This is a genomic window from Thermoactinomyces sp. CICC 23799 (assembly GCF_016055145.1).
Taxonomy (GTDB): Bacteria; Bacillota; Bacilli; order Thermoactinomycetales; family Thermoactinomycetaceae; genus Thermoactinomyces; species Thermoactinomyces intermedius.
Genome location: NZ_JAECVV010000001.1, coordinates 56,291 through 112,659, shown reverse-complemented (window position 1 = coordinate 112,659; position 56,369 = coordinate 56,291). Strand labels below are relative to the sequence as shown.

Here is a 56,369-nt window from a genome sequence, read left to right as displayed (position 1 = left end):
TCCACCAAAGCAGCGGCCAATGACAACGAAAGCATGGAAGTGGAACAGGCGCCGTATACGCCCAGCAGGGGAATTTGGTTTGTTTTGGCGGAAAAGGAAGCAGAAATGTTTTGGTTTAATAAATCGCCTGCCACATAGAAATTGATTTGCCCGGGGGTCAGGTTGGCTTTTTCAATGGCGATTTGCACCGCATCTTCCAACATTTTGCGCTCGGCTTTTTCCCATGTATTTTCGCCCATGTATAAATCGGAATACACTTTGTCATAACGATCCTTCAACAGCCCTTCGCCTTCCATGGGGCCTGCCGTGGCCGCACTGGAAAGCACACACAGGTCTTCAGAAAAACTCCATGTACTCGTCCCGATTAATTTACTTTGATTCAATTCCATCTCCCCCGATCATTTGATCCAATGAAAGAAAAAGTAGTGAATGATGCCGATGAAAAACGCCGCAACGGTTCCAAAGACAATCACCGAACCGGCCAGTTTGAACATGTTTCCACCGACACCCAGCACAAACCCTTCGGAACGGTGTTCCAAGGCGGCAGAAGCAATGGAATTGGCAAAGCCGGTCACCGGTACGGCCGTTCCCGCTCCTGCCCATTGACCGATCCGGTCATACACTCCCAACCCCGTCAACAAACAGGAGAGAAAAATCAATGTGGCCACTGTCGGATTTCCGGCTTTCTCCGGCGGAAACCCGAACCACTTGACGTACATTTGCGACAACCCTTGTCCCAGCATGCAAATGGCTCCGCCGACCACAAATGCTTTCACACAGTTTTTCAGCACATTGGGCCGCGGTTGATGTTTTTTTGCCAGTTTTTGATACGCTTCTTGGGGTTTTTTATCCACATTGGCTGACGAGATCTTATCGCTCACGTTTTCTTCGCTCCTTTTCAACCAGTATCTTCTTTTAGATTGCGGCCTTTTCGCCCACTTTATGCACCCGGATTTTTATGTGAAAAGCATGCAAAAAAACCATGCCGCCGGCGTTTCACCGGCAACATGGCACAAACTCACTGGAGGTCATTGGATGCATTCGGATTGTGCGTTTCGGAGATTTCGTTCAAAGCCTGGCTGGCCTCATCCTGGAACTGCGGCTGAACCGCCAGATCTCCGATCGAAACAACTCCGACCACGCGGTTGTTTTCCACCACGGGTAAACGTCTCACTTGCGCTCTTGCCATCAATTCAGCGGCTTCATCCACCGTCATGTCCGGTGTCCCGTAAACAAGATTGGTGGACATAATGTCACTGACAGAACTGGAATTCGGCTTCTTGCCTGCAATTCCCCGTGTTACAAGGTCCCGGTCTGTAATCACGCCCTTTAACTCGCCGTTTTCCACAACCGGTATCATCCCGACATTGGAACTGCGCATTTTGTTTGCCACTTCATACACATTGTCCTGCGGCGACACGGCTTCCACATTGGTCGACATGACTTCGCGTAAAGTATGCATCAGAATCCCCCCTTGGGTTATATCCTTTGCCAGGGAGGGACAACTCATTCCTGACACTGCCCGGGAATTTTCCCTATTTCCTCCAATTCCAATCCCATTTCCCTCAAGGCCATCCGGATCAATAATCCGGCTCCGATTTTCATGGCCCTTTCATCAAAATCAAACATCGGATGATGGTGCGGATACCGGAAATCCCGATCATTTCCCGCCCCGATAAAGCAAAAGGCGCCAGGACGTTCCTTCAGGTAATAACTGAAATCTTCACCGGCCATTAAAGGCTCCATTTCCTTCACACAGGAAACTCCGTCAACCTTTCGCGCTTCATCCATTAACCGCCGGGCGGACCGGGGTTCGTTGGAAACGGCGGGATATCCCCACTCATAGTAAAACTCGCAATCCGCCCCGTACATGCGGCAAGTGGTCTCGGTGACTTCTTTCATCCGGCGGACAATCAACCGGCGGACTTCTTCGTTGAAGGTGCGCACGGTTCCCTCCAGCCGGCAATGTTCCGCAATCACATTGAAAGTTTGCCCCGCCTGGATCGTTCCCACTGAAATCACTGCCGGTTCCAAGGGGTTGACTTGCCTGCTGATGATGGATTGCAAATGAACCACCAAATGGGCGGCAATTTGCACCGCATCGACAGCTTCATGCGGCAATCCGGCATGGCCGCCCCGCCCTTTGATCTCGATCCGGAACGCATCCGCCGCCGCCATCAACACCCCCGGACGGGACCCGACCGTGCCGAGGGGAAGAGGCGTCCACAAATGGGCCCCGTAAATCACATCCACCCCTTCCAATGCGCCGTCTTCAATCATGGCTTTGGCTCCTCCGGGAACCAACTCTTCAGCCGGCTGAAAAAGAAACAAAACATTCCCGCGCAACTCTTCACGCAACTCTGACAACAAAGTGGCGGCTCCCATCAGCATGGCCATGTGTCCGTCATGCCCGCAAGCGTGCATCACACCCGGAACAGTCGAACGGTATTCGCACGTTTTCTCATCCTGAATCGGCAAGGCATCCATATCCGCGCGCAACGCGACCGTGGGCCCGTCGCCTTTTCCTTTGAGCAAACCGGTCACGCCGTACCCGCCGACTTCCGTTTTGACATCCAGATTTAAACTTTTCAGATAGCCGGCTACCTTTTCGGACGTATTCCGCTCCTGAAAAGAAGGTTCAGGATATTGATGAAAATGGCGGCGCCACTTTTGCATGAGGGGAAAAAGACGATCCAGTCGTTCTTTCATCTGTTCCGGCACTCCTCTCTTCTCTTTTTCGCTCTGCCTCCATACCCCTTTGTCCGGTTGCTTTGTCAAAGCGTTCGTACTATGATAAAAAAGGATTGAATACGGTGCCAATACAAAGGAGGCGCACAGGAATGATTTTTTATGACAGTAAAACCAAAGGGATCAAAAAAGAATTCGGCGAAATGGAAAAATTAATGAAAAAATTGGGATTCGTCCGCTGGTCCTGGGATTATGAACGGGTCACATACGATTACAAACTGTCGGCCAATGGCGTGAATTATTACCTGCGTCTGAGCGGCGATGTGGTGAACGATAAACGGTTGGAACACCCGAAAGCATTGCTGGAGTTGGGCACTCCCGTGTTTTCCCGTCACTTCTTCCCGCACGGCCTGGATGACACAGCCGAAGTCCCGGAAGAATTGAAAGAAAAAGTCCAACAACTGCTGAATGATTTGGAAAAAGCTTTGCTCGAAGAGAAAAAATAAAAATTTGGGACAAAAGAAGAGGGTGTTTTGGCTTCACCCTCTTTTTCAACGCAACTCCCCGTTACCGGCTTGGACGGCCGTTTCCTTAACATGGACGCCGTCCACTTTGACATTGACTTCCACCACATGTAACCCCGTCATCGTTTCCACGGCTTCTTTCACGTTTTGTTGGAGTTCCCGGCATACTTTGTGAATGGGTTGGCCATAGTCCACGATGACTCTTAAATCGATGGCCGCTTCCAAATTGCCCACTTCGACTTGCACGCCTTTGGTGATGTTCTTCCCGCTCACCCGTTTGGCGATCCCTTCAGCCATCCCGCCTGACATGCTGGCGATTCCATGGGTTTTCCCAGCCGCCAGCCCGGCAATCACGGCAACCACGTCGTCGGCAATCCGGATCGTCCCTTGATTGCTTTCTTCAGCCACGCATCATCCCCCCTTGTCGTCAGAATGGCCCCCGGTTATAGTTTAGCACAACCATCCCGCGGAAATCCGGTCAACTTACCTTATACCCGGCAATTTTCACCATGGTTTGCACCTGAGAATGGTTGAGATTCACCTTATAACCATAATATGTTTTATCTTCCATCTCAATTTCTACAGGAACAATAAATTTTCCTTTCAAAAGCTTCGTAAACAATTGGTTTGCTTCCATTTCATCCAGGTGAAATTTTCGCATAAAATCATTTTTGATCCACGTGCTTCCATAACTTTTTCCGATATTGTTGGGGTCATGATACCATTCATAAATCTGCACCACCGCATTATGAATCAAGCGATCCAGCCGCGTCAGATTCTGAAATTCATTAATATTCAAAAATTCGAAGAGATTGTGGGTTTGGTCACAAAACTCATGCAACTGAGCGGTTCGGGATAAACTTTCATCACAAAGGCAAAAAAGTTCAACCTGCTTTCCTCTTGACCACAGGCGGTCCAAAAGCGGGATCATGTCCTGATCCGCACTGACGATCACGAACGTGTTGATTTCGGGAATTTCATATAACACTTCCATGGCATCCAAACACAACTGAATGTCCGCCGCATTTTTCCGTTCCCGGCCGTTTCGCCCGTTCCCGTACACCTGGTGGATGTGAACCCGTTTCTTTTGCAGGCTCATCATGGACAAATCCAATTGCTCAAAATCCGCATATGCTTCCATGAGGCGGATGGCATCCCGTCCGTAATGTTCTTGCAGGCGCAAAAATAAATTATGGGTCTCATCCGGGTGATCCGGGTCCATATGATACTTTTTGAGTCCGTAATACACATTTTCCAGATCAATAAATATCGCTATGTCCTTGGACACGGGAGTCATTGAACGTCCCTCCCTTCATAAAATGGAGTATGTTCAATTATTTCGATTTTTTACAGAGATTTCCTGCCGTAAACTTTCGAAATCGTCTTACAGATACTTTGATAGGATTTGACATTTTTTTGCGTTTCCGTATGACAAAATGTTTTTTTGTTCAACATAAACCACATCTGATGGAATGAGGGGTGCGCAGGATTGAATAACAAATGGTTTTATCCTTTATTGATTCTTTCCACCTTGCTCAGTGCAGGGGCCCACTACTTTCTGGACCACCAATTCATCCAATTTGTCGCGGCTTCATTCTCTCTTTTGCTGTGGGCTGCGTTGTTGGGAAAAGCAACGGAAAATGTGGCCCATTATGCCGGGGAACGGTTGGGGGGGCTGTTAAATGCCACCTTCGGCAATGCGGCTGAATTGATCATCGCCATTTTTCTGGTGAAAGAGGGATACTTCGACATGGTCAAAGCAAGCATCACCGGTTCGGTGATCGGAAACTTGCTGTTGGTGCTGGGACTGAGTGTCCTTTTCGGAGGGATGAAACATAAAACCCAGCGCTTTAATGCCGAACTTGCCGGCCACAATGCATCCCTGATGATGCTTTCCGTGATCGCCTTGTTTATCCCGGCCGCCTTTATCCAATCGCTCGGGGAGCCGGAGGTCGGAATCATCAGCATGATCATTGCTTTCTTCCTGATTATCGGCTATTTTTTGTGGCTTTATTTCTCTCTTGTCACGCACAAAGACGAATTGGGGGACACCGTGAACGGTCTGCCGGACCGGGAAGAAGAAAAAGAGGAACCGGTTTGGTCCGGGAAAATTTCCCTCCTCATTCTTTTCATTTCCACGGTTTTTGTGGCAATTCAAAGCGAATGGCTTGTACACAGCGTCGAAGCCGTCGCTCACACCCTCGGCTGGTCCCAGTTGTTCGTCGGCGCTTTTCTGATTGCGATCATCGGAAATGCGGCCGAACACAGCGCCGCCATCCTTCTGGCCATGAAAAACCGGATGGGAGCCGCCGTGGAAATTGCCATCGGAAGCAGCCTGCAAATCAGTCTCTTTGTGGCCCCCGTCTTAATCTTTGTCAGCCGGTTGTTTCAAAAACCCATGGACATTCTCTTCACTTATCATGAAATTGCAGCCATTGCCGTCTCTGCATTGATCACCGCATCCATTTCCCGGGACGGGGCGACCAACTGGTATGAAGGGGTTTTGTTGCTGATCGTCTATTTTATTCTGGGCGCGGTCTTTTTTGTATCCTGAATCCCAAAAGAAAAAAGACTCCTCTTTTTCAAAGGAGTCTGTTCATCTATGACATATTATCATTAGACTTAGGCAAAACCTTGGAATAAAAATCAGCTAATTTCCGTTCCAGATCATGAATGATTTGTTGTCCTTGCTCTTTTTCAATTAATCCTGCCCGGACGGCAAAATCGATTTCCCTGGATAAACCAAACATTTGTGTATCTAAAACTTCCTCATACAAAGGACATTTTGGCAAGGTGAGATTATCAAGCTGTACGGAAATAAGTTGAGCGATTTTATCTGCATCTTCTCTGAGTAATTGCAAAGCCTTGAAACTCAAATCGGTCTGTGTTGGTATGGTCAAAGCAAACCCCTCCATCGACCGCCGTCATTGCAATTGGGTTGCTTAAAACGGCCCGTTTTCCCTGCGTTAAAGTTAGTGTATCATGACCCCCTCCGTTTGTAAAATACCGAATCCCGTTATTAGAAAATACTTAAATCCAATTCCCTCGAAAGATCTTCCAATAATGCAACCCCCCCGATGCTGTTTCCCTTTTCGTTCAGGGCCGGGCCGAACACTCCGATTCCCATCTCCATCGGCACGGAAGCCAGAATGCCTCCCGAGACCCCGCTTTTTGCCGGAATTCCCACTTTGATGGCAAACTCCCCGGACTCATTGTACATGCCGCATGTCACCATAAAGGTTTTCGCCATCCGGGAAACATAAACCGGAATCACCATCCGGTTGTCAAAAGTTTGTCCGTAGCGGGCCAGGCATAATCCGATTTTGGCAAGGTCTTCACAGGTTACCTGGATTGAGCATTGAAGCAGATATGCTTCCAATGTTTCCTCCACCCGGTCGATCAGATTGAGTTCTTTCAACAAGTGGGCCAGTGCCCGGTTCCTGTGCGCCGTTTCATATTCGGAACGAAAAACTTCTTCATCCACTTCAATCTCTTTGCTTCCTGTCATTTCCTCGATCAACCGGATGATCCGCCCCGCCTTTTCCCGTGCCGTTCTCCCTTTGATCAGGGAGGTCACCACCAACGCCCCGGCATTGATCATCGGATTTAACGGCTTTTTCCACTTCATCATTTCCATATTGTATATGGAATTAAAAGGATCGCCGGTGGGCTCCATTCCCACTTTGGAAAAAACTTTGCGGTCCCCGTTGTCCATCACCGCCAGCATCAAGGCAATCACCTTGGAAATGCTTTGCAGCGTGAAGCGTTTCGGAAACCGTCCGGCCTGATACACTTTTTGATCCTTGGTGACAACGGTGATCCCCAACTGGGACGGATCCTGTTCAGCCAATACGGGAATATATTCGGCACACTTGCCATATCGGGTTGTGGGCAAATGTTTTTCAATCAAACGCTCCAGTAATTTTTGCATTTCGGCTTCCTTCTTTCCGAAGTTTCTTTTATGGATTATGATGTCCGATTCGGGATTTGTTATTTTATTGTTTGCTCTTTCTTCGATATAATGAAAACGTTATAAAATTCATTTCGTTTGGGTGATCATAATGAATTCCGTCATTCAGGTAACCGGAGATGTAAAATATACCATTCATTTGGATCCGACCATTTGGATTTTTGATGAGCGCCGTTTCCCTCTGGAGGAGCGTCTGGACGGAGTGAGCGGTCTGGCTGTGGAATTGGCTCCGTTTCTGGCCAATGCCGAACCTTCCGAGAAAGCAACCAAGTTGATTTGTCGTCGCCGTCAGGGCGAAGATGTTGTCATTTCCATGGAAGAAGCCAAAAAAGCTTATCTGTGTTTTGCCAAAGACAACAAACCGATCCGGGAAGGAGGCCCGGCGCTGCTGTATTTGGCAGACGGCAGCAACAAGGATCAGCCGGTCGATTATTTGACACATCTAGAAGTGGCAGAATGACCCGCCTGCTTGGAAAACGAACGAGGGTGCCGGTAACAGGCCCCCTCGTTCTTCTGTTTTCTCACCGGAAATGGCGGTATGTCTCCTTCCAATCTCCGCCATCGTCCATTCCCTCTTCCGTTCCGCCCAAAGCCGTTGCTTTCTCATTTTCGAATCATGAAAAAAGTTCCCGACGCATGCGTGATCAATTGATTTTTCTCATTCCTGATCTCACAAGTGGCGGTTGCCAAATGGCTTCCCATCTTCAGCAGTTTGGCTCTGGAAATGAGCCGATCGCCCGTTCCCGGCGACAAATAATTGATTTTCATTTCGGCCGTCACGGCTCCCCGGTATTGATCCGGCATCCGCCGGTTGATCAATGATCCCATCGTTGAATCGGCCAGTGCAGCCGTGATGCCCCCGTGGACAATGCCGGCTTTATTCAACATGAACGGAGTGATCGGAATGGAAAACTGATACTCATCCTCCCCGATGAATTCACCCTTCAGTCCCATAAAACCGGACAAATAGGCACTGTTGCGATCCCTTCTTTGCTGGATGGCCTGTACAGCCAAGGATAAAATTTCCCTTTCCTCATCGTTGCCGTCCCGGAGAATGCTGTCCAGTTCCTTTCTGAGATCCACTTTTTCTCTCTCCTTTTCTTGCCAAAATGATCCCGTATCAAAAAACAAGCCGTCTGGTGAAAACCGCACGGCCTGAGTTTCACAAACCCGGTTTACGCCATGTTTGAAAGCAAATAATGATACAAAAGCAGATACGTGTTTTCCAAGGCATCCCGATGCGTCCGTTCATAAGCATGAGAAGCATCCACCCCCGGGCCGATCAAAGCGTGCTTCACATCATACCCTGCCCGGACCGCGGCACTGGCATCGGAAGCATAATGCGGATAAATGTCCACATGATAAGCAATGTGATGCTCCTCGGCCAACCGGATCAAATGATTGGTCAACCCGTAATGATAAGGACCCGAACCGTCTTTGGCGCAAATGGACACGCTAAATTCATCCGATGCCTGCCCTTCCCCGGTCGCTCCCATGTCAACCGACACATATTCGCAAACAGGAACCGGGATCCCGGCATTCGCCCCAAAACCCACTTCTTCAAAATTGCTGAAATAAAAATAGGTGGTGTAAGGCAGTTTCGCCCCGGATTCTTGCAAGTGGTTTAAAAGCTCCAGCATGACGGCCACACTGGCTTTGTCATCCAGGTGGCGGGCTTTGACAAAGCCGGTATCCGTTTGGACAACGGACGGGTCAAATGAAACAAAGTCCCCTACCCGGATTCCAAGCGCCTCAATCTCTTCCCGGGAGCCGGCCCGCACATCCAGCCGGACTTCCATGTTTTCATCGGAGCGTTCTTGTTTTTCGGCATCATGATACACATGAACCGACGTATGGGAAGCGAGGATGGTTCCGGTAAACACCTCACCTTTTCTCGTCTCCACAAAGCAATAAGCCCCGTCCACGGAAAACCAGCCGAACCCGCCGATTTTGCTCAATTTTAAACGCCCGTCTTCCTTGATTTCTTTCACCATGGCGCCCAACGTGTCCACATGAGCCGTCACAAACCGGTGTTTGGTGTCGTTTTCTCCCTTGATGGTGACAAGCACCCCTCCTTTGTTGGTGAACACCGGCTGCAGTCCCGCCTTGGTCAACCGGCGGCCGACATATTGAATCGCATGCTCGGTATGGCCGGAAGGACTTTGAATTTGCATCAATTCCACCAGAGTGTTTAAAACTTGTTCTTCCGGAAAATTCATGATTCATTCCCCCTTCAGCTTTTAGAAAAAAGAGGCCCCCTTCCATCTGATTATATGAGAAGGAAGCCTCTTCCTCTTGGCCGCTGATTCTCTTTATTTTTTTTCTACGCTTGCAACATGAGTTTCTCCTGCTTTTAAATCTTCTTGTTCTTTAAATTCGATCTTCCATTCAGCCGATTGAGGAAAAACCACCGGCGAAACCGGCGACTTTCCTTTCTCCTTCAAGAAATCCACATCCACCTTCAGCAATTTTTGCCCGACTTTGACCGAATCGCCTTCACTGACAAAGGTTTCAAATCCCTCGCCGTTCAACTCCACGGTGTCAATACCGATGTGGACCAGAATTTCCAGGTCATCCGCTGTTTTTAAACCGATGGCATGCTTCGTCGGGAAAAGATGAATCACTATTCCGTCGACCGGAGACACCACTTCCCCGCCGGCCGGATCCACCGCAAATCCTTCCCCCATCATTCCTTGGGAAAAAACCTGGTCCGGCACTTCTTCCAATGATACAAACCGTCCGTTCATCGGGGAATAAACTTCAATGCTTTTCTTTTTTTTCTTCCAAAAAAACATGTTTTTGCCCCTCTCTTTGATCCATTTTGTTTATTTTAGATTTTCCGGATTGAGCGGAATCAAATCGTCCACTACAAAGAGCCCGTCTTTGCGGATCAGTTCGCCGTCAAAATAAATTTCTCCGCCGCCGTACTCCGGCCGTTGAATCAAAACAAGATCCCAGTGAATGGCCGAGCGGTTGCCGTTATCTGCTTCATCGTAAGCCCGTCCCGGCGTAAAATGGAAACTTCCGTTGATTTTTTCGTCAAACAAGGTATCCTTCATCGGATGATGGATATGCGGATTCAAACCCAAACTCCATTCCCCGACATAGCGGGCTCCTTCATCGGTGTCCAAAATTTGGTTTAACCGCTCGGTGTCATTGGCGGTGGCTTTCACAATTTTTCCGTCTTTGAGTTCAAAGGAGATGTTTTCAAAAGTGACTCCCTGGTACACCGACGGGGTGTTGAACGTAATCACGCCATTGATGGAGTCGCGGACCGGAGCCGTAAACACTTCCCCGTCGGGAATGTTCATTTCCCCTGCACATTTGACCACCGGAATTCCTTTGATGGAGAAGGTAAGATCCGTTCCCGGCCCCACAATCCGCACTTCATCCGTTTGTTCCATGCGTTTCACCAGCGGATCCATGGCTTTGGACATTTGTTCATAATCCACATTGCACACACGAAAATAGTAATCCTCAAAAGCCTCCGTACTCATGTTGGCCAGCTGGGCCATGGACGCGTTGGGATAACGGAGAACCACCCATTTCGTGTGTTTCACCCGTTGCTCGCTATGTACCCGGTGATTGAACAGGCTCATGTACAATCGCATTTTTTCTTCGGGAACATCACTCAGTTCACTCACGTTGTCATTGCCCCGGATCCCGATGTAACAATCCATGGATTTCATCTGTTCCAACGCATGATATGTTAACGTTTCCATATGTTCTTCAGAAGTTCCCATCAAAAGCGCACGGGTGATCATCTGGTCGTTGAGCTGCACGTACGGATGCCCGCCCGCTTTATAAACCTCTTCGATCAATGCACGGGCCAGTTCCCGTTCTTTGCCGAATACATCGATCAGAACTTTTTCCCCCGGCTTAACTTTGCAGGAATGGTTCACCAAAATTTCCGCCAATTTCAAAACACGTGAATCACGCATTTCTTCATCCCCTTTATGGTTCAATGTCACTGTGTTGCATCTGTTTCTTGTCATTTTTATATTCTAACACTTCTTTGCCATGAGCGTACAACCTTTTCATCCCCGCCGGTCCGGTGTACAATGGAAACCATACTTGCGAAAACATGAAATCAACCGGTCTGACCGGAGAAACGGAGGGCTTTCCATGTTTGCTTTTGAAGAGGTAAAGGGAGACAAAACCACTCGTTATGCATCCATGCAACAACAACTGTCCGCCCTGTTGGAAGGCGAAACCTTCTGGCTTTCGAATTTATCCAATGCCGCCTCACATTTGTTTCATTCCTTGCCCGACATCAACTGGGCCGGTTTTTACCTGATGAAAGACGGCGAATTGGCTTTGGGGCCTTTCATGGGCAAACCGGCTTGTGTCCGGATCCCCGTCGGCAAAGGCGTGTGCGGAACCGCCATCAAAGAGGAGCGGCCGCAACTGGTGAAAAACGTCTTGGAGTTTCCCGGACATATCGCATGTGATGCCGACAGCCGTTCCGAAATCGTCATCCCTTTGTCCGTTAACGGAAAAATCATCGGCGTTTTGGATATTGACAGCCCGAAGGAAGCCCGTTTTGATGAGGAAGATCTGGCCCAGCTGGAAAAGTATGCCGACATCTTGATCCAAAAGACGGACTGGAGTCCGCTCTTTAATAACTGAAAAAACCCCGGGGTTGTCTCCAACCCGGGGTTTTCAAACCTTCCCGTTCAATTGTAAACCTGGCTTAAAAACTGCCGGGTCCTTTCTTCTTTCGGAGATTCGAAAATTTGTTCCGGCGGCCCCGACTCCACAATCACCCCTTGATCCAGGAACATCACCTGATCAGCTACTTCACGGGCAAATCCCATTTCATGGGTGACAATCACCATCGTCATCCCGTCTTGTGCCAGTTCTTTCATCACGGTCAACACTTCCCCCACCAATTCGGGATCCAGGGCGGAAGTCGGTTCATCAAAAAGCATGACTTTCGGCTGCATCGCCAAGGCCCGCGCAATCGCCACCCGCTGCTTTTGTCCGCCGGATAAAGCATAAGGATAGACATGGGCCTTTTCGCGCAGCCCGACTTTGTCCAACATTTTCAGTCCTAAATGCCGTGCCTCTTCTTTAGGGATTTTTTTCACATGAACCGGGGCCTCCATCAGATTCTGAAGAACCGTCAGATGCGGGAACAGATGAAAATGCTGAAAAACCATACCGACTTCTTGGCGAATCCGGTTCAGATTCTTTTTTTCCGGCTGCATTTTTTTGCCCTGCAACCAAATTTCGCCGCCGTCCGGTTTCTCCAAAAAATTCAGACAACGAAGCAATGTGCTCTTTCCCGAACCACTGGCCCCGATGAAGACAACCACCTCGCTTTCTTCCACTTTAAAATTGACATCCTTCAACACCTGCACCCCTTCAAACGACTTGTGCAACTTTTTCACCTGAATCAAGCGCGGACACTCCTTTGTTCCACATCCAAATGCTTTTCCACCCACTGCAGCAGAAAGGTAAAAATCAAAACCAACGCCAAATAATAAAACCCGTTAACCAAATACGTCTCAAACTGCTTAAAATTATCCGCCGCCGCTCCCAACGCCGTGGCCCACAACTCGGTTCCGCCGATATAAGCCACCAGGGAAGAATCTTTCAATCCGATGATAAACTGATTCCCCAAGGAAGGAATGGAACGGCGAAAAGCCTGCGGCAAAATGATGAGGCGCATGGCCATCGGATAGGTCATGCCAAGGGAACGGGCCGCTTCCATCTGGCCTTTGTCGATGGATTGAATCGCCCCACGGAAAATTTCCGCAATATAAGCTCCGGCATGGATGGCCAGCGCATATACCCCGGCCGTGAACGAATCCAACACCACCAGTTGCGCCAAACCGAAGTAAATGGCAAAAATCTGCACAATCAGCGGCGTCCCGCGAATCACCGTGATATAAACCGTTGCAATTCCGTTTAAAACGGCATTGCGGGAAATTTTGAAAAACGCAAACACCAATCCAATCGCCGTTCCCAAAAGCAAGGACCAAAACGTTAACTGAACGGTTTGCCAAGCGGCTTTGGTAAAGCCGGCAAACGTCATTTGGAAAATTTCCATGATCTCCATGTTTCTGTTGAAAGTCACCCCTTGATCTCTTTTTTATTCATTTTCCAGAAGATTCCGATTAAAATACTTGTGACTGATCCGGTCATACGTCCCGTCCCGGATGATCTTTTCAAGTGCCTGATTTAACTTTTGCCGCAATTCTTTATCCCCTTTGTGCACGGCAATGGCCATCTCGTCTTGCGTCAGCGGCTCACCGACATCTTTGATCGGGAAATTCATCCGGTTCATCGCAAACAATCCGACGGCCTGATCGGTAATGACGGCATCCAGCCGCCCGGTCGGCAAATCCTGCAAAGCGGTGATATCGCTGGTGTATTCCACAAGATCGGAACTGTAGCCGGACGCCACCTCTTTAAAAGTGGGCGCCTTCATCACCCCGATGGTTTTGCCTTTCAAATCATCCGCCGATCGAATGGACGTGTTCTCTGCGGACACAAAAATCTGCGCGCCCGAACGGTAATAAGGGATCGTAAAATCAACGGCTTGTTTTCGCTTCTCGGTAATCCCCATGCTGCCGATGATGGCATCATATTTTCTCATTTGCAAACCGGCGATAATGGTTTCCCAAGGCGTGGCGACCGGATTGGCTTTCAAGCCCATTTCTTTGGCCAATGCTTTGCCGATCTCCACATCAAATCCGGTCAATTCCCCTCCCCGCCGGGTGTCATGATAATTAAACGGTTTATACAGACCGCTCATTGCAAAAGTAAACGTTCCTTCTTCCAGAGTGAACCGGCCTGCGGGGCGGTCCGGCACACATGCGGTTACAAACAGAAAACAAAAAAACATGCCCAAAACAGAAAACCAACGGAAACGAATCACTAAAACCTCCTTTTTTCAATACAACAAATAAAAAATCCAAACCTTGTTCCCGATATGCGTTATGTATTTCCCGTTTAATTGCATTTTTAAACCATAAAACTTTATATATATAAGGTAAGATTTCATAAAATCCAATAAAAAAGCCACCCACAGGGTGGCTGCAAGTTTCCGGGAACGGTTCAAGAGGATTCAATCAAACTGCTTGTATCCACTTTCCATATTCCCTGTTCATTTTTCACCATTTGAAACCGGCTGGCATCTTCGCCCATCAGCGGATATTCCACGTAACCCGTATGGTCATCGACTTGGACAAACTTCACTTTTGTCACCCCGGTCAACACCCGTTTCATGCTGTTCACCTTTTGCATCAGTTTCTGGTGGTCCCCGGGCTTTCTATTGACCGACAACAATTCCTCCATCTCTTCATCATGGTTCAAAACGGCATGGAGATACAGCTTGGCCGCAACAATGGGATCAATCTGTTTCAAATCTTCCACCGGTTTGCTCTGATACTGTTCATAAATCTTTTGTTCATCTTCCCGGAGTTCAAGCAGGTGGGTTTCCTCCAACATCACCACTTTCTTTTCGTTTCCAACCACCGTGCCCGTTCCCATTTCCGGCTGATCCCCGCATCCTGCCAACAACACGCCACAAACACCACAGAACACACAAAAAATGGCCAAACGAAAATTGACACGAAGCATGTCCGTTTCCTCCCGTCCCAAAAAAATCCCCCGGTTTCACAACCAGAGGACCTCTCTGTTCTTGTTGCAAAGAATTAAAGACCTCGAAAATCGGTGTAAATCCGATAGGCCCGGCGGATCTCTTCTTTCATCCATTCCGGATATTCTCCCTCGTCCAGTTCGTCCAGATGAACCCAACGGTAAAGGTCGTGCTCTGCACTTAACATCAGATCTCCCACGGGTTGGTCACAGGCAAATTTAATAATGATCAAATGCTTTTCTTCCTGGATCTCATCGTATATATAGGCCGGTGCCACCACTTTCACTTCCAAACCGGTTTCTTCCTTCACTTCCCGGGCCAACGCATCCATGATCGGTTCACACGGCTCCAAACCGCCTCCCGGAAAGTCCCAACCGTGAGTATCTTTGGCCAGGCGTTCTTCCAGCGACTTGCGCAAAATGAGCACTTGGCCTTCATGAAAAAGAATCGCTTTTGCCACGATTTTGTAAGGTTTTGTCATAAAAATCCCCGCCTACTTCAAACGGAAAAAGGTTGAGGAAGCTGTGGCAATCATCTTTTCCCGCTCATCAAACACTTTGGTTTCCAAAATAATGGTCGTTTTTCCCTTTTTGATCACTTGCGTTTCGGAAGTCAGCCAGCCTTCCTGGCCCGGTGCCAAAAAATGAACGTTCAAGTCCAGGGTCACGACCCGGGCATCTTTTCCTTCCATTTGGAAAATGGTGGATCCCATGGCCGTGTCAATAAATGTGGCGGTAATACCGCCATGCAAAATTTTGTAGCGGTTTTTCAATTCATCCGTGATACACATGCGGTGAATGTACGCATTTTTCTGTTCATCGTAGCCCATGGCTTGAAAGTTCATGACTTCCTCAATATATGCCAGCGGGCTGACCCTTGTGCGTTTCAAGGCTTGAACCAGTTTATGTATGGTTTCAATTTCACCGGGATTTAAATCCTGCAATTCTTGGTATAAAGTTTCTAACGTCATCGTTGCTCCTCGGTTCATTTCTTGATTTCTTCTATTATCTTAACGAAACCACCCGCAGGACGCAAGAAGCCCCGCCTGTTTCAGACGGGGCAATTTTGTTACCATCCGCCCGATACGGAAATGGTTTCTCCGGTCACCGCCCCGGCCAAATCCGAAGCGAGATAAACCGCACAAGCAGCCACTTCTTCCGGACGGATAAATCGTTTGACGGACTGTTTGTTCAACAAATGTTTCATCAAGGCCTCCTGTTTGGTGATCCCTTCTTCCGCGGCCAATTTCGCCAGTTGATTTTGCACCAGCGGGGTATCCACCGCACCGGGCATGATCGCATTGGCGGTAATGCCGTAATCGGCGGCTTCCAACGCAACCGTTTTGGTCAGGCCCACCAATCCGTGTTTGGCTGAAATATAGGCCGCTTTAAAGGGGGAAGCGGTTTTCCCGTGTACGGACGAAATATTGATAATCCGCCCGTACTTCTGTTTTTTCATCACCGGCAACACATGCTTGATCAACAAAAACGGCCCGGTCAACATCACATCCAGCAAATGGTTCCACTTTTCGAGCGGGAAATGCTCCACCGGATCAATATGTTGCAAGCCGGCATTATTGACAATCACATCAATGCGGCCCCGTTCATCCATAAGCCGCTTGGTATTTTCCATGATTTGCTCTTCGCTGGTCACATCCACCGCATAACCTTTGGCCGATCCGGCCGTTTCATTTTGGATGTGTTCCGCCACCGATTCCGCCGCTTCTTTCTTTACATCCCAGACCGCCACAAAGTCTCTTTCCCCGGCAAACGCCCGGGCAATGGCCTGCCCGATCGTTCCGGCAGCACCTGTAACAATCACCGTTCTTTCCGCCATCTGATATCCTCCTCTTGAAAAATGTTTAAACCATCCCCGTCGCGATGGTCAACAAAATCAAACACGGAACAACCAACGTCTTGATCACCGTGATCGCAAAAATGTCCGGATACGCTTCCCGGTGCGTCAATCCGCAGATCGCCAGAAGGGTGATGACCGCCCCGTTATGGGGCAACGTGTCCATGCCGCCGGCCGACATGGAAGCGATCCGGTGCAACACCTCAGGATCCAGCCCGATGCTTACGGCCAGCTCCAGATACTTTTGCCCCATGATGTCGAGGGCAATGCTCATGCCGCCGGATGCGGATCCGGTGATGCCGGCCAAAATGTTGATGGACAATGCCTCGGAAAAAAGGGGATTCACATCCATCGACAACAGGGCACGGGTAATCGATTGAAACCCCGGCAAGCCGGCAATCACATTTCCAAACCCCACTTCCGAGGCCGTATTCATGATCGCCAAAAGCGATCCGGACACCCCGGCCGTCAGGGATTGCCGGAAGTCCGGCTTTTTAAAACCCCACGCTTTCCCGGCTCTTTTTTGCGTCACCCAGGTAATCAGGATTCCCGCCAAAATCCCGAGGGTCAATGAAAGAACCAGCGCCCAGACCCCCAGAACCTGATCCACCTCAATTCCTCCGTATGCTTCCAAGACCTTTTCTGAATACCAATCCGGCAAGATCAGGTAAGTAAACGCGCCGTTTCCGGCCAACACCAAAAGAAGCGGGAGCAAAAGAGCCAAAAATCCGGCAATTGGGACTCGTCGCGGGGTGGACCGGATTCGTTGACCGACGAAGTCAAATTCTCTTTATCATTTTGAATCAGCCGGCTTTTGCGAAAGTTCAACCACGCGATTCCCGCCAGAAAAATGATCAAGCTGCCCAATGTGCCGAGAACGGGCGCGGCAAACGCATCCGTTTTCAATTCCCGGACGTTTCCGGGCCAGTCATAATTCAACAGGCATCCCATGGCTTCCGGCGTGATCCGGTTTGTGTAAATCCCCAGCTCCGCCGATAATTCCTTGAGCAGGATCTGTGCCAGTTCCGGGATATCTTCTTTCCACTTGCGCAACGGGGGAATTTGCAAGGAAATCACATGGAGCCTGTAAAATAAATCCAACCGGAACCGCTTTTCCATGACCATCTCCTCCAAATCCCGGTTGCTGGCCGCCAACACCCGGACATTGACCGGAACCGGATGAGCCGCTCCCACCGGCTCCACCTCTTTTTCCTGTAACACGCGCAACAGTTTTGCCTGCATGGTGAGAGGAAGCTCCCCGATTTCATCCAAAAAAATCGTGCCTCCCTCCGCGAGGAGAAACTTTCCCTTTCTGCCTCCCGGGGAAGCCCCGGTAAACGCCCCCTCTTCATACCCGAACAAAATCGACTCCATCAAGCTTTCCGGAATGGCGGCACAATTGACTTTAATAAACGGCTTTTTCCGTCTCGGGCTTTCATAGTGGATGGCATGGGCAAACATTTCTTTTCCGGTTCCGCTTTCGCCCCCGATGAAAACCGTGGAATCACTTCAAGCCACTTTCCGCGCCATTTCCTTCACCCGGAGCATGGCTTCGCTTTTTCCCGCAATGTCATCAAAACGGTATCGAATTCCCAATTTTTTGAAATATTCTCCCCTGTAATAGTCCAATTCTTTGCTCAACTGCATGACCCGGCGGGACAAGGCGTGCAATTCATTCACATCTTGAAACAAAACTTTGCCAACTGCAGATACCACCCGGTTGTTTTTGCGGATGGGAATGCGATGAACCAACATGTCTCCGCCGCGGATCCGTTGGACTTGCGCCAGCTCCGGCCGGCCGGTGCGGACGACAATTGTGCATCCGTGTGTTTTCAATCACTTCGGTCACATGCCGCCCGATGACTTCCCGGGCATCCACTTGCAAAAATTTGGCATATGTGTCATTCAGCATGACGATGTTCCCGTCGGAATCCACCAGAACAATCCCCTCATAAGCGCTCTCAAAAGCCGCTTCCATCAGCTGCTGCCTTTCCCGCAACCGGAAAAGCTCCTTTCTGAGCTCTTGAACATCGTTGCATTCTGCTTCCACAGCCGGACAACCTCCATTACGGATAATCTCATTGAAGATGCGGCACTTCATTATAACTTTCCACCGTCCACCGGCCGTTTTGGCGATAAATCAGCCGGGTCAAGCTGGTATTTTTCAATTTTTCTCTTCGCGGACCGTATTCCCCGCCGGTAACCAGATGCAAAAACATATGGATGCACAAACCATGGGCCACAATGGCAATTTGCCCTCCAAAATGTTTCCTGGCCAATTCCTCGCATTTTTCCAAAAACCGTTTTTGCATGGCTTTTATGGTTTCCACACCGTATTTTCCCCCGTTTAAAGACACTTCTTTCCAGTCGGGATATTTCCGTTTCACTTCCTCATCCATCAACCCTTCCCACTCACCAAAATTTCTTTCCCTGAATTCCGGAAAAACCGTGACCGGCAACCGGTGCGGTTTGGCCACCAGTTGTGCCGTCTCTTTGGCGCGGGACAGGTCACTGGCATAAATGGCACTGAACGTTTCGTTCTTCAGATAGCCGGCCAGCTTGGCTGCCTGATCCCTGCCCAAATCACTCAACGGGACATCCCGTTGCCCTTGCTTGCGAAATTCCCGGTTCCACAAGGTTTCCCCGTGACGAATCAAAAGAATTTTGGTCTCCATCGCTCTTCCTCCCGTCGAATCAGTGCCCAATCCCTCTTCATTCCATGCCCCGGCCGCGGGGTGCGGGGTTCAGGGCCGGAACGCACGGGCATCAAAACGGCGGACCATATTTTCTTCTGCCCGGTCCCCTTTCAGCACAACCGCAAAAGCCCAGTCGGAATGATTTTCATTCAAAGGCACCAAATAAGGATAAATTTCATTTTCTTTGATTCCCTTTAAATCTTTCCGGAAAATCGTCCAACGCCGCCCCTTTTCATTCTCAACCGTCAAATACAAATCATCATCCTGCTTATAGGCACGTGCATACCATCCGGCTTCTTTCTGCAGGATATACCGGTTGCCGGTTACTAACAAAACCGGTTTCACCGGCTTGTTGATCCGGTATCCCTTGTCGATCGTTTCCTGTACGATTTCCAGATATTCCACCATCTCATCGCCGTCTTTGGAATGCATTTTGCTTTCCAGCTTGCTTTTTTCCGGCAAATAAAGGGTTTGGACACACCGGCCGCTGTCCAAATGGTAAAAATCCATCCGGAACACTTGTTTTTCCTTTATGTAACTCAAGACGGACAAATACCGGCCATCATCACTTCCGCCGTAAATATAGGGCTGATTTTGCAAGTAAGTTTGCACACCCGTATCCAAAAGCAAATCTTTGATTTTTGGAACCTCTTGATACAATTTTTCATCAAAACCCCAGCGATCCGTGGAGTCTTGTTGCATTCCGAAGAAAAACCCCTGGCAAGCCACACAGGCAAAAGCCGTGAAAACCATCAAGAGCGGAAAGATTCTTTTTGACACATCAACACCCCGAACCAGTCCGAAAAATCATCCATCCTTGTTCCCATTGTATGGCAAAATCAAACGGACAGACCACCGGCCCCATGCCAGCCAAGCGTCGCTTTGACTAGCACGGAACCGGCTTTAATCTTAGCATATTAAATGTTTTTATTTATATCAACAAAATCCGGGCCGGAAGGGCGCCCCTTCACCGGCCCGGAAAAACGGCTCTTTCTTGTTACACGATGCTGACTTGTCTGGAGGAAACGACAATCGGCCGGGGCACCCCTTGAACGCAAGCAACCAAGGTGGCGTCTCCCCATCGGTTCACATCGGCGACATAAACGTAGGTGGGATAACGGAATACATCACGAACCACCACACGGATCACCTGACCGACATATTGGCGCAACGTTTGCGGAGCCACGAAAGGCTGTTGTTGCGGGGGTTGCTGCTGACCGGGGCGACCCGGCCTGCCCGGGGGTTCAGGACGTCTTTGCTCGATATACCCTTCCGTTCCCATCCATCCATACGGATAATAATACATCCATCCTTCTCCCTTCCATTAAAGATCTATTTTCTATCTATTCCAATCCTTACCGCTTCGTTTATGTATACACCCAGCAGGGAAAAACCGGGCGTCCACAAGCAGGAAACCCTTTGTTTTCCCGCTCGTCAATCGTTATAATAGAAAGGAATTTTAAATGGAGGATCAGAGAGAACCATGCGACTGAGAAGAAATCCAGAAGCACCGAAAATTCTATCCAATCACCCAATGGTTTTCCGGGTCACGGATGAAAACAAAAATGAGTGGCAAGGCAAGTGGCGTTCGCGCTTTCCACATCCCGACAATCCCCTTTACGTGGAACTCGGGACCGGAAAAGGCCAATTTTTAGCCAAAGCTTCCACCCGATATCCCGATATCAACTGGATCGGTGTCGAAAAAATTCAGGAGCCTTTGTTAAAAGCCGTCCGCAAAGGAGAAGAAACCGAAAACCAAAACCTTCATTACATCTGGATGGATGTGGAATGGTTAAACGAAGTCTTCGGCGATGGGGAGATCAACCGCCTGTATCTTCACTTCAGCGATCCATGGCCGAAAAAACGGCATGCCAAAAGGCGCCTGACACACCATCGTTTTTTGGAACGTTACCGGAAAGTGTTGGCACCCGGCGGTGACTTGATTTTAAAAACCGACAGTGTCAGCCTGTTCGATTTTTCATTGGAGGAATTTGCCGAACACAGATGGGAAACAATCGAAATGACGCGGGATCTGCACAACAGCCCCTTTCAGGCGGACAACATCACCACCGAATACGAAGAAAAATTTCTCTCCCGCGGCCTGCCGATCCACTACGTCCGTGTCAAACCCGTCTGATCGTCCCGTTCCTCCATTTTCCCTTCTGTTATTGACTTTTGCATGGAACCGGCTATAATAATTCCTTGTATGGCTCAAAGTTCCTGAAAAAGGGTTTTGAGGATAGCAAGCAAACGATAGGTGAAGGGATCACCCTCACTGATTCGCCTCACCGGGAACCGGTGGGTATCCGGCTTTTCGCCGCTATCCGGAAAGTGCGGGTAATTCGCGAATCAGCACCCTGTCATTTGCGAAAAACCAGCAAATGATGAAAGGAGCCAAAAAGTATGGCACGTTACACAGGACCTACTTGGAAATTAAGCCGTCGTCTGGGAATTTCTCTTTCCGGAACCGGAAAAGAGTTGGCAAAACGCCCGTACGCTCCCGGACAACACGGCCCGAACCAACGCAGAAAACTTTCCGAATACGGAATGCAATTGCAGGAAAAACAAAAACTCCGTTTGATGTACGGCGTTAATGAAAAGCAATTCCGTAACCTGTTCAAACGCGCAGGGAAAATGAAAGGGGTCCACGGGGAAAACTTCATGAAGCTGTTGGAATCCCGTTTGGACAACCTCGTGTATCGTCTCGGACTTGCCCGTACCCGTGCACAAGCACGCCAATTGGTGGTACACGGCCACATCCTGGTTAACGGGAAAAAAGTGGACCGTCCTTCTTACCAAGTCAAACCGGGCGATGTCATCGGCGTACGCGAAAAAAGCCGCAACCTGCAAATCATCAAAGAAGCTTTGGAAGAACGTCAATACCTTCCGGAATATCTCACCTTTGATGAAAACAAAATGGAAGGGACCTACACCCGTCTTCCGGAGCGCTCGGAATTGCCGTCTGAGATTAACGAGACCATGATCGTCGAGTTCTACTCCCGTTAATCCGGCAAAAAAGCAGATGCAACGAAGAAAAACCCTGAAAACCTGGATCCAGGTTTTCAGGGTTTTTTGTTTTTTCCTTTTCCAGCTCACTCCAAAATTTCGATATAACCCTCCGTGCCATTCACCCGGATCCTTTGTCCGTCCTTGATCCGCCTGGTTGCATTCTCCACCCCGACCACAGCCGGCAGGCCGTATTCCCGGGCAATGACAGCGCCATGGGTCATCAACCCTCCCACTTCGGTCACCAATCCTTTCACCGGGATAAAAAAGGGAGTCCAACCGGGGTCGGTAAATCTGGTCACCAAAATATCCCCGTCTTCCGGCACCGCGTCCTCCATATTCAAAAGGACACGGGCCCGTCCCTCAACAATACCGGAAGAAACCGGCAGCCCCAAAATTACGTTGTCCGGGAGGTTTTCCCGTCGGTACCGGCCTTGGATGATTTCGCCATCGGAAGTGATCACACGCGGAGGGAACAGTTTTTCATTGAAACGGTATTCTCTCTTTCGTCGGCGGATGATGCGTTCATCCAGCCTGCCGGTGCACACCGCTTCACAAAATTCATCAAAAGTGAGGTAAAAAACTTCTTCTTTATCCCGCAAAATTCCCTTTTGCACAAGCTGTTCCGCTTCTTTCAGCAAAGACTGCTTATAGATAAAGTAGCGTTGAATGATACAGTACTTGGGATATTCCCTGAAGCCGGCGAGGCTTCTCAGCCGCCGGATCATCCGCTTGGTTTCCCTTGCTTTTCGCTCGCCATCCGGCAATGCTTTCAACCGTTGCAACAATTCCTTCTCTTTTTTCAATGCTTTTTGCTTCCCTTGCTCAAACTTGCGTCTGCCGGCACCGGGTTCAAAACTTTCAACATAGTGAAGCAGAAGTGGAATCAGTGTGACGGGCTTTTCGCTCCAACGGGTCCGGGTGATATCTATTTCTCCGGGACAACGCATTCCATGCTTTTGAAGAAAAGCATCGATTTTGGCACGGGCTTCTTTGCCGCCCTCCAGCCGGACCATGTCATCCAAAAAAGAATCCTTTTTCACCCGTTGCAAATAATCCACAACTTGCGGATAGGGGCGGATCGCATCGGCCACCTCCAAAAGTTCCATCCCCATTTCCGATGTGATGTTGTTCGGCACCGATTGGGTCAATTGGTCAGCCGCGTGTTTTTCCCCCAGCCACTGTTCCATCTTTTCATTGATCCACATCGCAGCATCCATCGCCGCCTGAATCACATCGATATGGGCAGATAACTCCTTCCTCATCCGCTTCAGATCATGCCGGATGTAATCAAACAACGCCGGCCCGGATTTCGTCCGGATCTCTTGTTTACACTTTTCGACGGATGCCTGAGCCGTTCTCATTCGTTCCAAAACGACAGACGGATCGCTTTCAATGGAGACCGGATCAGGCGGAGACGGCAGCGCTTGGCGTCCCGGTCCGGGATCACGGCCTTTGCTTTCCGGAAATGACCGGATAAAATCCTCAAAATCCTCCCGTTTGATAATGGTCATCAGCGCGTCTTTGATCAGCGGATCGTTTTGTCCGAGGGATTGAAGCAACTGATTTCGGCTTTCAGGCGAAGCCAGCATCGGCGTGACATCGACAAACAACCTTCCTCCCGCTGTCCGCATGGTCGCGGGCGTCGTTAACAAGAAAAAGGACAATCCCAATGGTTTCATGGCATCTGTCATCATCTGTTGATGCCCGACCGACACATAGACGCGTTTTCCCCGGGTTTCCCCCTGCTTTGGAACAGGAAACAAAGTAGTGACGGGGCGGCTCTGAACGATATAAAAGGAACCGTCGGCCAAACACCATTCAATGTCTTGGGGACATCCGAAATGCGCTTCCAACTTCCTGCCGGTTTGTTCCAGCTCCAACACCTGCTTTTCTGAAAGGACGGGACGGTTTTGCTTCTCCGGCGGGATCCCCTTTTTCTCCGTCCCTCCTTCTTTCCTTGCATAAACTGCCGACTTTTTGATGGCAATCCGCTTCTCCGTGATTTTTCCTTCCCGCACTTTGTAGCTGTCGCCGGAAATTTCACCGGATACCAAGGCCTCCCCCAATCCGAAGCACGCATCCACCGCCAGCACCTTGCGGTTGGAAGTGACGGGATCAGCGGTGAACATGACACCGGAGGCATCAGGAAAAACCATCTTTTGAATCACAACAGCCGGCAAAACCTCCCGATGATCCCATCCGTTTTTCATGCGGTAAATCACAGCCCGATCCGTAAACAAGGAAGCCCAGCATTCTTTCACCGACCGGAAAACTTCCCGGGCTCCCATGACATGGAGCCGGGAAGCCAGCTGGCCCGCAAAAGAATGATCAGGCGAATCCTCGGCCGTTGCGCTGGAACGAACAGCATAAGCTTCTTCCCTTCCAAGCTTTTCAAGCTGGCGGTCCACCGCGTTTACCACTTCCCGGGGAAGGGGGGACGCCATGATCACTTTCCGGATTTTCCCGCTGATTTCCCCCGTTTGTTCAAGGTCCTCATCTTTCAGCCGGGTAAGCCGCTCCAACAGCGTATGAAAGGTTTCATTTGATGCCAAGGCCTTTTGAAATGCGGCTGTGGTCACACAAAACCCTTCCGGCACGTGAATACCTTCAATCTTGGACAACTCTCCCAAATGATATCCTTTTCCCCCGACAAGTCTGTGATGCGTTGGTTGGATTTCCTGAAACTCAAGGACATACGGATTCATCTCTTTCCTCCTCCCGACGGCGTCACCGGAAGCGGATGGCCCGTGACATCCGGACTCCATCCAACCTCCCGGACACGATCTCACTGGAACATGATGCACCATTTCCCCCCGAAAAAACAGTCTGATATTCTTTTTTCCGCCGTTGTATAATAGAAGTGGGAGGAAGATGTCCGTCTCAGGGAAGAGGGATCCCTGACGTTTTTGGAACAACATTTCGCCGGCGGTTTGAAATTGTGAATCCATTCCTTTATCTTTTAACCGGTTGTCCCCCTGCTTCCACGGTTTGAATTCTTTTAAATCACGAACAAATATTAAGAATAATCAAAAATTTTTAATCTGCAAACCCGTGACCGCAAGCGGCATTCCCCGCTCCTGTTTGCTTCCGCACGACTTCCCGGCCCCTTTTCTTTTCAAATATTCCGGGCTTTTCACTATTTCAAGGATCCCCGGGCGCCCTCGCAACCGCCCCTCGGAAAACCCGCACCCGTAGCAAAATTCAAGCATAAAATATACCGATTTTAATCATATTTTTGTATTACTTTATACCAATATATATGTTAATCTTTTCTAATTTTTGTTAAAATATATATAAAGGAACCAATCATCCTCTGATTATATCCCCTCTGTTTTTTGCAAGTCTTTTCACCACCTGACCTCATTTTAATTAGGTGAGGTGAATTATGATGGCACCTCCGAAATTTTCGTTGTATTCCCGTGTTTTGGTCTTTAACTTTCACTCACAGCTTTTGCTCGTCAAACACCCGAAACGCGGTTGGGAGATTCCCGGCGGACGGGTGAGAGAAAAAGAATCCATTCGCTTGGCCGCCATTCGCGAAGTGAAGCAAAAAGCGGGGATGAACATCAAACTGATCAAATACTGCGGAGTTTTTCAGGACTTACGTTCACATAAATGCGAATTGTTATTTATCGGCAAACCCATCAGCGGACGGATTGTGGTCGGGGAAGAAGTTGATGACGCCGCTTATTTCCCTGTCGACACGGCCATGAGAATGATCAGCCAACGCATTGTCAAACAACAGATCATGTACTGTCTTCATGAAAAAAGACATCCATTCATCGTCGAATATTAAAAAAACCGGCAGAGCAGGCATCCCCTGCTCTGTCGGTTCAATTTCGTTTTACCTTTGCAAATTTCCGCTTTCCGACTTGGATAACCATGCCGTCTTCCACTTGAATTTGTGCTTGGATGTCGGTGACTTTTTCCTGGTTGATCCGGACACCGCCCTGTTGAATCATCCTGCGCCCTTCCCCGTTACTTGCCACCAAACCCAGCTTGGACAAGAGGGCAACCACCCAGATCTTTCCTTCTTCCAAATCTTCTTCGACCAAGGCCACTTCCGGAATCTCGTCCGGTAACGATCCCTTTTGGAAGACGGTTTGGAAATGCTTTTGGGCTTCATCCGCCGCCTCTTTTCCGTGATACATCCGCACCAAGGTATGCGCCAGACGCATTTTTGCATCCCGGGGATGCATTTTTCCTTGCTCCAGCTCTTGCTTTAAATTCTCCAGCTCATCCAAGGTCAGATCGGTCACCAGCTCAAAATACTTGAGCATCAATTCGTCCGGAATGGACATGGTTTTTCCATACATGTTATTCGGCTCTTCATCGACACCGATGTAGTTGCCCAAGCTTTTGCTCATTTTCTTCACGCCGTCCAGCCCTTCCAGGATCGGCATGGTCAAAATCACTTGTTCTTCCAGGCCGTATTCTTTTTGCAACTGGCGCCCCATCAATAAGTTAAATGTCTGGTCCGTCCCCCCGATCTCAATGTCACTTTTGAGCACCACCGAATCGTACCCTTGCATCAGGGGATAGAAAAACTCATGAATGCTGATGGCCTGGCCCCTTTCGTAACGTTTGGAAAAATCATCCCGTTCCAACATGCGGGCCACGGTGCATTTTGAAGCCAGATGGGTCACATCGGCAAAGGTCAGCGGACTTAACCAGTGGCTGTTGAAATAAACTTCGGTTTTTTCCCGGTCCAACACTTTAAACAATTGGTCCGTATAAGTTTTCGCATTTTCTTTCACTTCTTCTTCGGACAACTGTTTCCGGGTTTGCGATTTTCCGGTCGGGTCCCCGATTTGTGCGGTAAAATCCCCGATCACCAGCTGAACCTGATGTCCCAACTCCTGAAATTCGCGCAGTTTATGAAAGACGACCGTATGCCCGATATGCAGATCCGGGGCGGTCGGGTCCAAACCCAGTTTGATTTTCAGCGGGCGGTTTTCTTCGACCGCGCGGGCCAATTTCTCCCGCAAATCTTCCAATGGCAAAATTTCGGCTGCCCCGCGCCGGATCACTCTCAGTTGTTGTTCCGTTTTTTCCATGGTTTCGGCGGACCATTCTCTTTTTACTGACATACCTGTTCCCTCCCTAAGTAAAATAAAAATAGGTCATAAAAAAACTCCATCCCTCATCAAAAGGGACGGAGATTGATTCCGCGGTACCACCCTCATTGGAAACAGGACGTTTCCCACTCATTTCGATAACGGACCCTGTCGTCCGTGCGCATGACACGCAAGCTCCCAAGTGTAATTCACCGCCAGGTTCCTGCCGGTTCACAGCAACCACCGGCTCTCTGAAAGGAATGGTCTGGCGACTACTCGCTTGTTCACAGCTTTTTACACGTTATAATAACCAGATTATGCTATAATATTACCCTAGAATGAGGAGGGTATCAAGTGAATGAAAAGTAGATCAGCCCGATTTACAAAAAAACGAAAGCATCAACCGGTGATCAACACGGTGAAACCTGTCCTTTACGGGCTTGTTGCTTTCGTGCTGATCGCCGCTTTTTTTGCGGTCGGCACTGGTGCGGGCATTGTATCCGCCATGGTGAAAGATGAACCGGTGAGAGATAAAGAAGATTTTGAAAAAGCATTAAACAGCTTGTTTGAAAACAGTTATGCCTATTTCGCCAACAAAGATGACAACGGAAATCCCATTCGCATCGGAGCCTTCCGGAATGAAGGGGATGTACGGAAACTCATCAAGTCGGTAAACGATGTCAGCCCTTACCTGATCGATGCTTTTATATCCGTCGAAGACCGCGATTTTTACAAACATCACGGGATTGTTCCCCGTTCGATCCTGCGGGCGGCTTACCAGCAGATCACCCATGCGGACGTGACCACCGGCGGAAGCACGATCACCCAGCAATTGGTGCGGCGGGTCATCTTGGAGAATTTCGAAAAAGACCTGGCGCGAAAATCCAAAGAAATCGTTTTGTCCATCCGGCTTGACTCCTTGTTGGAGAAAGACCAGATTCTCGTTTATTACATGAACAGCGTCTATTTCGGCAAAGGAGCCAACAATCAAAACCTGTACGGTGTACAGGCTGCAGCCAACGGCATTTTCGGCGTGGATGTCAAAGACCTGAACCTCGCCCAGTCCGCCTATCTTGCCGGGATGGTTCAACGACCGAATGCATACAATCCATTCGGCGAGTCGGATAATCTCCGCCGCGGTTTGGACCGGATGAGACTGGTGCTGTCGGAAATGCTGGAGAACGAAAAGATCACGGAAGAACAATATCAGGAAGCGTTGAAGTTTGACATCAAGGGTTCCCTGGCCAAACCCAATCCGGACGCCAACGGCTATGCCAATTATCCGTTTATCATGTATGCGCTTGAAAAAGAAGCGGCCGAAATCCTGATGAAAAAAGACGGCCTGGATATCGAAAAACTGAGCCAGGAAGGCAAATACCGCGTCACCTTGCAAAAATACATCGAGCGGATCCGGACACAGGGATACCATGTGTACAGCACCATCGACAAAAACATGTATGATGCCGTCAACAAGGAAGCCACCAAACATCTCACCTTCCACACGCGCAAATACGGTGAGTTTGAAGACCATGAACAATTGGGCGCGGTCCTCATGGACAACCGCACGGGAGCTGTTCTTTCCTTTGTCTCCTCGTCCGATCGCGAGGGCAATCAAAAAGACCATGCTTTTGACGCTTTAAACCAACCCGGCTCCTCCATCAAGCCGTTAATCGTTTACGGACCGGCCATTGAACAAAAAGTGGTTTCCCCCGACACCAAAGTTCTGGATGAAAAACTGGCCCGGGGAGACGGTTCCGGCTATTATCAAAACGCGAACCAAAAATATCACGGACCGGTGACCGTCCGGGAAGCTTTAAAATGGTCCTACAACATTCCGGCCATCAAAGTGTTCAACCACTTGGGCCATGACACCGGCTTCGAGTATCTGCGCAAGCTGAAAATCCCGCCGCATCCAAACGACGGGGAATCGGCCGCCATCGGGGGACAGACCAAAGGTTATTCCGTGGCCAGAATGACAGCGGCTTATGCCACGTTTGGAAACCAAGGGAAATACAATGATCCCTACATGGTGGAAAAAATCACCAATGCGGACGGGGAAGTCATCTATGAACACGAAAACAAACCGGAAACGGTCTTCTCACCGCAAACCGCCTATCAAGTGACGGACATGCTTCGCGAAGTCGTCAAAGGAGGAACCGGTGTATATATCGGAAGCCGCATAAACGGCTTTGACATTGCCGGAAAAACCGGAACCACTTCCGACGACCGGGACCTCTGGTTTATCGGTTACACTCCGCAAATCACCCTGGGGGTTTGGAGCGGATACGATTACAACTTCCCGATGAGCCATAATGACAAATTCTCCAAACAAGCCTGGGTCAATATTTTTAAAGCCGCTCAAAAAGCAGCGCCTCAATACTTTGACAAAAATGCGCGCTTTGAAAACCCCGGCGGACTTTTCCACGGCGTTTCGTGCCTGGAATGCGACCGCATTAACAAACATCAGGAAGACAAAGAAAAAAAAGACAAACAAAAAGATCCGACAACCGGCAAACCGACGGATGATCCTTCACAAGGAAATCCGGATGATGGCACGAAGCCGCCCGACATCGTCCGTCCGCCGGATGACGAACCGTCGGATGGCGGCGGCGGAGACGATCCCAATCCTCCCGATGATCCCGGGAGGGAACCGGATCATCAGGACGGAAACCAGCCCGATCATCCCGGACGCCCACCGGGACAAAGGAATGAAAACTGAACACTCTGTTTCGAAAATCCCCTGATCTTTTAAAAAAGATCAGGGGATTTTTTCAGTCAAAAATCCATGAAAATATTGTCAAAAATTATATATGACTAGCAAGATCATGCTCTATGTTATAATAGGTCTCGTCAACATGGAGGGAGGGGATTGATGCATCATCATGAAACCATCTAACCATCCCGACGAGAGCGAACAAAAAGTGGGGAAAGAAGAAAAATGAACAACAAGATCAAGCGTATTTTACTCGGCTGTTTATCAGTCATCCTGATTCTCTCTGTAGGAATATTCGGGGCCGGAGCAGGCGTTGTTTCTGCTTTTGCCAAAAATGAAACGATCCGGACCAAAGAGTCTTACGAAAAAGAATTGACCGGTTGGTCGCAAACCAGTTACGCTTATTTCCGTTCAGAAGAGCCGATCGGGCGCATGATCGCACAAACGGACCGGAAACTGATCAAAAACATGGATGAAGTGAGCCCGTATGTTGTGGATGCCCTGATCGCCACTGAAGACAGGGATTTCTACGATCATAACGGGATTGTCCCCCGCTCGATTTTACGCGCTGTCTGGCAGCAAATCAGCAACAGCGGCGTGGAAACCGGGGGAAGTACGCTTACCCAGCAATTGGTGAAAAATGAGATTTTGGACAACACCAAAAAAACGTATGAGCGCAAAGTCTTGGAAATCATCAATGCCGTGCGTTTGGAACGGTTTTACAACAAAGATGAGATTTTTGTAAAATATTTAAATAGTGTTGAATTCGGCCCCGGTGCTCACGGCACCCGGATGGTTGGTTTTGCCTCCGCCGCACGCGGGCTTTTTAATAAAGACATCAAAGAATTGTCCATTGCAGAAGCGGCTTATCTGGCAGGAATGGTGCAACGCCCCTACGACTACAATCCCTTTTTTGGAAACACCGAACAAGAGCAAAACAAGCATTTCCAAAAAGGGTTAAAACGGATGAAATATGTATTGGGGAAAATGCTTGAAACCGGCAAAATCTCGCAAGCGGAATACAATCAAGCCGTCAAATACGACATCAAAGCCCATCTTGCCAAGTCATCGGATTTTCCAAATGCATACGCAGAATATCCGTACATCATCACTTCCGTTGAACGGGAAGCCGCACAAGTGTTAAAAGAACTGGATCGGAAAAAAGGCAATAAAGTTCAGTCGGATAAAAACTACATCGATCAAGTTCGTCAAGGCGGATACAAAATTTACACAACGATTGACAAAAACATGTACAATGCAGTGAACGACGCTGTTTCCAAAATGCACATTCCTTCAAAAAACGGCCACAGCGAACAAATCGGTGCAACCATTATCGACAACAAAACCGGAGCCATTCTGGCTTTTGTTGGTGGCACCAGTTTTGAGAAATCGAACATCAACTATGCACTGAACGCAACCAACCAGCCGGGATCCACCATCAAACCGTTGCTGGTATACGGTCCGGCCATGAATGAAGGAATCATTTCACCCAACTCCATCATTATTGACGAACCGATCAAAAAAGCAGGAAGCTCTGACAACTACGTCAATGCGAACGGAAAATATTCCGGTCCCGTGACGGCCACGGTTGCCTTGCAAAACTCGCTCAACATTCCGGCCGTGAAAATTTTCCGCGAACTGGGAATCAAAAAAGGCTTTAAATACTTACGCAAGATGGACATGCCGCCCACCAAATACGATGGTGAAGCTTCCGCGTTGGGAGGCATGCGTGCAGGGTACACCGTTGCCGAGATGACAGCCGGCTTTGCCATGATTGCCAATAACGGAAAACATAACAAACCCCATTTGATCCAAAAAATCGTCGATTCCAATGGGGATGTGATTTACGAGTTTGAAAAACACCATCAGCCAAAAACCATTTTGAAACCGTCCGTTTCCTATGAATTAACCAAAATGCTGCAAAAAGTGGTGACGGATGGAACCGGTCGCTATATCGGCTCCAGCCTGCCAGGGTTCACCATTGCCGGTAAGACCGGAACGACATCCAATTATTTTGACCTGTGGTTCATTGGCTATACTCCGGAAATTTCCCTCGGGGTCTGGTCCGGTTATTCGGATGCAAACCGTCCGGCCGACAAAGATCTTTCCAAAATTGCATGGGTCAAAATCTTTAAAGCGGCTCAGCAAGCAAGTCCGGATCTGATCAAACAAGGAAGCCAGTTTGAAAATCCGGGCGGACAAGTAAAGGACCAATGCTTTGAATGTCATAAGGTCCCGCAACAACCGCAACAGCCGGCACAACCGGGGAACAACCCGGCGCAACCCGGTCAACAACCGGATAACCCGGGACAGCAACCGGCACCTCCGCAACAACCGCAGCAGCCGGCACAGCCCCAACCGGGAGCGGAGCAACCGCAACAAGCCAATACGTTCCTGCGTTATTTCGCACCGGAAAAAGAAAAAGACGCCACCTGAAAGTGGCGTCTTTTTTTTATCGATTAATCTTCCATGGTGGACAAATCACCGGTCGGCAACCCCAGTTCCCAAGCTTTTAAGACGCGGCGCATGATTTTCCCGCTGCGGGTCTTGGGCAATTTGTCTTTAAATTCAATTTCCCGCGGTGCGGCATGAGCCGCCAATCCCTTTTTCACAAACAAACGGATCTCTTCTTTTAACTCATCGGAAGGTTCATAGCCGTCACGAAGCGAGATGAAAGCTTTGATAATTTGTCCCCGCACCGGATCCGGTTTCCCGATGACCCCCGCTTCCGCCACCGCCGGATGCTCGACCAGTTTGCTTTCCACTTCAAACGGGCCTACGCGTTCCCCGGAGGTATTGATCACATCATCCAGACGGCCTTGGAACCAGAAATAACCTTCCTCGTCCTTGTATGCCGTGTCTCCCGATGTATACCAGCCGGGAATTTTGAAATATTCATTGTATTTTTCGGGGTTTTTCCAAATCTGCCTCATCATGGACGGCCATGGTGTTTTGATGGAGAGATTCCCCATCTGATAAGGCGGCAACTCATTTCCGTCGTCATCCAAAATAGCCGCTTTCACCCCCGGGATCGGTTTTCCCATGGACCCGGGTTTGATCTCCATTTGCGGGAAGTTAGCAATCAGAATCCCGCCGGTTTCCGTCATCCACCAATTGTCATGGATGCGTTTGTTATATACTTTTAAGCCCCAGCGAACCACTTCCGGATTGAGCGGTTCCCCCACGCTCAGGATATGCCGGACTGAAGAAAGATCATACCGTTTGACCACTTCTTCCCCAGCTCCCATCAACATCCTGAAGGCGGTCGGCGCGCTGTACCAAACCGTTACTTTATATTTTTCAAGAGTTTGGTACCAGTCATCCGGCGAAAACCGTCCTCCGCGAATCACATTGGTCACTCCGTTCAACCAGGGAGCAAAAATCCCGTAACAAGTTCCGGTCACCCAACCCGGATCCGCTGTGCACCAATAAATGTCATTTTCCTGCAGATCGAGAACCCACTTCCCGGTTTGATAATGCTGAATCATGGCATTATGCACATGGAGAACCCCTTTGGGCTTTCCTGTGGACCCGGAAGTATAATGCATCAGCATGGGATCTTCCCGATCAACCCATTCCATTTCCAATTCCGTCGATGCCTGCGACATCTCTTTTTCAAAGGAATACACACCCTCGGCGGTGTTTTCTTCCCCATCGACCAGGATCACATATTTTAAATTTGGCAACTCTTCTCTCGGCACACGTTCCAAAAGACTTTTCGTTGTCACCAGAGCCACCGCTTCGCTGTCTAGCAGGCGGTCTTTCACCGCATCTTCCATGAATGCTTCAAACAAAGGGCCTGCAATTGCACCAATTTTGATAATTCCCAAAAAACTGACGTAAAGTTCGGGGGTCCGGGGCATAAAAATAAAAACGCGATCACCCTTTACAACGCCCAGCTTTCTCAGGACATTGCCAAATTGGTTCGACTTTTGCTTCAACTCGTCAAAGGTATATTTCTCGTCCCGCTTGGCATCACTATAATACAAGGCGATTTTGTCTTTTTTCCCCTCATCGACATGGCGGTCAATTGCTTCATAAGCTGCGTTGACTTTTCCCGTTTTGGCCCACGTGAACTGCTGTTCCACTTCTTCCCAGCGAAAGCTCTTGTAAGTGTTTTCATAATCTTGCAGATTATTCCCTGTTGTTTTCACTGCAATGGTCTCATCATGTCTCATAAGAAGAGATGCCCCCTTTAAAATAAAGGTTTCACTTTTCAGTATTATAACATAATTCGAATCAAATTCAAATTTTAGACACAAAAGAAGAAGAGTAAAAACTCTTCTTCCCCTTACATCAGTGTGCAGGTTTAAATGTTTTGCAGTCGGTTTCTTTGGTGTCTTCCGCTTCTTCCCCTTTGTGGCTCACAACATAAATTTCCTCGGCACTGCACAAGTTTCCTTGTTGCCAGTAGGTGCAGTTTTTCACTTCGCACAATACATCGCGTGCCATCTTTCACATCCCTCCTTTGCTCTACGATTATTCTCTCTCATGCCCTCCTTTTTTACACTGTCAGATTCATGAAAAAAACGCCTCGCCTTTTCAGGCTGGCGTTTTTCATGACCGGTTCCCGTTGCGCAAGGAAAGCATGCGGCAAACCATTTCACTGGAGCGCTTGGCCGCCAACTGCGTAAACTCCGCGAAATTCACATTGGCCGAATGGTCTGCCCGGTCGGACATGGAACGGATCACCACATAGGGTATGCCGGCCAGATGGGCGACATGGGCGACCGCCGCACCTTCCATTTCCACACAAGTTCCTTCCATCTGTTCCCGCAATTCCTTGACTTTTCCAAGATCAGAAATAAATTGGTCACCGGACAAAACTTTACCTTGTACGACTTGAACCCCTTCCAGCGTTTCCCCGGCTTTGACCGCCCATTCGATCCATCCGGGATCGGCCGGGTATACCGACACTTCCTGAAAGGGAATGGTTCCTTTGGCAAATCCCAACGCACTGGCATCCACATCATGCTCCTGGCATTCGGTGGAAACGACAATATCCCCGATTTCCAACTTGGGGTCCAAAGCTCCGGCCACGCCGGTAAACACGATCGCCTGCACTTGAAAACGATCAATCAACACCTGCGTGCACAAAGCGGCGTTCACTTTGCCGACGCCCGATTTACAAAGCACCACGGAGGTGCCCTCGAGCCGGCCTTCATAATAAGTGATTTGATAATGGGTATGAGACCGTACATCCGCCATCAAACGGAGCAGAGAGGCAATTTCTTCGTCCATTGCCCCGATAATTCCAATCTTTTTTTTCATCCGTTTCTCCTCGCTTATTCTTTTTCTTCTTCCCACTCTTTTAACCGGGTGGATTCCCGCAATTGAATGTCATACGGCAAATAAACCTGACCGGTCTCCACTTGCTCTTCATTCATGTATTTCGTAAGCAACCGCATGGCCACCGCACCGATGTCATACATCGGAACCCCGACGCTACTTAAAAGCGGGCGGACTTGGGAAGCCAGCGGAATGTTTTCAAAACCGATGACCGATAAATCTTTCGGAACGTCACGCCCCATATCCAATGCCGCATGAAGGGCACCCACGGCCATTTCATCGCTGGCGGCAAAGACAGCGGTGATTTCCGGACGGTTTTCCAAGAGTTCTTTCATCGCTTTGTAACCGGAACGGTAGCGATAATCCCCCAAACGGATCAGTTCTTCCTCAAAAGCGATATCCATCTCTTTCAATGCTTCTTTGTAACCGAGATAACGCGGATAGCCGTTGACCGAATCCGTCAGCGGGCCGCCGATGAACCCGACATGTTGATGTCCCTCATGCCCCAGGATCAGGGTTGCCTCTTTGGATGCCTGAATCTGGTCAATCGTGACATATGGCAGTTCTTTTTTCTCATCGCGGCTCGCCGCAAGGACAACGGGCACCGGTGTGGCCGAGAAAATTTCCCGGTGTGCTTCGGTGATTTCCCCGCCCAAAAACAGCAGGCCGTCGACTTGTTTTTCCAGCAGTGTTTCAATTAACTGCAATTCCCTGTCCTTTTGCAAATCCGAATTGCTCAAAATAATGTTGTAATGATACATCGTGGCAATATCTTCGATGCCCCGGGTCAGTTCGGCATAAAAAGCGTTGGAAATATCCGGGATCACCACACCGACGGTGGTGGTTCTTTTGCTTGCCAGCCCGCGCGCCACCGCATTGGGCCGATACCCGAGCCGGCGGATGACATCCAACACTTTCTTTCTGGTTGCCGGTTTGACATTGGGGTTTCCATTGACAACACGGGATACGGTCGCCATGGAAACGCCCGCTTCATGAGCAACGTCATAAATCGTGATTGTCTCTTTTTTCTTACCCATACTACTCCACATCCATTTTCTAATTTTTTTCAAAAACCATCTCTTCTTATGCATTTTTTAGTTTTTACCAGGTTACTTCTTTCCATCCTGAAGCTGTGACATTAATTGTAGCACATATGGCAAGGTGTCTCCCATAATACTGGTCCATGCTTCCGGGGATCCCCGGTTGATCCAGACAATCGGCTGGCGTGGCGCCAGAGCCCGGTACAGCTTTTTCGTCGAAATCAATCTTGGAACCATGGGCGGCAAGTTCGGGTTTTTTTCACGGGCTTCTTGGATCAAGCGCTCGGCGTGTTCAGCTGAAGTGAAAAAGTCCACAATCGGGCTTTGATCCTGTCCGGCCAAAATCACCATATTTCCGTCCGGATCCACCACAACCCAAATTCTGCGCAACTCCGCCATCGCCCGGCAAACTTCCCAGCCGTTTCCCATTCCCTGTCCTTCAATTGTGGCCCTCTCCAACTTTTTCAAGCCCATCGCCACATCCGGATCGACCGGCTTCCGGGGAACCGGCTCCGGACTCACGGGTTGGGGTTGCACACGTTCCGGCTCCTGATTCGAAGTTGCGGTTTCCCGGGACGGGTTGCTGACAGGTTCGGGAGATTGCGGCAGTGGTTCGGGCAGTTGGTTGGCCGCCGGCACCTGTTCGGGCAATTCGGCGGTTTGGGCTTGTTCAGGCAACTTCTGACGGCGTCCGGAAAAAATCACTGCTGCATGTTCCGGCGATAACAACCCCTGCTCCGGCAAACCAAAATGGAAATAAGGAGCTGCCGCCCCCAATTCACGGCAACGCTCTTCAATTTTTTCCCACGAATGCTGTACGGCCTGTCCTCCCGACCTTTGCGTGGCATATTGTGCATCTTGTTCACTTACATAAACCGCCACGGAATATTGCCCCTTTTGGTACTCCACCAATAACAGTTGATCGTCCAGGGTCGGCACCCAGGGGCCCGGCATCTCTTTAAACTGTTCAACCGCATATGCATAAATCAACTTCTGCACATGCGGCTTGATCAAAAACAGAGGCGAATCCTGCCCCGGATTGAGAATCACCCCGTCCGCTTGCGACCGGTAGGCTTTTAGCAAAAACGTCAGCGCCGGTTCACTCACAACCTGCAGATGCTGAGGCTGATCCACCCGGATCACTCCCGCCGATTCAGGATCCGTAAAAGCTGCAATATAGTCACTGTTTTGATTCCCCTTGGACAATAAAGGATTTCTCTCCGATCCCACCGTCTGGTAAACAATCGTCCAGTCAGACAAGTTTTTCACCAACAGATGAAACAGTTCTTCCAGACTCATCTGATTCCTGTCCACTCTCACCAAATATTCCCTGACATCCAACAAACGTTCCTCCCCCTGTAACACAGTTCTTCTTTATTATAAGGGATGTGATCCGGTCCGACATATTTGATCAGCATCCTCGTCTTTTAAAGGTTCATTTCCTCCACCATGATCATCATATCAAAAAATTGCACGAAAAAAAGCGGACAGACTGTGAAGCCGGTCCGCTTTTTTAACGCCGTCCCGCTTATGTTGCCGAAACCAACTGGCCTTCCAACAATCCGGAACTTTTAAGCTCGCCCATAAACGATTCAAATTGAGGGATGTTGATCTGCTGTTTGGCATCCGACAACGCCACATCCGGATTGGGGTGCACTTCCAGCATGACACCGTCTGCCCCCGCAGCAAGAGCCGCTTTGGCACAGGGAACCAAAATGTCCCGCCTTCCTGTAGAGTGAGTGACATCCACAATCACCGGCAAATGCGATTCATTTTTCAGAATCGGAACAGCTGAAATATCCAATGTGTTTCGTGTCCATTTTTCATAGGTCCTGATTCCCCGTTCACACAACATCACCTGATCATTTCCGCGGGAAACGATATATTCGGCCGCAAACAAAAACTCCTCCATTGTTGCGGACAATCCCCTTTTCAACAACACCGGGGTTTTGACCGAGCCGGCCGCTTTCAAAAGCTCAAAGTTTTGCATATTGCGCGCGCCGATTTGGATCACGTCCACATATTGCTCGGCCATTTCAATATCCACGGGACTTACGATTTCGCTGATCACCTTCAACCCGTATTCATCCGCTGCCTGCCTTAAGATTTTCAAGCCTTCTTCGCCCAACCCCTGGAAGTCGTAAGGCGATGTCCGGGGTTTGAAAGCGCCGCCCCGCATCAACTTGACGCCCTGTTCTTTCAAAGCTTTGGCCACGGCAAAAACCTGTTCCTCCGACTCAACAGAACAAGGTCCGGCGATCACTTGCCGTTTGGGACCGCCAACCGTCACCCCGTCAAAATCCAACACCGTATCCGTTTCTTTTCTTTTCCGGCTCACCAACAATTCTTTCTTCTGGTTGTCTTGTTGCAAATCCAGACATGCCTTAAAGATTTGCTTGAACAGATAGCGGATGGTGTCATCCGAAAAAGGCCCGGGGTTTTGTTTCACCAAGGTGTTCAGCATGTTTTTTTCGCGTTCGGGGTCAAACTTGTTGATCCCTTGTTTTTTCTTCACTTCGCCAATTTGCTTGGCGATTTGGGCACGCTCGCTTAACAAGTCCAATAATTTCAAATTGATTTCATCCAGTTGTTTTCTTAACGCTTGCAGTTGATCACTCACTCGTCTGTCTCCTCTCTACTCATCCTAAAAATAATTTTTGATATTATAACGAAAAATGCCTGAATTGTCACCCGTTAATTTGAAACCGGAGTGTTTCTTCCCGCTCCCGCAATCCACGGGTTTTTGCTGTTTCTTCCGGCATGCCCGGTTCCCGGCTCATTTCCGGATCGCGCCTCCCTGAAATTGGCGAAGGATGATGATTGATCCGGCTTTAACGGGCTTGCCACATGGTTTCCCGGCCGGATCCCGCTCATCAACGGGGTTCGCTGACCGCTCGGCCGATCTTTTCCGCTGTGATATTCGAATGGGATGTGTACCAAACCACTTTTCCTTCTTTGATCCACATCACTTGCGGGGATTCATGCCGGATGCCAAACCTTTCTGAAACGGTGTTGGAAACGTCCCGTTGTTCAATCACATGGACGACCGCCGCCGGCACCCGCCGGCCTGCATCCGTGTTTAAAAACCGTTGAAATTCATCAAACGCTTGTGCACTGACAGGACACCGGGTGCTGTGTTTAAACAACAATAACTTGTCATTGCCGGCCAAAAATTCTTCCATTTGCTCCCGGCTTTCAATCAAAACATAAGGTTTCAATGGAACGGCCTCCTTTGACTCTTTCCTTTTGAAAAAAGAGCCAACAACGGATTTTGTTGGCTCAAGCAGATCGTTTTATGATGGAGAAACTTCTCCGGTCTTTTGCTCTTCTTTGGTTTCTTCCTGTTTTTTCGGCGCGGGCAGTTCCATCCATCCTTCATACGAATCTTCTTTTTCCGTGTCCTTGTAAACGGGATCGACCGGTTCATTGACGAGGGAATAATAAAATTCCTTTCCTTTTTCCTTGGTCAATTCCAGATTTTTTTCCAATTCCTCACGCATTTCCTTCCCGTTGCGCGGGGTGGTCAAAACGGCAACCGCCGCTCCGACCACAGCACCAATAAAAGCTCCTGCAACAAAGTATTTACACTTCGCCACGGATTTTCACTCCTTTGCTTTGCTCGGTTTTTCGATCCTGTTTCCAGCGCTTGGCCAGTTCAATTCCGGTCCCGATGACACTGATCAAATTTCCGTACCGGGATTGATGGGCTTTGATTTGCTGATCCACCCGGACAGAGATCTGCTCCATGGTTTTTCCCCATTCATCCAGCGCATGAAATAACGATTCGGTTTTCTCCGTCTTCTTGCGGACCTCTTCCACCAAGCCCCTGGTTTCTTTGACCGTTAAATGCGTTTCGTCAATGGTGGCCGTCACCTGACCTTTGACTTCATTCAAGGTGGTTTGCACAGTTTCAATGGTTTGGGTGATTTTGATCAAAAAACGAACGGCAAAAATGACCAGGACGACGATTGCCACTGCCATCACTGCCACACTGATTTCAAGAATCACTCCGTCAGCACCTCCTTTATCCTCCCTGGTTGCCGCTTTCTTGTCCCGGCCAGCCGAACGGATATTGTTTCGACAGGGTGACCGGCAAACGCCCCTGGCTTTGGATCCGTCCGGCCATGATTTTGGCGCCGGCTTCCAACAGCGGACGGGACGATCCATATAAAGCAATGGATGTGACGCCCTCCGGCAATTGATCCAATCCGTAGGGGACATCCATTCCCCAGACAATGACCGGGATCCGTTTGGCATGTAACGTTTGAATCAAGTCAATCCATGCCGGATTTTCCTTCACCTGATTGATCACGACCAATGCCGCATCCGCATTCCCGGCCTTCTCCGCCAAAGCCGGAACTTGCGTTTTCTTCAGGGAATCGACATAATTCACATCAGCTTCATATCCGTTTTGTTTTAAAACCTCCGCTATGGCCTGGGGTTTATTCACGGTGAACACAGCCAGCTTTTTCGCATTTTCCGGCTTCAACGGGATGTGTTGTGCCGGATCTTTCACCAGCGTCACCCCTTGCTCGGCGGTTTGCCGGGCCACTTTTTCCGCTTCGAGCCGGTTGGAAAGCTCCGTGGCTTTCTCAACATCGGCATACGGTTGTTTCAAAAAAGCGTCTTTTGCTTTTAACCGGAGAATCCGGCGAACCGACTCATCAATGCGCGCCTCGTCAATTTCCCCTTTTTCGACGGCTTGTTTCACCGCTTCGATGGATTGGGTTTGCCGCTCAAGCGAATGGCAAACCAACACAATGTCTGCTCCGGCCTTGATGGCACGGACCACCGCTTCGCGGGTACCGAAATTCTCCGCAATGGCTCCCATCTCCATGTCATCGGTGATGATGATGCCGTCGTAATTCAATTGTTTTCGCAACAGCCCCGTCAACACTTTTTCGGACAACGTGGCGGGAATCCCCGGCTCCTTTTCAATCGCAGGGAAGATGATATGCGTGCTCATCACCATATCCGTCCCTTGCGAAACGGCTTTTTTAAAGGGAACCAGTTCCACTTGGTTCAAGCGTTCCATGGAGTGTGAAATCTCAGGCAGTCCCACATGAGAATCGACCGCCGTGTCCCCGTGTCCGGGAAAATGCTTGGCAATCGTGTAGATGCCGCTGTCATGAAATCCCCGGATCAATTCCGCTCCCAATTCAGCCGTCAGCCCGGGATCTTCGGAAAACGAACGCACACCGATCACCGGATTTTCCGGATTGTTATTCACATCCAACACCGGAGCCATATTCAAGTTGACACCGACGGCTCTCAACTCTTTGCCCATTTGTTTGCCGGTCTGGTAAGCCAGCTCTTTGTTTTGCGTGGCTCCGAGAGCCATGTTGCCCGGAAAAGCGGTAAACCCTTCCTTAAACCGGGCCACTTTTCCCCCTTCCTGATCCACCGTGATGAACAACGGAATTTTCCTTTCCGATGAAAGCGCCAGTTTTTGCAAATCATTGCTCAGCTTTGCAACCTGGTTTGGACTTTCCACATTCCGGTCAAAATAAATCATGCCTCCCACATGGTAATCCTCAATCAATGTTTTGGCTTGTTCATTCACAGTGAGCGCTTGTTCGTTGCCGCCTTTTCCTTTGAAGCCGACAATAAACATTTGCCCGATCTTTTCTTCCAAGCTCATGTTTTTCAATTGTTCCTCCACCCAGTTCGAGGAAGCCTCAGGCATCGGTTTTTCCCCGGATCCGGGTGAAGAGGAGGGCGAACAAGCCGTAACGGCTCCCATACAAACCGCCAGACAAAAACTTATGTATTTCAGATATTTCGGACGCAAATCCATCTCTCCCTCTTCCTGTCTCCCTTCCATTGTACTGAATCCCGGGCGGAACTTAAAGGAATGTCACCCGCCTTTCAATTTGTCAGAATATTTATCGCTAGTTATTGAAAGTTCGAAAGAGTATAATAGACACGGAATATTTAAATGAGGTGATTAATCCATGAGCCATAAAACCATCGTAGTCATGAAAGGGGATCAAACCGGACAAGAACTGTTGGACGAAGCATTGCGGGTTTTGGATCCGAATGTGATCGGAATGGATCTCGAATTTCAAACGTTTGACTTGAGCCTGGAAAACCGGAGAAAAACGAACAACGAAGTCGTTTATGAAGCGGCACGGGCGATGAAACGGACGGGATTCGGCTTGAAAGCAGCCACCATCACCCCGGAAGAAAAAGGGGATGTGGGAAGCCCCAATGCCATTTTGCGGAAAGAAATTGACGGAAAAGTGATCATCCGCACCGGACGCAGAATTCCGGGAGTCCGCCCCGTTGCGGGAACCTTTGCCCCGATTTCCGTCATCCGCATGGCGGTGGGTGACGCGTACGGCGCCAAAGAATGGCGGGAAGGTGAGGGCTTGGATGAAATCGCTTTCCGGACGGAACAAATTGACCGCAAAACCTGCCGTGCCGTTGCCGAATTTGCCTTCCGCCACGCAAAAAAAATGAACGCCAAAGTGTTTGGCGGACCGAAATACACCGTCAGCCCCGTTTATGAAGGAATGTTAAAAGAAGAAATGGACGAAGCGAGCAAGCGCTATCCGGAAGTCCGTTACGAGCCCCAATTGATTGACGCGACTTATGCCCTTCTCATCAACAACTCCGGCGATCCCCTTGTCATTCCGGCATTAAACCGTGATGGAGACTGTTTGAGTGATATGGTTCTCCAATTGTTTGGATCCATCGCCGGTTCGGAATCGATTTTGATAAGCTTTGACGAATCCTTTGACACCCAAACGGTCATGGCCGAAGCGCCGCATGGCACCGCACCTTCTTTGTTCGGCAAAAACGTGGCCAATCCCATGGCCATGATCCTGGCTGCCGCCTCTTTGTTCACGTATATGGATGACCCCAAAGCCAGCGCCGCTTCCCGCGCCATCTATGAATCAGTGATTGAAACGGTCCGCGAAGGAGTGCGAACCGCCGATCTGGGCGGAAGCGCCACCACAACGGAATTCACCAATGAAGTGATCAGCAAGGTCCAAACAAAACTGGAAGTATGGACAACCCTGCAAGGGTTTTGAACCCAACGCAAACACACCCGGTTTTTTACCGGGTGTGTTTTTGCAAACATTCATCTTTTTGTGCGGGGCAAACCTCTTTTTCCTTGTAAAATGTCCAGCCCTTTTTGCGGATTTTTTTGCACCTGGTTGGCGAACCTTTTCAATTCGCCGAAATCGACATCGGCCTGGGTCACTTTCATCAGGTATTGCAAAACCGCATCCATTCCGCCCCGCTCATGGGCGCGTTTGGCCCCTTCCATGATCTGCTCCATTTTGCTTTCGGACAGCACCGATCTTCCCATAATGGCATTGATCATGTGGGCAAGGTCTTTCATGGATGGTCCTTTTCCGGTCATTTCCATTCCTCCTTACAGGCAACTCCATATACTATATGCCCCCCTGGTTCAAATTGCTTATCAAAGCGACCCACTCCAAACGTCCAATCTTCAAAAATCGTGATGTTCACCTAACACCTTTTGGCGGAATTTTGTATAAATTCATAGCAAAAACATCAGTGATACACCGCTTTTCGAAAGGAGAACCGCCATGCCCTTTCCCTTGTCAACATCCCGACAAAATCCGCCATATCTCAATCTGCTTCTTTTCTTGCTGATCATTCCGGTCATCTTTGTGTTTGTCATGAACCTGCATCTTTGACTCCGGCAATTTCCCCGGCAAAGATATTCGCCTTTACAAAAGAAAAACACCAAGCATAAAGTAAATCAGCACTGGTGAAAAATATCCAATTCACCAGCAAATCCAATAAAGGAGGATTTTACATGAGCGAATATTACGGTGGTTTCGGCTGGAGACAACTTCTGATCTACCTCTTGGTCATCGCCACGATCTTTGTCTTTGTCGGATCAGGATTTGGAAGAGGCGGATATTGCTGATCCGCTGATTCTTTGAATCTTCCTTGAAAGGAGGTGTTCAAATGAGCGGATACTACGGCGGTTTCGGCTGGAGACAACTTTTGATCTTCCTCCTGGTCATTGCCACCATCTTCGTCTTTGTCGGATCAGGGTTTGGAAAAGGCGGATATTGCTAATTCATTGATGTCGAAATCCTTTTCTTGAAAGGAGGTATTCAAGTGAGCGGATGCTACGGCGGTTTCGGCTGGAGACAGCTTTTGATCTACCTCTTGGTGATTGCCACCATCTTCGTCTTTGTCGGCGGATGCTTTGGTGGCGGAAAATACTGATCAACCGAATGCCTTCCAAAGAAAGAATCCCGCCCTCTCCAGACAGCATGAAAGTACAAAAAGCGCCTCTTTAAAGGCGCTTTTTGTTTATTCCGAATTTTCATTTCGTTTCGTTTGTCCATGGGCGGATTGAATATAGATTTTATTTTGATCCCGGTTCAACAATTGAATCAACAAATGATATTCTTCCAGCAACATGAGCTCGAAAAATTTCAAGTCCGTCTTCAGTTTATGGTTTTCCCGGAGCAAATCTTTCACCTGTGCCTGAATTTGTTCCAACCGGTTTTCCAAATCGGACAACTGTTGATCAAGCGATTCCTTTGAACGGCTGGACAAACGCTGCACCTCTTTTCATTGGAATCTGGCCATATTATTTTATGATGACGACTCTTTTTTGTGTTCGGCTTTTGTTTGAACTGCTGATTGATCTTCGGCAGGAAGGGTTGCGGAAAAAACGGGATTGGCCCCCATGTCCGACAACAGATTCAACAAATGCCGGTACTTGTTTTTCACTTCTTTCTGATACCATTGATATGATTCCCGGTCTTCACGCAGTCCGCGATTTTCTTCTTTTAATATCCGGTAACGCTTGTTGAGCTTTTGCCGCTTTTCCTTTAATTGATTCAGGTTTTCTTTCAGGCTCTTTTCTTCTTGTTCCAGCTGTTTCAGCATTGGGACCAGCACATCAACCGATGAGCATCGCTCTTCTTTGTTTTTCCTCAATTGCTTGGCAACCCGTGCTCTCTTTGCCTCATGAAATGAACGGGGATCTTGTTGTTTGACGACCGCATTCCAGCGAAACCCGCAGGATCCGGGAGTCCGGTTCAGCTTTTCCCCCACTTTTTGAAAGGCTTCGATTTGCGTTCCGCCCTGACGGATGGCTTCCAACACGGTCTCTTTTAAGAGCCGGTCCTCTTCTTCGGTCCATCGTCTCCCCTTCACTCCTCCATCCTCCTTTCCTGACGGTTTCGTTGATGAAGACGCACCTAGTAATTATTTAGTCAATAACAAGTAATTTTATGTTTAATTTATAAAAGATAATTATATAAACAAAGAAGTTGTCCGTTTCCGCGGACAACTCCCCGAGCCTTTTTTCGACATTTTTTACCGGTTGTTGTTGAAATCGTGTTCGTCCGGCAACTTGCACGGCAAAATGCCCAGCCGGTCCACCTCTTCCCGGCTGATTTTTTCCACACCTTCCGGCAGAATTTGCAAACATTCGTTTAACCAACGGACGACTCCGGCCACATCCACGCCGTCTTTTTGCGGGACAAACGGTTTCAGGTAACCGAGGGCACTGGAAGCCAGCTTTCTGGCTCCGCGTACTTTTCCCCTTTTCAACTGATGCATGATGGCCGCAATTTGAATCAACCCGTGATAAAAATCATTGTGCCGCTGGGTTTGCCACAATTCTTCCAACACTTCATGGGCTTCCCAATACTCTTCGTTGTGGTAATGACGGAAAAACTGAAGATACAGCGGGGGGTATGTCATGAATTTTTCAATCCTTCCGTTCGGTTTGGTGTTCATCCCTGTGTGTTTCAGGGTATATTCTTTATGTCATTCTCATCATAACGAATGCAAAACAAAAGAAAAAAGACCAGGCGATTCCTGGTCACATGAAAGAGGGTCAAGATTAAGGAGTTAAAAGAAGCGTGGTAGCGTAAGCAAGAAGGTCAACCTTACTTACACGAACATTTTAACACGCTCCCCGAATTTTGTCGATATCATGTCGAGAGATGTTTTCAAACTGTTTCAATTTTAAACCGCTTTTCATATTACCCACTTTTTCCAAAAGAAGAAAATCTTGGGTGTTTTCGTCGCTTTTTTCACCATGTCAAACTGGGAGCGGATGATTTTGTTTTTGGGGTCCATCCGGAGCGCCTGCTTCAATTGCTCGGCCGCTTCGTCATAACGGTTCATCTCCATGAACACTTTGGCTTTGCGCTGATGATAAAGTGGATTCGCCTGATAATACTGAGCCGCCAATCTGAGGTGCAATAACGCTTGTCCCGTTTTGCCGCGCAGCAAATAAATTTCAGCCAGCAACGTGTGGGCAATCGCGTCTTTCGGATTCCATTCCAGACTGTGGAACAAAACATTTTGAGCAAGCGTCAGCGAATCGGTATGGGTTATCAAATAACGGGCATACTCCCGGGCCCCTTTACTGAATTGGCGGTGTCTGTGAAAACATTCCTGATACATGACACCGGCTTCCCGCAGTTCTCCTTTGGCTTCCAAAATTTGCGCCAAAAGAAGTTTGGCCCCGGCGTGATCCCCGTCCAGTTCCAACGCCTTTTGCACGGCGGTTTGGGCACGATTCCAATAGCCTTTTCTGGCTTCCAAAACCGCCAACAACAAATATTCCTCCACACGCGGATTGTCTTGAATCATTTTTTCGATCCGTGAACGGTTTCTCCTGTAACTGCCCGTGACCAGCCAGCGTCCTTTTTTTCCATTTTCACAGACAAAATCAACATCAATCATCGGCCCAACCACTTTCGTTTCCCCCTTAGTCCAAGAAATCTGTTCTATGATCAACCCTCACTGAATCGTTATTCACTTCATGACAGAAAACAAACCCCGGCCAAACTGGCTGAGAAACCAGGGTTTTCATGAAGAATGCCGAATTCTTCCCTGACGCATGCCAAAAAATATCCATCCCGCCATTTGATGATGGGAAAGTCTTGGCCGTTTCCGGTGCAGAATATTTCATGGAAAAGATGACAATCATCATCAATCTGTTCACTTTGTTCACTAACAAACAAAATAATCCGATTAATTCCATGTTTAGTATATCATAAGTACTATTTTATTTCTGCAATTAATTTAAATATTTTTCACATAATCCTATCAATGTTTCATATATTTATACCCAAATTTTTATTATAATGAAGAAATGCTCATTTATTATCCTCATCCCTTTTCACATCTTTTTTTCATTTCCTTATTTTGGATTCCGGACAAGGGGGAACCGAAGATGAAAATTGCTTGGATGGACCAGGCGCCGGAACAATGGCTGGAAAAATTTCGCTTTTTTACTCCGATCCAAGTTCGTTTTTCCGATACGGACCAACTCGGGCACATCAATAATGTCAGTTATTTCAGTTATTTCGAGTACGGACGGATCGCTTACCTGGAAGCGCTGGATTTGACAAAGAGCCTGCTGGATGCCTCGCGCTCCTCTGCACAAGGTGTGATTGTCACCGCCAGCTTGGAATGCCAATATTTAAAACAAGTTCATTTCGGGGAGAAAGTTTCACTCGGGGTCCGTATTTCCCGCTTGGGACGAAGCAGTGCCGATTTCGAATATGCATTGGTGACGGGCGAAAACAAAACGCTGTCGGCCGCCGGAAGGGGTGCGGTGGTTTATATTGATCCCAAAACCGGCAAAAGCCGGCCGATCCCGGAGGAAGTCAAAGATCGCATCCGTGCTTATGAACAAATGATGGAGCCGATCGAATAACCGCAGTCATCAATCATTCAAAAAGGGATTCATCCACAACAGGATGAATCCCTTTTTGTTCCGAAAATCTATCTCAATGGTAAACCGAAGATTCATGGTGATACTGAATGGTTTGGGCGATAATCCGGTTCATATCATCTTTGTTAATGTCTGAGAGCTTCCCGTGAACCATGATACTCGCATTCCGTTCCGTTTCCGTCAATAAGTCGTAAAGTTCAGGGGACACAACAAGAACTAACTGCGAAAGCTTCATGGTTTGCATGAGAGCATCACCCCGTCCGTTTTTTACAACTTGTTTTTTATATTATGACACAAATAGAATCAAAATACGATATCTTTCGACAAATTTTTTTGTGAATTGACAAAATGAAAAGAGCCCCGGACGGGTCGGGACTCCTTGATTGCTCAACCTGATGTTCACCGGTTTGTTCCCAACAAAATGGCGTGGTCCACTTTGATGCAGCGATCCATCACCACAATCAGTCCATTTTCCGCGGCATAACGCGCCGCTTCTTCATGAATCACGCCTTCTTGCAGCCAAAGAGCTTTCGCTCCGGCTTCCACGGCTTCTTTGGCCACCGGAAAAACATGTTCGCTGCGGCGGAATACATTGACAATATCGATCGGTTCTTTGATTTCGGTCAAAGAAGCGTATGGTTTTTCCCCCAACACCGGTCCGGTTAAATTGGGATTCACCGGAAAGATCCGGTAGCCTGCCTTTTGCAAAGCTTGCGCAATCATGTGACTGGTCCGGGCCGGATTGTCCGAACAACCCACCACCGCAATATTTTTTGCCTCTTGGAGCAGTTTTTTCCGTATTTCGTCCGAAGGATTTTCAAACATTTTTGTCGGCACTCCCCTCTGATTGTGTGTCTCCCAACCATCTGACAAACTTCCGGCCAAACTCCCGGACGGAAAAAGCAGAAGATGTTTTGCGGTTATACATCATTTTGACGCTTTCCAGCAGCCAAACGGGGACTTTGCGTCCCCGGATCAACGGATAAAATTCGTAATATGCCTCCACCAGGTCATCCCAACGCCGGTCATTCCCCGGTTTCATATACTCGGAAACATCCAACAGCTTTCCGCGCCCTTTTTGCAAAAGGACATTTTTCAAATGAATGTCACGCGGGTTCAACCCTTTGAGACGCGCTTCACGACGTGCGTGTTCCACATCGATGATCACCTGCTCCGGGATTTCAATCCCTTCGCACAAACACTGATACAAGTTCAACCCTTGTTCATGACTCAAAACCAAATAATTGTCCCCTTTGCCGTAGCAACGGGCAAAATAAGGCGACCCCTTCAACTTTTGGTACACTTGAAACTCTTGCTCCACTTTGTGAAGGCGGTCTTCTGCAAACACCTTCCAAACCCGGCCTTTGCATTCGGGATGGCTGACGACCACGGCATCCGTGCCGTAACCGACCAGGTTGAATACGGGGGGAAGATACTCAATCGTGACCGGTTCGTTTTCCGGATGGGCGTGGAAAATGATTTCCCCGATGGCTTCTTCAATCTTTCGGATCTGTTTCATGGGCTTGGCCCCTTGTCGATAATGTCCCATTTACAGTATTTACCCGATTTCAAAAAGAACATGCCATTGATTTCTATTTAAAAATCACGCAGCAAACCCCCGAGAGGGCCAAAAGATACAATCCGGAAGCAAGCCACATCACCCGGATCGCCTTCAAGAGGTGTTCCGGTTTTTTATCCTGAACCGGTTTTCCCATGTAAGCGCGGAACGATTTTTTCCCGAAATAAACATTGACTCCCCCCAGCCGGATTTGAAGCCCGCCCGCCATCAGGGACTCGGGAATGCCGCTGTTGGGACTGGGATGTTGACGGGCATCCCGCCTCCATGCCTGAAAAGCCGCGCCCGGGCTCAGCCGCAACAAACCGAAGGCCGCCAACATAAACGGAATCAATATGCGGGCCGGAATCCAGTTGGCCAGATCATCCAGCCTCGCCGAAGCCCAGCCCAGGTGTAAATAGGTCTCGTTTTTGTATCCGACCATGGAATCCAGGGTATTCGCCGCACGGTAAGCCATGGCCAGCGGCGCGCCTCCCAATGCCGCATAAAAAAGAGGGGATATGACCGCGTCCACAATATTTTCGGCAATGGTTTCCACACCCCCTCTCACAATTTCCCCTTCATCCAATGAATCCGTGTCTCTTCCGACCACCATGGACAAACGGCGGCGCGCCTCACCGATCTTTTTTTCCACCAAAGCGGAATAAACGGCTTTTCCCGACGCAGCCAAACTGCGCGGAGCCATCGTCAGCCAAACCAGCACCGCTTCAAACAAAAGGCCGGCCACCGGATGGAGCTGCTTCATGCCTTGAACCCCGAAAAAGGTCAAAAGCCAAGCGCCGCCTGCCACAACCAGCGGCAAAATCATCCCGGCACAGCGCCATTTCCACGCCGCCTCTTTTTCATTCCATCCTCTTTCCCGTCCGAAACAGCGGATGCGGCGGTCCAGCCACGCAATGGCTTTCCCCATGCCCACCACCGGATGATAACGGTTTGCCGGATCCGCAAAAAGACAATCCAAAAGAAACGCCAGGATCAAAACGGCAGCCGTGGTCATCTGCGCTCCTCCCCGTATCTTTCTTTCAGCACGGCTTCTTTCACCGCCTCAAAGACGGCTTTTCCCAAAGCACTTCCCAAAGGGCTGGACAATCCCGCATAGGCATGCACATCGTTTCTTGCCGGATCCTGGGTTGAAGCAATGAGAATCGCATCCGTTGTGGTGCCGGTGGCCGGATTTCCGCGGGCATCTGTTACCTTCAAGTCTTGCAAGGCCGCCGCTTTGGCTTCGGTTGCCGTGATCACGGCATTCACCATTGCCGCCTGTGTCATCCGTCCGTCGATCACAACCATCGTGTTGATTGTGTGAGGCGTGTATTCCTGATCGTTCCAAAACACCGGGTTCGGTTCCCCGGCACGGGCTGCATTTCCCACACCGGCTGTGACAAACACGTCCATCTTGAACGTTTTCTCCACGGCAAAACGGTGGCAAACCCGCTCCACCCGGGCCGCCGTCATGAGCACGACCGTTTCTTCAAGGGGAATCTTTTTCCGGGTTAACCAATCCCGGATCTCTCCCTCCGGATTCTTCGCTGCATAATCCCGTCCGACATGCCGGTTGATCATCCGTTTGCAGGTGAACCGGTCACTTCCGTAAACCGCGCTGGTCAAGACTTTCAACGGCCGTTTTGACTCAATCATCAACATTTCCGGATGAACCGTCCATGAAATCGGGCAACCGGCTCGCTGAAACCAATCCATCAAAAGTCTCCTTTCTGAAACAAAGTACGGCTGATGATCCACCCAGCCTCTTTTTTTTCGGCAATCCATCCCTCTCCGTGCCCGATGGACGGCTTCCAAAAGTCGTACAGGGACTGATACACATGATAAGCAAAAAAACAGCGGATGGGACCGCCATGCGTAAAAACGGCCACGGTTTCCCCGGGCCGGTTTTGTTCCAATTCACGAAGGAAACGTTCAATGCGATGGTGCAGATCCATGAGGCTTTCCCCTTTTGGGGGAGCAAAACGGCCCGGATCACGGATCCAGTTCCACCATGCCTCTTTGGCCAACTCCTCCGCTTCCTGATACGTTTTTCCTTCCCAAATCCCAAATGAACACTCTCTCAAGGCCGGTGTGACGGCCACCGGGATTTCGGGATGTTTTTCAAGAAAAGGACGGGCAGTCTGGACGGCCCTTTTCAAATCACTGGTCACCACAAAGTCGATCTTTTCCCGTGACAGTGCTTCCGCCAACCGGAATGCCTGTTCTTTTCCCGTTTCGGCCAACGGCTCGTCCTGGTGCCCGATGTACCGTTTCATCTGATTCCCTCTGGTTTCGCCATGGCGTATCCATATCAATCGCATCATGAAAGCACCCCCGGAATGGTAAAAAAGAGAAGCCAGGTTAATTCAGACGCTTCAATCATGGCTCCGTACAAATCCCCGGTGCAACCGCCAAGGGTCCGGGTTCCCTGCCAACCGATCCACAGCGGGACCCAAACCGCAAAGAACCCCGCCGCCAAACCGATGCTTCCCAAACCGAACCACACCGGCAACACCGTGCAAACCAAAGCCAGACCAAACCGCGGCCAGGTAAACCGCTCCCGCATGCCTTGTCCCAACCCGTCTTTACCGGCATAAGGGAAGAAACGGATGCCAATCACCGCGGCCAGCCTGCCCCAAATGCAGGCCGTGATCCACACCCGGGCAAAAGAAGCATCCGGATGGCCGGCAAGCACAAACAGGGCCCCCGCTTTTAACATCAACAGCAAAATGGCGGCAATCGCCCCCATGGCCCCGACCCGGGAATCTTTCATGATTTCCCGGATTTTGTCCGGATCGCGGTGGGATCCGAATCCATCGGCCATATCCATCCAACCGTCCAAGTGCAATCCGCCGGTGAAAAACACCCATGCCGAAAGATCCAACAACACCCGGACCGGAGCCGGAAACCATCTGGCAATCAATTGATCAAACAAAAAAAGGACGCCTCCCAACAATAAACCGACCACCGGATACCACACCGGACTTTCCCGGAACCCCTCTTTGTCCAACCGGACCGGTACCGGGAAGCGGGTCAAAAAGGCCAAGGCATGAAAAAATGCATTCATGGTTTCACTCTCCAAGGAATTCCCGCAATCACCATCCACACCTCATCCGCCACTTGCGCAACCTCCTGGTTGAGCCAGCCCAAACCGTCTTGAAACGCCCGGCTCACCGGATGCATGGCCACACCGCCCAGACCGACTTCATCGGTGACCAGGACGGCCTCATACGGTTTTAACGTTTCCAGCCAATCGCGGGCGTCTTGTTTCAAATGTTCTTCCCATTCTTCTTTGTACAACATCAATTGATTGCTCACCCATGCGGTCAGGCTGTCCACCAACACGAGATGGTGTGGCGGGACCGTTTGAATGACCCGGGCCAACCGGTGCGGCTCTTCCACCACGCACCAGTGGTCCGGGCGCCTTTTCCGGTGATGTTCGATCCTCTTTTTCATCTCTTCGTCCGAAGCAACTCCGGTCGCCACATAAGTGACATATTCGGCATCCATGCACAATGATTCAGCAAAGCGGCTTTTGCCGGAACGGACGCCGCCGGTGATCAGCTTGATGCCCATGATAACCCGCCTTCCTTCCTGCTCCATTCTTCAAGCGTCTTCCTTAACAGCAGATTCTGCTCCGGTTTTTTGACCGCGATCCGGAAACAATCATCCTCCAACCCTTCATAATTGGAACAACTCCGGATCAATAACCCTTCCCGGGCCAAGTCGAATTGCAGATCCGAAACGTTTTTTCCGTTGACCGACATGCGCACCAGCAAGTAATTGGCCACCCCCGGAAAAACCTGAAAACCGTCCAGACGGTTCAATTCCCGGATCATCGTTTCCCGCTCTGTTTCCAGCCACCCGCTCACCTTTCGGGCGTGCGGCCGGTAAACTTCCTCCCGCAAAACCGCGCAGCCGATCATTTGCGCCAATCCGTTCACACTCCAGGGAACCTGAAGCGCCCGAATCCGGGAAATCACCGCTTCATCCGCCACAAGATAACCCAAACGCAAACCGGGCAGCGAAAAAAACTTCGTCATGGAACGAACCACAATCAATTGGGGATGCTCCTTCACCCGTGAAATCAACGACCGGTCTTCCTTTGGCTCCACAAAATCCATAAAAGCTTCATCCACAACCAAAATGGTTTGATACCGTCCGGCCCGGCGGATCCATTCCAACATCCGGCCGGCATCAATCAAATGCCCGGTGGGGTTGTTGGGATAACCGATGAATACCAAGTCCACCCGTCTCAACAGCCGGTCCATTTCTTCCAGGGACGGCAAAAATTGCTGCTCCCAGCCGGTCACCAGATGGTCCACGGGAATGTTTCTCTTCCGGGCACATTGCCTGTACTCGACAAAAGAAGGATCCACCACCCCCACCCGGGACGGCCGGAAGGCCTGGATCAACAGATCAATCAACTCGGCAGCCCCGTTTCCCGGCAACACCATGTCCGCGGAAATCCGGTGAAAACGGGCGATCGCCTGTTTCAACCCGCGGCAGGCCGGATCCGGATATCTTGATAACACCGGCATTTCTCTTTCTTCGACCAACTCCCGGATCACTTCTTTGACGATTTCCGGCGGACCGTAAGGATAAATATTGGAGCTGAAATCAATCCATTCCTCTTGTTCTCTGGAAAAAAGCTCACTGGCCGTCAGCAAATCCCCTCCGTGTCCGAACCGCTCCAAGCTTGCCATTTTTTTTCACCCTTTCTGGTCAGTTCTTTTCGCCTTGCGGGGCAGAAAGTCCCAAATCGGCAAATACGGCCATATTTCGGGCCAACTTTACCGCCGTCTCAAACATCGGCATCACAAGAGCCGCACCGCTGGCTTCCCCCAAACGCATCTCTGCATGCAGCAACGGTTTAAAACCCAGCTCATCCAGCAATACGGCATGTCCCGGTTCCACCGACAGATGGGAAGCAAACAAACAGGGGCGGACCTCCGGTTTCCATCTCACCGCCGCCAAAGCTGCCGCCGTGGAAATAAATCCATCCATGATGACGGGAATCCGGTGTTCGGCCGCCCCCACATAAGCTCCCACCATGGCTGCAATCTCCAGCCCGCCGACTTTTTCCAACACCTCCAGCGGATTTTCCGGATCGGGCCGGTGAAAATCGATGGCCTTTTGGATCACTTCACATTTTCGCGCATAAGCCTCCGGAGAAACCCCGGAACCTTTTCCCGTCAATGACGAAACCGGTTTTCCCGTGAGCCCGGCTGCCACCGCAGCCCCTGCCGTGGTATTGCCGATTCCCAATTCCCCCACAGCCAACAGGCGGACGTTCTTTTCGCCCAACTGCCGGACAGTCTCTCTCCCCACCCGGATCGCTTCCACCACTTCTTGGCGGGTCATCGCCTTTTCTTTTAAAAAGTTGCGCGTGCCTTTGCGCACCCGGGCAGAGAGCACGGATCCCGGGGTTTCCTCCCATTCACTCCCGACATCCACCACAACCAGCCCGGCGCCGGCCGCTTCCGCCAAAAGATTCACCGCCGCTTTTCCACGGTCGAAGGTTTGCATCATCAGGCCGGTCACTTCTTTCGGATACGGGCTGACCCCTTCTTCGGTCACCCCGTGATCCCCGCAAAACACGGCCACCGCTTTTTGACTCAAATCAGGGAACATTTCCCCCGTGATGGCGGCCAAGCGGATCATGATTTCTTCCAATTGCCCCAAGCTGCCGACCGGTTTGGTCAATTGATCGACATGTTGTTTCATTTTGCCGGCCGTTTCTTTGTCGACCGGCGGAATTTCAATCTTTTCTATTCCGTTGATCAATGTCTCCTCCCCCGCTTTCTTCCGGTATCTTCATTCAAGGATATTATAGATGAAACAGCCGGACAAACCCGTTGTTAAAAAATTGGTTGTTGAAAGATAAATTCATTTTGTTAAAATATTCTTCAATTACCCTTTCTTTATTTCCCCGTTTCTTTGACGAGCTGAGATAAAAGATGAGGTGAGCAAATTGAGACCACGAACATTGTTTGAGAAGGTTTGGGATCGCCATGTCATTGAGCAGGAAAAAGGAAAACCCGCCATCTTGTACATCGATTTGCATTTGGTGCATGAAGTCACCTCCCCGCAAGCTTTTGAAGGATTGCGTCTTCAGGGGCGCAAAGTCCGGCGGCCGGATTTGACCGTCGCCACCATGGATCACAATGTTCCCACCACCGACCGCCATTTGCCGGTCAAAGACCCGATTTCCCAAAAACAAATGGAAACCTTGGAGAAAAACTGCAAAGAATTTGGCATTTCCCTCTTCGATCTCAATCACCAGAACCAGGGAATTGTCCATGTCATCGGTCCCGAGCTCGGGCTCACCCTGCCCGGGAAAACCATCGTATGCGGGGACAGCCACACTTCCACACACGGGGCATTCGGCGCCTTGGCATTCGGCATCGGAACCAGTGAAGTAGAACACGTCTTGGCCACGCAATGTTTGCATCAACTCAAGCCCAAAACGATGCGCATCCACTTTAACGGGGAACTTCGCCCCGGTGTCACCGCCAAAGATGCCATTCTTGCCGTGATCCGCCAAATCGGCACGGACGGAGCCACCGGCTATGTGATTGAATATACCGGCAAACCTATTGAAAAAATGTCCATGGAAGAACGGATGACGGTATGCAACATGTCCATTGAAGCGGGTGCC

65 protein-coding genes, 1 pseudogene and 1 other annotated feature (2 of these 67 running past the window's edge) are annotated in these 56,369 nt (G+C 49.5%); of the genes and pseudogenes, 12 read left to right on the top strand and 54 right to left on the bottom strand.

Features of this window, described 5'->3' with window-relative positions; genetic code table 11:
• From spoVAD to I8U21_RS00620, 4 genes are all read right to left on the bottom strand, one after another.
• Positions 1-389: the 5' portion of a stage V sporulation protein AD gene (gene spoVAD, locus I8U21_RS00635; RefSeq protein ID WP_181731100.1), read on the bottom strand. It extends 649 nt beyond the left edge of the window; the window shows 389 of its 1,038 coding nt (coding positions 1-389); it begins with the start codon at positions 387-389; the stop codon falls past the left edge of the window.
• A 9-nt stretch (positions 390-398) separates the two neighbouring features.
• On the bottom strand, positions 399-881 hold the full coding sequence (gene spoVAC, locus I8U21_RS00630) for a stage V sporulation protein AC (RefSeq protein ID WP_309544792.1): 483 nt from the start codon (positions 879-881) through the stop codon (positions 399-401).
• A gap of 137 nt (positions 882-1,018) precedes the next feature.
• Positions 1,019-1,462, bottom strand: a complete 444-nt coding sequence (locus tag I8U21_RS00625) for a CBS domain-containing protein (protein WP_181731101.1) — start codon at positions 1,460-1,462, stop codon at positions 1,019-1,021.
• A 44-nt stretch (positions 1,463-1,506) separates the two neighbouring features.
• The gene (locus I8U21_RS00620; RefSeq protein ID WP_181731102.1) at positions 1,507-2,709 is read right to left on the bottom strand and encodes a M20 metallopeptidase family protein; all 1,203 of its coding nucleotides are present in this window, start codon (positions 2,707-2,709) and stop codon (positions 1,507-1,509) included.
• Between the two features lie 131 nt (positions 2,710-2,840).
• Here I8U21_RS00620 and I8U21_RS00615 point away from each other — a divergent pair, with 131 nt between their 5' ends.
• Positions 2,841-3,194 (top strand): YugN family protein, encoded by a 354-nt coding sequence (locus I8U21_RS00615; protein ID WP_181731103.1) that lies wholly within the window; start codon positions 2,841-2,843, stop codon positions 3,192-3,194.
• Between the two features lie 45 nt (positions 3,195-3,239).
• Here the strand turns inward: I8U21_RS00615 and I8U21_RS00610 are convergent, their stop codons facing one another.
• Both I8U21_RS00610 and I8U21_RS00605 read right to left on the bottom strand, forming a co-directional pair.
• A complete protein-coding gene (locus tag I8U21_RS00610) occupies positions 3,240-3,620 on the bottom strand; it encodes an Asp23/Gls24 family envelope stress response protein (RefSeq protein ID WP_181731104.1) in 381 nt (126 codons plus the stop codon).
• 70 nt (positions 3,621-3,690) lie between these two features.
• Positions 3,691-4,509 (bottom strand): NYN domain-containing protein, encoded by an 819-nt coding sequence (locus I8U21_RS00605; protein ID WP_049720451.1) that lies wholly within the window; start codon positions 4,507-4,509, stop codon positions 3,691-3,693.
• Between the two features lie 192 nt (positions 4,510-4,701).
• On the opposite strand from I8U21_RS00605, the gene cax reads away from it, so the two are divergent.
• Entirely contained in the window at positions 4,702-5,766 is a 1,065-nt protein-coding gene (gene cax / locus I8U21_RS00600) for a calcium/proton exchanger (protein WP_181731105.1), read from the top strand.
• 46 nt (positions 5,767-5,812) lie between these two features.
• Here the strand turns inward: cax and I8U21_RS00595 are convergent, their stop codons facing one another.
• Positions 5,813-6,127 carry an Fpa/YlaN family protein gene (locus I8U21_RS00595; RefSeq protein ID WP_181731106.1) on the bottom strand — a complete coding sequence of 105 codons (315 nt, stop codon included), beginning with the start codon at positions 6,125-6,127 and terminating at the stop codon, positions 5,813-5,815.
• A gap of 104 nt (positions 6,128-6,231) precedes the next feature.
• A complete protein-coding gene (glsA, locus tag I8U21_RS00590; protein ID WP_181731107.1) occupies positions 6,232-7,143 on the bottom strand; it encodes a glutaminase A in 912 nt (303 codons plus the stop codon).
• 130 nt (positions 7,144-7,273) lie between these two features.
• Between glsA and I8U21_RS00585 the strand changes: the two genes are divergently transcribed.
• Positions 7,274-7,642 (top strand): hypothetical protein, encoded by a 369-nt coding sequence (locus I8U21_RS00585; RefSeq protein ID WP_181731108.1) that lies wholly within the window; start codon positions 7,274-7,276, stop codon positions 7,640-7,642.
• A gap of 143 nt (positions 7,643-7,785) precedes the next feature.
• On the opposite strand, the gene I8U21_RS00580 is transcribed toward I8U21_RS00585, so the two are convergent.
• The 4 genes from I8U21_RS00580 to I8U21_RS00565 form a co-directional block, all read right to left on the bottom strand.
• On the bottom strand, positions 7,786-8,265 hold the full coding sequence (locus I8U21_RS00580) for a PaaI family thioesterase (protein ID WP_181731109.1): 480 nt from the start codon (positions 8,263-8,265) through the stop codon (positions 7,786-7,788).
• A 92-nt stretch (positions 8,266-8,357) separates the two neighbouring features.
• Positions 8,358-9,401, bottom strand: coding sequence for a M42 family metallopeptidase (locus I8U21_RS00575; RefSeq protein ID WP_181731110.1), 1,044 nt, complete (start codon positions 9,399-9,401; stop codon positions 8,358-8,360).
• A gap of 93 nt (positions 9,402-9,494) precedes the next feature.
• Positions 9,495-9,977 carry a PTS sugar transporter subunit IIA gene (locus tag I8U21_RS00570; RefSeq protein ID WP_181731111.1) on the bottom strand — a complete coding sequence of 161 codons (483 nt, stop codon included), beginning with the start codon at positions 9,975-9,977 and terminating at the stop codon, positions 9,495-9,497.
• A 30-nt stretch (positions 9,978-10,007) separates the two neighbouring features.
• The gene (locus I8U21_RS00565; protein WP_181731112.1) at positions 10,008-11,123 is read right to left on the bottom strand and encodes an aminopeptidase; all 1,116 of its coding nucleotides are present in this window, start codon (positions 11,121-11,123) and stop codon (positions 10,008-10,010) included.
• 184 nt (positions 11,124-11,307) lie between these two features.
• On the opposite strand from I8U21_RS00565, the gene I8U21_RS00560 reads away from it, so the two are divergent.
• Positions 11,308-11,811: a GAF domain-containing protein gene (locus I8U21_RS00560; protein WP_181731113.1), complete on the top strand. Its 504-nt coding sequence runs from the start codon at positions 11,308-11,310 to the stop codon at positions 11,809-11,811.
• Positions 11,812-11,858: 47 nt separating this feature from the next.
• Here the strand turns inward: I8U21_RS00560 and I8U21_RS00555 are convergent, their stop codons facing one another.
• From I8U21_RS00555 to I8U21_RS00500, 14 genes and pseudogenes are all read right to left on the bottom strand, one after another.
• On the bottom strand, positions 11,859-12,584 hold the full coding sequence (locus I8U21_RS00555) for an amino acid ABC transporter ATP-binding protein (protein ID WP_181731114.1): 726 nt from the start codon (positions 12,582-12,584) through the stop codon (positions 11,859-11,861).
• Positions 12,581-13,240, bottom strand: coding sequence for an amino acid ABC transporter permease (locus I8U21_RS00550; RefSeq protein WP_370527006.1), 660 nt, complete (start codon positions 13,238-13,240; stop codon positions 12,581-12,583). The genes I8U21_RS00555 and I8U21_RS00550 overlap by 4 nt, the downstream gene beginning before the upstream one ends.
• A 39-nt stretch (positions 13,241-13,279) precedes the next feature.
• Complete coding sequence (locus I8U21_RS00545) at positions 13,280-14,035, bottom strand: ABC transporter substrate-binding protein (protein ID WP_198053185.1); 756 nt, start codon at positions 14,033-14,035, stop codon at positions 13,280-13,282.
• A 212-nt stretch (positions 14,036-14,247) separates the two neighbouring features.
• Positions 14,248-14,772 (bottom strand): hypothetical protein, encoded by a 525-nt coding sequence (locus I8U21_RS00540; protein WP_181731115.1) that lies wholly within the window; start codon positions 14,770-14,772, stop codon positions 14,248-14,250.
• A 74-nt stretch (positions 14,773-14,846) separates the two neighbouring features.
• The gene (locus tag I8U21_RS00535; RefSeq protein ID WP_181731116.1) at positions 14,847-15,272 is read right to left on the bottom strand and encodes an NUDIX hydrolase; all 426 of its coding nucleotides are present in this window, start codon (positions 15,270-15,272) and stop codon (positions 14,847-14,849) included.
• Between the two features lie 12 nt (positions 15,273-15,284).
• Positions 15,285-15,779 carry a PaaI family thioesterase gene (locus I8U21_RS00530; protein ID WP_181731117.1) on the bottom strand — a complete coding sequence of 165 codons (495 nt, stop codon included), beginning with the start codon at positions 15,777-15,779 and terminating at the stop codon, positions 15,285-15,287.
• An 80-nt stretch (positions 15,780-15,859) separates the two neighbouring features.
• Positions 15,860-16,627, bottom strand: coding sequence for a 3-hydroxybutyrate dehydrogenase (locus I8U21_RS00525; protein WP_181731118.1), 768 nt, complete (start codon positions 16,625-16,627; stop codon positions 15,860-15,862).
• A gap of 25 nt (positions 16,628-16,652) precedes the next feature.
• Positions 16,653-17,255 carry a GntP family permease gene (locus I8U21_RS00520; RefSeq protein ID WP_198053035.1) on the bottom strand — a complete coding sequence of 201 codons (603 nt, stop codon included), beginning with the start codon at positions 17,253-17,255 and terminating at the stop codon, positions 16,653-16,655.
• Between the two features lie 53 nt (positions 17,256-17,308).
• A complete protein-coding gene (locus I8U21_RS14865; RefSeq protein ID WP_232337416.1) occupies positions 17,309-18,106 on the bottom strand; it encodes a sigma 54-interacting transcriptional regulator in 798 nt (265 codons plus the stop codon).
• Positions 18,107-18,154: 48 nt separating this feature from the next.
• Complete coding sequence (locus I8U21_RS14860; protein WP_232333869.1) at positions 18,155-18,481, bottom strand: hypothetical protein; 327 nt, start codon at positions 18,479-18,481, stop codon at positions 18,155-18,157.
• Positions 18,482-18,530: 49 nt separating this feature from the next.
• A pseudogene (locus I8U21_RS14855) lies at positions 18,531-18,623 on the bottom strand (PAS domain-containing protein); the annotation flags it as partial.
• 100 nt (positions 18,624-18,723) lie between these two features.
• A complete protein-coding gene (locus I8U21_RS00510; RefSeq protein WP_181731119.1) occupies positions 18,724-19,320 on the bottom strand; it encodes a histidine phosphatase family protein in 597 nt (198 codons plus the stop codon).
• A 69-nt stretch (positions 19,321-19,389) separates the two neighbouring features.
• Positions 19,390-20,121 carry a hypothetical protein gene (locus I8U21_RS00505; protein WP_181731120.1) on the bottom strand — a complete coding sequence of 244 codons (732 nt, stop codon included), beginning with the start codon at positions 20,119-20,121 and terminating at the stop codon, positions 19,390-19,392.
• A 217-nt stretch (positions 20,122-20,338) separates the two neighbouring features.
• Entirely contained in the window at positions 20,339-20,647 is a 309-nt protein-coding gene (locus I8U21_RS00500) for a hypothetical protein (protein ID WP_181731121.1), read from the bottom strand.
• Positions 20,648-20,824: 177 nt separating this feature from the next.
• Here I8U21_RS00500 and trmB point away from each other — a divergent pair, with 177 nt between their 5' ends.
• Positions 20,825-21,478, top strand: coding sequence for a tRNA (guanosine(46)-N7)-methyltransferase TrmB (gene trmB, locus I8U21_RS00495; RefSeq protein ID WP_181731122.1), 654 nt, complete (start codon positions 20,825-20,827; stop codon positions 21,476-21,478).
• A 266-nt stretch (positions 21,479-21,744) separates the two neighbouring features.
• Positions 21,745-22,347, top strand: coding sequence for a 30S ribosomal protein S4 (rpsD, locus tag I8U21_RS00490; RefSeq protein ID WP_037995641.1), 603 nt, complete (start codon positions 21,745-21,747; stop codon positions 22,345-22,347).
• A gap of 86 nt (positions 22,348-22,433) precedes the next feature.
• On the opposite strand, the gene ppsA is transcribed toward rpsD, so the two are convergent.
• Positions 22,434-25,055, bottom strand: a complete 2,622-nt coding sequence (gene ppsA, locus I8U21_RS00485; RefSeq protein ID WP_181731123.1) for a phosphoenolpyruvate synthase — start codon at positions 25,053-25,055, stop codon at positions 22,434-22,436.
• Between the two features lie 683 nt (positions 25,056-25,738).
• Between ppsA and I8U21_RS00480 the strand changes: the two genes are divergently transcribed.
• Positions 25,739-26,146: an NUDIX hydrolase gene (locus I8U21_RS00480; RefSeq protein ID WP_181731124.1), complete on the top strand. Its 408-nt coding sequence runs from the start codon at positions 25,739-25,741 to the stop codon at positions 26,144-26,146.
• Between the two features lie 37 nt (positions 26,147-26,183).
• Here I8U21_RS00480 and tyrS read toward each other — a convergent pair whose 3' ends face one another.
• The gene (gene tyrS / locus I8U21_RS00475) at positions 26,184-27,440 is read right to left on the bottom strand and encodes a tyrosine--tRNA ligase (RefSeq protein WP_198053034.1); all 1,257 of its coding nucleotides are present in this window, start codon (positions 27,438-27,440) and stop codon (positions 26,184-26,186) included.
• A gap of 58 nt (positions 27,441-27,498) precedes the next feature.
• Positions 27,499-27,704 (bottom strand) — a binding site (T-box leader).
• A gap of 61 nt (positions 27,705-27,765) precedes the next feature.
• Here tyrS and I8U21_RS00470 point away from each other — a divergent pair.
• Positions 27,766-30,126, top strand: a complete 2,361-nt coding sequence (locus tag I8U21_RS00470; protein WP_198053033.1) for a transglycosylase domain-containing protein — start codon at positions 27,766-27,768, stop codon at positions 30,124-30,126.
• 219 nt (positions 30,127-30,345) lie between these two features.
• The gene (locus I8U21_RS00465) at positions 30,346-32,556 is read left to right on the top strand and encodes a transglycosylase domain-containing protein (RefSeq protein WP_181731127.1); all 2,211 of its coding nucleotides are present in this window, start codon (positions 30,346-30,348) and stop codon (positions 32,554-32,556) included.
• Between the two features lie 23 nt (positions 32,557-32,579).
• Here I8U21_RS00465 and acsA read toward each other — a convergent pair whose 3' ends face one another.
• The 10 genes from acsA to nagZ form a co-directional block, all read right to left on the bottom strand.
• On the bottom strand, positions 32,580-34,298 hold the full coding sequence (gene acsA / locus I8U21_RS00460; protein WP_198053032.1) for an acetate--CoA ligase: 1,719 nt from the start codon (positions 34,296-34,298) through the stop codon (positions 32,580-32,582).
• 118 nt (positions 34,299-34,416) lie between these two features.
• Positions 34,417-34,572 (bottom strand): DUF1540 domain-containing protein, encoded by a 156-nt coding sequence (locus I8U21_RS00455; protein WP_181731128.1) that lies wholly within the window; start codon positions 34,570-34,572, stop codon positions 34,417-34,419.
• A 105-nt stretch (positions 34,573-34,677) separates the two neighbouring features.
• The gene (locus tag I8U21_RS00450; RefSeq protein ID WP_181731129.1) at positions 34,678-35,391 is read right to left on the bottom strand and encodes a 5'-methylthioadenosine/adenosylhomocysteine nucleosidase; all 714 of its coding nucleotides are present in this window, start codon (positions 35,389-35,391) and stop codon (positions 34,678-34,680) included.
• Between the two features lie 14 nt (positions 35,392-35,405).
• A complete protein-coding gene (ccpA, locus tag I8U21_RS00445) occupies positions 35,406-36,446 on the bottom strand; it encodes a catabolite control protein A (RefSeq protein ID WP_181731130.1) in 1,041 nt (346 codons plus the stop codon).
• A gap of 72 nt (positions 36,447-36,518) precedes the next feature.
• Positions 36,519-37,790: a hypothetical protein gene (locus I8U21_RS00440; protein WP_181731131.1), complete on the bottom strand. Its 1,272-nt coding sequence runs from the start codon at positions 37,788-37,790 to the stop codon at positions 36,519-36,521.
• Between the two features lie 187 nt (positions 37,791-37,977).
• Positions 37,978-39,069 (bottom strand): bifunctional 3-deoxy-7-phosphoheptulonate synthase/chorismate mutase, encoded by a 1,092-nt coding sequence (locus I8U21_RS00435; RefSeq protein ID WP_181731132.1) that lies wholly within the window; start codon positions 39,067-39,069, stop codon positions 37,978-37,980.
• Between the two features lie 253 nt (positions 39,070-39,322).
• Positions 39,323-39,667, bottom strand: a complete 345-nt coding sequence (gene ytxJ / locus I8U21_RS00430) for a bacillithiol system redox-active protein YtxJ (protein ID WP_181731133.1) — start codon at positions 39,665-39,667, stop codon at positions 39,323-39,325.
• 75 nt (positions 39,668-39,742) lie between these two features.
• Entirely contained in the window at positions 39,743-40,045 is a 303-nt protein-coding gene (locus tag I8U21_RS00425) for a YtxH domain-containing protein (RefSeq protein WP_181731134.1), read from the bottom strand.
• Positions 40,032-40,457, bottom strand: a complete 426-nt coding sequence (locus I8U21_RS00420; protein ID WP_198053031.1) for a DUF948 domain-containing protein — start codon at positions 40,455-40,457, stop codon at positions 40,032-40,034. Before I8U21_RS00420 ends, I8U21_RS00425 begins: the two co-directional genes overlap by 14 nt.
• 16 nt (positions 40,458-40,473) lie before the next feature.
• Positions 40,474-42,273 carry a beta-N-acetylhexosaminidase gene (gene nagZ / locus I8U21_RS00415; RefSeq protein WP_198053030.1) on the bottom strand — a complete coding sequence of 600 codons (1,800 nt, stop codon included), beginning with the start codon at positions 42,271-42,273 and terminating at the stop codon, positions 40,474-40,476.
• 130 nt (positions 42,274-42,403) lie between these two features.
• Between nagZ and I8U21_RS00410 the strand changes: the two genes are divergently transcribed.
• Positions 42,404-43,486, top strand: a complete 1,083-nt coding sequence (locus I8U21_RS00410) for an isocitrate/isopropylmalate family dehydrogenase (protein ID WP_181731137.1) — start codon at positions 42,404-42,406, stop codon at positions 43,484-43,486.
• A gap of 50 nt (positions 43,487-43,536) precedes the next feature.
• Here the strand turns inward: I8U21_RS00410 and I8U21_RS00405 are convergent, their stop codons facing one another.
• From I8U21_RS00405 to I8U21_RS00380, 6 genes are all read right to left on the bottom strand, one after another.
• Entirely contained in the window at positions 43,537-43,821 is a 285-nt protein-coding gene (locus I8U21_RS00405) for a hypothetical protein (RefSeq protein WP_181731138.1), read from the bottom strand.
• A gap of 932 nt (positions 43,822-44,753) precedes the next feature.
• Entirely contained in the window at positions 44,754-45,002 is a 249-nt protein-coding gene (locus I8U21_RS00400) for a hypothetical protein (RefSeq protein ID WP_181731139.1), read from the bottom strand.
• Positions 45,003-45,041: 39 nt separating this feature from the next.
• Complete coding sequence (locus tag I8U21_RS00395; protein WP_181731140.1) at positions 45,042-45,608, bottom strand: Myb-like DNA-binding domain-containing protein; 567 nt, start codon at positions 45,606-45,608, stop codon at positions 45,042-45,044.
• Between the two features lie 162 nt (positions 45,609-45,770).
• The gene (locus I8U21_RS00390) at positions 45,771-46,160 is read right to left on the bottom strand and encodes a DUF309 domain-containing protein (protein WP_181731141.1); all 390 of its coding nucleotides are present in this window, start codon (positions 46,158-46,160) and stop codon (positions 45,771-45,773) included.
• Positions 46,161-46,439: 279 nt separating this feature from the next.
• Positions 46,440-47,165, bottom strand: a complete 726-nt coding sequence (locus I8U21_RS00385; protein ID WP_181731142.1) for a tetratricopeptide repeat protein — start codon at positions 47,163-47,165, stop codon at positions 46,440-46,442.
• 13 nt (positions 47,166-47,178) lie between these two features.
• Positions 47,179-47,403 carry a hypothetical protein gene (locus I8U21_RS00380; protein WP_181731143.1) on the bottom strand — a complete coding sequence of 75 codons (225 nt, stop codon included), beginning with the start codon at positions 47,401-47,403 and terminating at the stop codon, positions 47,179-47,181.
• 243 nt (positions 47,404-47,646) lie between these two features.
• Between I8U21_RS00380 and I8U21_RS00375 the strand changes: the two genes are divergently transcribed.
• Positions 47,647-48,132, top strand: a complete 486-nt coding sequence (locus I8U21_RS00375; protein WP_181731144.1) for an acyl-CoA thioesterase — start codon at positions 47,647-47,649, stop codon at positions 48,130-48,132.
• A gap of 73 nt (positions 48,133-48,205) precedes the next feature.
• Here the strand turns inward: I8U21_RS00375 and I8U21_RS00370 are convergent, their stop codons facing one another.
• The 10 genes from I8U21_RS00370 to cobT all read right to left on the bottom strand — a co-directional run bounded on the left by I8U21_RS00370 (position 48,206) and on the right by cobT (position 55,495).
• A complete protein-coding gene (locus tag I8U21_RS00370; RefSeq protein WP_037995676.1) occupies positions 48,206-48,394 on the bottom strand; it encodes a hypothetical protein in 189 nt (62 codons plus the stop codon).
• A 155-nt stretch (positions 48,395-48,549) separates the two neighbouring features.
• Positions 48,550-48,975, bottom strand: a complete 426-nt coding sequence (locus I8U21_RS00365) for a CoA-binding protein (RefSeq protein WP_181731145.1) — start codon at positions 48,973-48,975, stop codon at positions 48,550-48,552.
• On the bottom strand, positions 48,968-49,669 hold the full coding sequence (locus I8U21_RS00360) for a protein kinase family protein (protein ID WP_198053029.1): 702 nt from the start codon (positions 49,667-49,669) through the stop codon (positions 48,968-48,970). The genes I8U21_RS00365 and I8U21_RS00360 overlap by 8 nt, the downstream gene beginning before the upstream one ends.
• 73 nt (positions 49,670-49,742) lie before the next feature.
• Positions 49,743-50,723: an adenosylcobinamide-phosphate synthase CbiB gene (cbiB, locus tag I8U21_RS00355; RefSeq protein WP_181731147.1), complete on the bottom strand. Its 981-nt coding sequence runs from the start codon at positions 50,721-50,723 to the stop codon at positions 49,743-49,745.
• Positions 50,720-51,424: an adenosylcobinamide amidohydrolase gene (locus I8U21_RS00350; protein ID WP_232333811.1), complete on the bottom strand. Its 705-nt coding sequence runs from the start codon at positions 51,422-51,424 to the stop codon at positions 50,720-50,722. Before I8U21_RS00350 ends, cbiB begins: the two co-directional genes overlap by 4 nt.
• Positions 51,424-52,032: a histidine phosphatase family protein gene (locus I8U21_RS00345; protein ID WP_198053028.1), complete on the bottom strand. Its 609-nt coding sequence runs from the start codon at positions 52,030-52,032 to the stop codon at positions 51,424-51,426. Before I8U21_RS00345 ends, I8U21_RS00350 begins: the two co-directional genes overlap by 1 nt.
• Positions 52,029-52,775 (bottom strand): adenosylcobinamide-GDP ribazoletransferase, encoded by a 747-nt coding sequence (cobS, locus tag I8U21_RS00340; RefSeq protein WP_181731150.1) that lies wholly within the window; start codon positions 52,773-52,775, stop codon positions 52,029-52,031. The genes I8U21_RS00345 and cobS overlap by 4 nt, the downstream gene beginning before the upstream one ends.
• The gene (gene cobU, locus I8U21_RS00335) at positions 52,772-53,284 is read right to left on the bottom strand and encodes a bifunctional adenosylcobinamide kinase/adenosylcobinamide-phosphate guanylyltransferase (protein ID WP_181731151.1); all 513 of its coding nucleotides are present in this window, start codon (positions 53,282-53,284) and stop codon (positions 52,772-52,774) included. The genes cobS and cobU overlap by 4 nt, the downstream gene beginning before the upstream one ends.
• A complete protein-coding gene (gene cobD / locus I8U21_RS00330) occupies positions 53,269-54,414 on the bottom strand; it encodes a threonine-phosphate decarboxylase CobD (RefSeq protein WP_181731152.1) in 1,146 nt (381 codons plus the stop codon). The genes cobU and cobD overlap by 16 nt, the downstream gene beginning before the upstream one ends.
• A gap of 19 nt (positions 54,415-54,433) precedes the next feature.
• Positions 54,434-55,495, bottom strand: coding sequence for a nicotinate-nucleotide--dimethylbenzimidazole phosphoribosyltransferase (cobT, locus tag I8U21_RS00325; RefSeq protein ID WP_181731153.1), 1,062 nt, complete (start codon positions 55,493-55,495; stop codon positions 54,434-54,436).
• Positions 55,496-55,682: 187 nt separating this feature from the next.
• Here cobT and leuC point away from each other — a divergent pair, with 187 nt between their 5' ends.
• A protein-coding gene (leuC, locus tag I8U21_RS00320) for a 3-isopropylmalate dehydratase large subunit (RefSeq protein WP_198053027.1) crosses the window boundary here: on the top strand, positions 55,683-56,369 show its 5' portion. 753 nt of this gene lie beyond the right edge of the window; the window shows 687 of its 1,440 coding nt (coding positions 1-687); the start codon lies at positions 55,683-55,685; its stop codon lies beyond the right edge, outside the window.

Bases quoted from the DNA above. Each gene is read 5' to 3' on its own strand.
- I8U21_RS00625 (WP_181731101.1), bottom strand. From the start codon at position 1,462: ATGCATACTTTACGCGAAGTCATGTCGACCAATGTGGAAGCCGTGTCG.
- I8U21_RS00620 (WP_181731102.1), bottom strand. From the start codon at position 2,709: ATGAAAGAACGACTGGATCGTCTTTTTCCCCTCATGCAAAAGTGGCGC.
- I8U21_RS00615 (WP_181731103.1), top strand. From the start codon at position 2,841: ATGATTTTTTATGACAGTAAAACCAAAGGGATCAAAAAAGAATTCGGC.
- I8U21_RS00605 (WP_049720451.1), bottom strand. From the start codon at position 4,509: ATGACTCCCGTGTCCAAGGACATAGCGATATTTATTGATCTGGAAAAT.
- I8U21_RS00595 (WP_181731106.1), bottom strand. From the start codon at position 6,127: ATGGAGGGGTTTGCTTTGACCATACCAACACAGACCGATTTGAGTTTC.
- glsA (WP_181731107.1), bottom strand. From the start codon at position 7,143: ATGCAAAAATTACTGGAGCGTTTGATTGAAAAACATTTGCCCACAACC.
- I8U21_RS00585 (WP_181731108.1), top strand. From the start codon at position 7,274: ATGAATTCCGTCATTCAGGTAACCGGAGATGTAAAATATACCATTCAT.
- I8U21_RS00575 (WP_181731110.1), bottom strand. From the start codon at position 9,401: ATGAATTTTCCGGAAGAACAAGTTTTAAACACTCTGGTGGAATTGATG.
- I8U21_RS00570 (WP_181731111.1), bottom strand. From the start codon at position 9,977: ATGTTTTTTTGGAAGAAAAAAAAGAAAAGCATTGAAGTTTATTCCCCG.
- I8U21_RS00565 (WP_181731112.1), bottom strand. From the start codon at position 11,123: ATGCGTGATTCACGTGTTTTGAAATTGGCGGAAATTTTGGTGAACCAT.
- I8U21_RS00560 (WP_181731113.1), top strand. From the start codon at position 11,308: ATGTTTGCTTTTGAAGAGGTAAAGGGAGACAAAACCACTCGTTATGCA.
- I8U21_RS00545 (WP_198053185.1), bottom strand. From the start codon at position 14,035: ATGTTTTTTTGTTTTCTGTTTGTAACCGCATGTGTGCCGGACCGCCCC.
- I8U21_RS00540 (WP_181731115.1), bottom strand. From the start codon at position 14,772: ATGCTTCGTGTCAATTTTCGTTTGGCCATTTTTTGTGTGTTCTGTGGT.
- I8U21_RS00535 (WP_181731116.1), bottom strand. From the start codon at position 15,272: ATGACAAAACCTTACAAAATCGTGGCAAAAGCGATTCTTTTTCATGAA.
- I8U21_RS00530 (WP_181731117.1), bottom strand. From the start codon at position 15,779: ATGAACCGAGGAGCAACGATGACGTTAGAAACTTTATACCAAGAATTG.
- I8U21_RS00525 (WP_181731118.1), bottom strand. From the start codon at position 16,627: ATGGCGGAAAGAACGGTGATTGTTACAGGTGCTGCCGGAACGATCGGG.
- I8U21_RS14865 (WP_232337416.1), bottom strand. From the start codon at position 18,106: ATGTTTGCCCATGCCATCCACTATGAAAGCCCGAGACGGAAAAAGCCG.
- I8U21_RS00510 (WP_181731119.1), bottom strand. From the start codon at position 19,320: ATGGAGACCAAAATTCTTTTGATTCGTCACGGGGAAACCTTGTGGAAC.
- I8U21_RS00500 (WP_181731121.1), bottom strand. From the start codon at position 20,647: ATGTATTATTATCCGTATGGATGGATGGGAACGGAAGGGTATATCGAG.
- trmB (WP_181731122.1), top strand. From the start codon at position 20,825: ATGCGACTGAGAAGAAATCCAGAAGCACCGAAAATTCTATCCAATCAC.
- rpsD (WP_037995641.1), top strand. From the start codon at position 21,745: ATGGCACGTTACACAGGACCTACTTGGAAATTAAGCCGTCGTCTGGGA.
- ppsA (WP_181731123.1), bottom strand. From the start codon at position 25,055: ATGAATCCGTATGTCCTTGAGTTTCAGGAAATCCAACCAACGCATCAC.
- I8U21_RS00480 (WP_181731124.1), top strand. From the start codon at position 25,739: ATGGCACCTCCGAAATTTTCGTTGTATTCCCGTGTTTTGGTCTTTAAC.
- tyrS (WP_198053034.1), bottom strand. From the start codon at position 27,440: ATGTCAGTAAAAAGAGAATGGTCCGCCGAAACCATGGAAAAAACGGAA.
- I8U21_RS00470 (WP_198053033.1), top strand. From the start codon at position 27,766: ATGAAAAGTAGATCAGCCCGATTTACAAAAAAACGAAAGCATCAACCG.
- I8U21_RS00465 (WP_181731127.1), top strand. From the start codon at position 30,346: ATGAACAACAAGATCAAGCGTATTTTACTCGGCTGTTTATCAGTCATC.
- acsA (WP_198053032.1), bottom strand. From the start codon at position 34,298: ATGAGACATGATGAGACCATTGCAGTGAAAACAACAGGGAATAATCTG.
- I8U21_RS00455 (WP_181731128.1), bottom strand. From the start codon at position 34,572: ATGGCACGCGATGTATTGTGCGAAGTGAAAAACTGCACCTACTGGCAA.
- I8U21_RS00450 (WP_181731129.1), bottom strand. From the start codon at position 35,391: ATGAAAAAAAAGATTGGAATTATCGGGGCAATGGACGAAGAAATTGCC.
- ccpA (WP_181731130.1), bottom strand. From the start codon at position 36,446: ATGGGTAAGAAAAAAGAGACAATCACGATTTATGACGTTGCTCATGAA.
- nagZ (WP_198053030.1), bottom strand. From the start codon at position 42,273: ATGGAAGGGAGACAGGAAGAGGGAGAGATGGATTTGCGTCCGAAATAT.
- I8U21_RS00410 (WP_181731137.1), top strand. From the start codon at position 42,404: ATGAGCCATAAAACCATCGTAGTCATGAAAGGGGATCAAACCGGACAA.
- I8U21_RS00405 (WP_181731138.1), bottom strand. From the start codon at position 43,821: ATGACCGGAAAAGGACCATCCATGAAAGACCTTGCCCACATGATCAAT.
- I8U21_RS00390 (WP_181731141.1), bottom strand. From the start codon at position 46,160: ATGACATACCCCCCGCTGTATCTTCAGTTTTTCCGTCATTACCACAAC.
- I8U21_RS00380 (WP_181731143.1), bottom strand. From the start codon at position 47,403: ATGATGATTGTCATCTTTTCCATGAAATATTCTGCACCGGAAACGGCC.
- I8U21_RS00375 (WP_181731144.1), top strand. From the start codon at position 47,647: ATGAAAATTGCTTGGATGGACCAGGCGCCGGAACAATGGCTGGAAAAA.
- I8U21_RS00370 (WP_037995676.1), bottom strand. From the start codon at position 48,394: ATGCAAACCATGAAGCTTTCGCAGTTAGTTCTTGTTGTGTCCCCTGAA.
- I8U21_RS00365 (WP_181731145.1), bottom strand. From the start codon at position 48,975: ATGTTTGAAAATCCTTCGGACGAAATACGGAAAAAACTGCTCCAAGAG.
- I8U21_RS00360 (WP_198053029.1), bottom strand. From the start codon at position 49,669: ATGAAACAGATCCGAAAGATTGAAGAAGCCATCGGGGAAATCATTTTC.
- cbiB (WP_181731147.1), bottom strand. From the start codon at position 50,723: ATGACCACGGCTGCCGTTTTGATCCTGGCGTTTCTTTTGGATTGTCTT.
- I8U21_RS00350 (WP_232333811.1), bottom strand. From the start codon at position 51,424: ATGGATTGGTTTCAGCGAGCCGGTTGCCCGATTTCATGGACGGTTCAT.
- I8U21_RS00345 (WP_198053028.1), bottom strand. From the start codon at position 52,032: ATGATGCGATTGATATGGATACGCCATGGCGAAACCAGAGGGAATCAG.
- cobS (WP_181731150.1), bottom strand. From the start codon at position 52,775: ATGAATGCATTTTTTCATGCCTTGGCCTTTTTGACCCGCTTCCCGGTA.
- cobU (WP_181731151.1), bottom strand. From the start codon at position 53,284: ATGGGCATCAAGCTGATCACCGGCGGCGTCCGTTCCGGCAAAAGCCGC.
- cobD (WP_181731152.1), bottom strand. From the start codon at position 54,414: ATGGCAAGCTTGGAGCGGTTCGGACACGGAGGGGATTTGCTGACGGCC.